At 74.7% G+C, this 57,671-nt stretch carries 48 protein-coding genes (1 of these 48 running past the window's edge); 25 read left to right on the forward strand and 23 right to left on the reverse strand.

Translation table 11 applies throughout. The features are described from left to right. Positions 1–108: 108 nt before the first annotated feature. Entirely contained in the window at positions 109–1,941 is a 1,833-nt protein-coding gene (locus tag ACIQWA_RS31950; protein WP_402488278.1) for a DUF2398 family protein, read from the forward strand. A gap of 223 nt (positions 1,942–2,164) precedes the next feature. On the opposite strand, the gene ACIQWA_RS31955 is transcribed toward ACIQWA_RS31950, so the two are convergent. The 4 genes from ACIQWA_RS31955 to ACIQWA_RS31970 all read right to left on the reverse strand — a co-directional run bounded on the left by ACIQWA_RS31955 (position 2,165) and on the right by ACIQWA_RS31970 (position 6,273). After that, a complete protein-coding gene (locus ACIQWA_RS31955) occupies positions 2,165–3,538 on the reverse strand; it encodes an NAD(P)/FAD-dependent oxidoreductase (RefSeq protein ID WP_402488281.1) in 1,374 nt (457 codons plus the stop codon). Positions 3,539–3,731: 193 nt separating this feature from the next. Further along, positions 3,732–3,911 carry a hypothetical protein gene (locus tag ACIQWA_RS31960; protein ID WP_402488284.1) on the reverse strand — a complete coding sequence of 60 codons (180 nt, stop codon included), beginning with the start codon at positions 3,909–3,911 and terminating at the stop codon, positions 3,732–3,734. Between the two features lie 203 nt (positions 3,912–4,114). After that, positions 4,115–5,767, reverse strand: a complete 1,653-nt coding sequence (locus ACIQWA_RS31965) for a BCCT family transporter (protein WP_402488287.1) — start codon at positions 5,765–5,767, stop codon at positions 4,115–4,117. 134 nt (positions 5,768–5,901) lie between these two features. Further along, on the reverse strand, positions 5,902–6,273 hold the full coding sequence (locus ACIQWA_RS31970; RefSeq protein WP_402488290.1) for a MerR family transcriptional regulator: 372 nt from the start codon (positions 6,271–6,273) through the stop codon (positions 5,902–5,904). Between the two features lie 332 nt (positions 6,274–6,605). Here ACIQWA_RS31970 and ACIQWA_RS31975 point away from each other — a divergent pair, with 332 nt between their 5' ends. Then, positions 6,606–7,811 (forward strand): sulfite oxidase, encoded by a 1,206-nt coding sequence (locus ACIQWA_RS31975; RefSeq protein ID WP_402488293.1) that lies wholly within the window; start codon positions 6,606–6,608, stop codon positions 7,809–7,811. Positions 7,812–7,905: 94 nt separating this feature from the next. Here ACIQWA_RS31975 and ACIQWA_RS31980 read toward each other — a convergent pair whose 3' ends face one another. Both ACIQWA_RS31980 and ACIQWA_RS31985 read right to left on the reverse strand, forming a co-directional pair. After that, positions 7,906–8,556 (reverse strand): TetR/AcrR family transcriptional regulator, encoded by a 651-nt coding sequence (locus ACIQWA_RS31980; protein ID WP_402488296.1) that lies wholly within the window; start codon positions 8,554–8,556, stop codon positions 7,906–7,908. Positions 8,557–8,764: 208 nt separating this feature from the next. Next, positions 8,765–9,676, reverse strand: coding sequence for an acyl-CoA thioesterase (locus ACIQWA_RS31985; protein ID WP_402488299.1), 912 nt, complete (start codon positions 9,674–9,676; stop codon positions 8,765–8,767). A gap of 197 nt (positions 9,677–9,873) precedes the next feature. On the opposite strand from ACIQWA_RS31985, the gene ACIQWA_RS31990 reads away from it, so the two are divergent. Further along, entirely contained in the window at positions 9,874–10,836 is a 963-nt protein-coding gene (locus ACIQWA_RS31990; protein ID WP_402488301.1) for a DUF389 domain-containing protein, read from the forward strand. 48 nt (positions 10,837–10,884) lie between these two features. On the opposite strand, the gene ACIQWA_RS31995 is transcribed toward ACIQWA_RS31990, so the two are convergent. The 3 genes from ACIQWA_RS31995 to ACIQWA_RS32005 form a co-directional block, all read right to left on the reverse strand. Continuing rightward, complete coding sequence (locus ACIQWA_RS31995) at positions 10,885–12,063, reverse strand: MBL fold metallo-hydrolase (protein WP_402488575.1); 1,179 nt, start codon at positions 12,061–12,063, stop codon at positions 10,885–10,887. Between the two features lie 372 nt (positions 12,064–12,435). Beyond that, positions 12,436–12,888 carry a MaoC family dehydratase gene (locus ACIQWA_RS32000; protein WP_360229594.1) on the reverse strand — a complete coding sequence of 151 codons (453 nt, stop codon included), beginning with the start codon at positions 12,886–12,888 and terminating at the stop codon, positions 12,436–12,438. Positions 12,889–12,996: 108 nt separating this feature from the next. After that, positions 12,997–13,440: a pyridoxamine 5'-phosphate oxidase family protein gene (locus tag ACIQWA_RS32005; protein WP_402488304.1), complete on the reverse strand. Its 444-nt coding sequence runs from the start codon at positions 13,438–13,440 to the stop codon at positions 12,997–12,999. Between the two features lie 149 nt (positions 13,441–13,589). Here ACIQWA_RS32005 and ACIQWA_RS32010 point away from each other — a divergent pair, with 149 nt between their 5' ends. From ACIQWA_RS32010 to ACIQWA_RS32075, 14 genes are all read left to right on the forward strand, one after another. Further along, on the forward strand, positions 13,590–14,453 hold the full coding sequence (locus tag ACIQWA_RS32010) for a hypothetical protein (RefSeq protein WP_402488307.1): 864 nt from the start codon (positions 13,590–13,592) through the stop codon (positions 14,451–14,453). A gap of 197 nt (positions 14,454–14,650) precedes the next feature. Then, the gene (locus ACIQWA_RS32015; protein WP_402488310.1) at positions 14,651–15,214 is read left to right on the forward strand and encodes a hypothetical protein; all 564 of its coding nucleotides are present in this window, start codon (positions 14,651–14,653) and stop codon (positions 15,212–15,214) included. After that, a complete protein-coding gene (locus tag ACIQWA_RS32020; RefSeq protein WP_402488312.1) occupies positions 15,208–16,146 on the forward strand; it encodes a hypothetical protein in 939 nt (312 codons plus the stop codon). Before ACIQWA_RS32015 ends, ACIQWA_RS32020 begins: the two co-directional genes overlap by 7 nt. Positions 16,147–16,211: 65 nt before the next feature. Further along, on the forward strand, positions 16,212–17,066 hold the full coding sequence (locus ACIQWA_RS32025; protein WP_402488315.1) for an SAF domain-containing protein: 855 nt from the start codon (positions 16,212–16,214) through the stop codon (positions 17,064–17,066). Beyond that, complete coding sequence (locus ACIQWA_RS32030; RefSeq protein WP_402488318.1) at positions 17,066–18,430, forward strand: hypothetical protein; 1,365 nt, start codon at positions 17,066–17,068, stop codon at positions 18,428–18,430. The genes ACIQWA_RS32025 and ACIQWA_RS32030 overlap by 1 nt, the downstream gene beginning before the upstream one ends. Next, positions 18,420–20,042: a CpaF family protein gene (locus tag ACIQWA_RS32035; protein ID WP_402488320.1), complete on the forward strand. Its 1,623-nt coding sequence runs from the start codon at positions 18,420–18,422 to the stop codon at positions 20,040–20,042. Before ACIQWA_RS32030 ends, ACIQWA_RS32035 begins: the two co-directional genes overlap by 11 nt. Further along, positions 20,042–21,001: a type II secretion system F family protein gene (locus tag ACIQWA_RS32040; protein WP_360229580.1), complete on the forward strand. Its 960-nt coding sequence runs from the start codon at positions 20,042–20,044 to the stop codon at positions 20,999–21,001. Before ACIQWA_RS32035 ends, ACIQWA_RS32040 begins: the two co-directional genes overlap by 1 nt. Further along, positions 20,998–21,876, forward strand: a complete 879-nt coding sequence (locus ACIQWA_RS32045) for a hypothetical protein (protein WP_360229578.1) — start codon at positions 20,998–21,000, stop codon at positions 21,874–21,876. Before ACIQWA_RS32040 ends, ACIQWA_RS32045 begins: the two co-directional genes overlap by 4 nt. A 58-nt stretch (positions 21,877–21,934) precedes the next feature. Next, positions 21,935–22,222: a hypothetical protein gene (locus tag ACIQWA_RS32050; protein ID WP_402488323.1), complete on the forward strand. Its 288-nt coding sequence runs from the start codon at positions 21,935–21,937 to the stop codon at positions 22,220–22,222. A gap of 47 nt (positions 22,223–22,269) precedes the next feature. Further along, positions 22,270–22,644, forward strand: coding sequence for a TadE/TadG family type IV pilus assembly protein (locus ACIQWA_RS32055; protein WP_360229574.1), 375 nt, complete (start codon positions 22,270–22,272; stop codon positions 22,642–22,644). A gap of 146 nt (positions 22,645–22,790) precedes the next feature. Beyond that, positions 22,791–23,168, forward strand: coding sequence for a pilus assembly protein (locus ACIQWA_RS32060; RefSeq protein ID WP_402488327.1), 378 nt, complete (start codon positions 22,791–22,793; stop codon positions 23,166–23,168). A 149-nt stretch (positions 23,169–23,317) separates the two neighbouring features. Then, positions 23,318–23,800 (forward strand): hypothetical protein, encoded by a 483-nt coding sequence (locus ACIQWA_RS32065; protein ID WP_402488330.1) that lies wholly within the window; start codon positions 23,318–23,320, stop codon positions 23,798–23,800. Between the two features lie 206 nt (positions 23,801–24,006). Next, on the forward strand, positions 24,007–28,005 hold the full coding sequence (locus ACIQWA_RS32070) for a LysM peptidoglycan-binding domain-containing protein (protein WP_402488333.1): 3,999 nt from the start codon (positions 24,007–24,009) through the stop codon (positions 28,003–28,005). A 240-nt stretch (positions 28,006–28,245) separates the two neighbouring features. Next, positions 28,246–29,427, forward strand: a complete 1,182-nt coding sequence (locus ACIQWA_RS32075; RefSeq protein WP_402488336.1) for a hypothetical protein — start codon at positions 28,246–28,248, stop codon at positions 29,425–29,427. A gap of 48 nt (positions 29,428–29,475) precedes the next feature. Here ACIQWA_RS32075 and ACIQWA_RS32080 read toward each other — a convergent pair whose 3' ends face one another. Then, complete coding sequence (locus ACIQWA_RS32080) at positions 29,476–29,991, reverse strand: HAD domain-containing protein (RefSeq protein WP_402488339.1); 516 nt, start codon at positions 29,989–29,991, stop codon at positions 29,476–29,478. A 172-nt stretch (positions 29,992–30,163) separates the two neighbouring features. Here ACIQWA_RS32080 and ACIQWA_RS32085 point away from each other — a divergent pair, with 172 nt between their 5' ends. Continuing rightward, positions 30,164–32,332, forward strand: coding sequence for a hypothetical protein (locus tag ACIQWA_RS32085; protein WP_402488342.1), 2,169 nt, complete (start codon positions 30,164–30,166; stop codon positions 32,330–32,332). Positions 32,333–32,517: 185 nt separating this feature from the next. Here ACIQWA_RS32085 and ACIQWA_RS32090 read toward each other — a convergent pair whose 3' ends face one another. From ACIQWA_RS32090 to ACIQWA_RS32105, 4 genes are all read right to left on the reverse strand, one after another. Beyond that, positions 32,518–33,924 (reverse strand): S8 family serine peptidase, encoded by a 1,407-nt coding sequence (locus ACIQWA_RS32090; RefSeq protein ID WP_402488344.1) that lies wholly within the window; start codon positions 33,922–33,924, stop codon positions 32,518–32,520. A 285-nt stretch (positions 33,925–34,209) separates the two neighbouring features. Next, positions 34,210–34,968: a 3-oxoacyl-ACP reductase FabG gene (gene fabG / locus ACIQWA_RS32095; protein ID WP_360229559.1), complete on the reverse strand. Its 759-nt coding sequence runs from the start codon at positions 34,966–34,968 to the stop codon at positions 34,210–34,212. Positions 34,969–35,087: 119 nt separating this feature from the next. Beyond that, the gene (locus tag ACIQWA_RS32100; protein WP_402488347.1) at positions 35,088–36,287 is read right to left on the reverse strand and encodes a thiolase family protein; all 1,200 of its coding nucleotides are present in this window, start codon (positions 36,285–36,287) and stop codon (positions 35,088–35,090) included. Positions 36,288–36,321: 34 nt separating this feature from the next. Further along, entirely contained in the window at positions 36,322–37,485 is a 1,164-nt protein-coding gene (locus ACIQWA_RS32105; RefSeq protein WP_402488578.1) for an acyl-CoA dehydrogenase family protein, read from the reverse strand. A gap of 129 nt (positions 37,486–37,614) precedes the next feature. Between ACIQWA_RS32105 and ACIQWA_RS32110 the strand changes: the two genes are divergently transcribed. Continuing rightward, the gene (locus ACIQWA_RS32110; protein ID WP_402488349.1) at positions 37,615–38,265 is read left to right on the forward strand and encodes a TetR/AcrR family transcriptional regulator; all 651 of its coding nucleotides are present in this window, start codon (positions 37,615–37,617) and stop codon (positions 38,263–38,265) included. Positions 38,266–38,410: 145 nt separating this feature from the next. Here the strand turns inward: ACIQWA_RS32110 and ACIQWA_RS32115 are convergent, their stop codons facing one another. From ACIQWA_RS32115 to ACIQWA_RS32150, 8 genes are all read right to left on the reverse strand, one after another. Continuing rightward, positions 38,411–39,541: a nitric oxide synthase oxygenase gene (locus tag ACIQWA_RS32115; RefSeq protein WP_402488581.1), complete on the reverse strand. Its 1,131-nt coding sequence runs from the start codon at positions 39,539–39,541 to the stop codon at positions 38,411–38,413. A 371-nt stretch (positions 39,542–39,912) separates the two neighbouring features. Further along, positions 39,913–41,337, reverse strand: a complete 1,425-nt coding sequence (locus ACIQWA_RS32120) for a sugar porter family MFS transporter (protein ID WP_402488351.1) — start codon at positions 41,335–41,337, stop codon at positions 39,913–39,915. Between the two features lie 146 nt (positions 41,338–41,483). Further along, positions 41,484–42,455 (reverse strand): L-histidine N(alpha)-methyltransferase, encoded by a 972-nt coding sequence (egtD, locus tag ACIQWA_RS32125; protein ID WP_402488353.1) that lies wholly within the window; start codon positions 42,453–42,455, stop codon positions 41,484–41,486. A 46-nt stretch (positions 42,456–42,501) separates the two neighbouring features. Next, positions 42,502–43,251 carry an ergothioneine biosynthesis protein EgtC gene (gene egtC, locus ACIQWA_RS32130; protein WP_402488356.1) on the reverse strand — a complete coding sequence of 250 codons (750 nt, stop codon included), beginning with the start codon at positions 43,249–43,251 and terminating at the stop codon, positions 42,502–42,504. Then, positions 43,251–44,738, reverse strand: coding sequence for an ergothioneine biosynthesis protein EgtB (egtB, locus tag ACIQWA_RS32135; protein WP_402488358.1), 1,488 nt, complete (start codon positions 44,736–44,738; stop codon positions 43,251–43,253). The genes egtC and egtB overlap by 1 nt, the downstream gene beginning before the upstream one ends. Then, positions 44,735–46,039: an ergothioneine biosynthesis glutamate--cysteine ligase EgtA gene (egtA, locus tag ACIQWA_RS32140; protein WP_402488360.1), complete on the reverse strand. Its 1,305-nt coding sequence runs from the start codon at positions 46,037–46,039 to the stop codon at positions 44,735–44,737. The genes egtB and egtA overlap by 4 nt, the downstream gene beginning before the upstream one ends. Positions 46,040–46,292: 253 nt before the next feature. Continuing rightward, complete coding sequence (locus ACIQWA_RS32145) at positions 46,293–47,543, reverse strand: aminotransferase class I/II-fold pyridoxal phosphate-dependent enzyme (RefSeq protein ID WP_402488363.1); 1,251 nt, start codon at positions 47,541–47,543, stop codon at positions 46,293–46,295. After that, positions 47,540–48,040, reverse strand: a complete 501-nt coding sequence (locus ACIQWA_RS32150) for an SRPBCC family protein (protein ID WP_402488366.1) — start codon at positions 48,038–48,040, stop codon at positions 47,540–47,542. Before ACIQWA_RS32150 ends, ACIQWA_RS32145 begins: the two co-directional genes overlap by 4 nt. Before the next feature lie 158 nt (positions 48,041–48,198). On the opposite strand from ACIQWA_RS32150, the gene ACIQWA_RS32155 reads away from it, so the two are divergent. The 4 genes from ACIQWA_RS32155 (at position 48,199) to ACIQWA_RS32170 (ending at position 54,923) form a co-directional block, all read left to right on the forward strand. After that, positions 48,199–49,005 carry an SAM-dependent methyltransferase gene (locus ACIQWA_RS32155; protein WP_360229539.1) on the forward strand — a complete coding sequence of 269 codons (807 nt, stop codon included), beginning with the start codon at positions 48,199–48,201 and terminating at the stop codon, positions 49,003–49,005. Further along, entirely contained in the window at positions 49,002–49,202 is a 201-nt protein-coding gene (locus ACIQWA_RS32160; protein ID WP_402488369.1) for a hypothetical protein, read from the forward strand. The genes ACIQWA_RS32155 and ACIQWA_RS32160 overlap by 4 nt, the downstream gene beginning before the upstream one ends. Continuing rightward, a complete protein-coding gene (locus ACIQWA_RS32165; RefSeq protein ID WP_402488371.1) occupies positions 49,199–51,319 on the forward strand; it encodes a putative bifunctional diguanylate cyclase/phosphodiesterase in 2,121 nt (706 codons plus the stop codon). The genes ACIQWA_RS32160 and ACIQWA_RS32165 overlap by 4 nt, the downstream gene beginning before the upstream one ends. Before the next feature lie 415 nt (positions 51,320–51,734). Continuing rightward, positions 51,735–54,923, forward strand: coding sequence for a hypothetical protein (locus ACIQWA_RS32170; RefSeq protein ID WP_402488373.1), 3,189 nt, complete (start codon positions 51,735–51,737; stop codon positions 54,921–54,923). A 111-nt stretch (positions 54,924–55,034) separates the two neighbouring features. Here the strand turns inward: ACIQWA_RS32170 and ribA are convergent, their stop codons facing one another. Beyond that, a complete protein-coding gene (gene ribA / locus ACIQWA_RS32175) occupies positions 55,035–55,664 on the reverse strand; it encodes a GTP cyclohydrolase II (protein ID WP_402488375.1) in 630 nt (209 codons plus the stop codon). 300 nt (positions 55,665–55,964) lie between these two features. Between ribA and gdhA the strand changes: the two genes are divergently transcribed. Then, positions 55,965–57,377 (forward strand): NADP-specific glutamate dehydrogenase, encoded by a 1,413-nt coding sequence (gene gdhA / locus ACIQWA_RS32180; RefSeq protein WP_402488378.1) that lies wholly within the window; start codon positions 55,965–55,967, stop codon positions 57,375–57,377. Between the two features lie 178 nt (positions 57,378–57,555). Beyond that, positions 57,556–57,671: the beginning of a GyrI-like domain-containing protein gene (locus ACIQWA_RS32185; RefSeq protein WP_402488381.1), read on the forward strand. The gene runs 766 nt beyond the window's last position; the window shows 116 of its 882 coding nt (coding positions 1–116); its start codon is at positions 57,556–57,558; the stop codon falls past the right edge of the window.

Here is a 57,671-nt window from a genome sequence, read left to right on the forward strand (position 1 = left end):
TCGCGAGGGAGTCCAGATCAGGCGTCACAACCGATCTTTGGACTCCCTCGCTTCATGTCATGCGTGCCAGCGAGCCCTTGGCATCAATCATCTAGTCTGGACCCCGACATGGAGCAGCAGGAGTACGCGGTCGGCGCCACCCGGGTGGCCGCCGGCAGGCCGGACGGACGCAGGGGCGGGGCAGGGCGGGGAACCGCCGCCGCCGTCCTCGCCGTACGCGGACCCGAAGCCGCCGGTGCCGGGATCGCCGCCGGTACCGGGAGCGTTGTCGCCGGTACCGGAATCGCCGCCGACACCACCGACACCACCGACACCGCCGACAGCGGCGACAGCGGCGCCACCGGGCCCGCCGGAGCTCACGCCACCGGGGCCGCCGAAGCGGCCGATGCCGTGGGTGAGCACGGTGCTGACGGCCCGCAGGAGCCCGGCGGGGCGCTCTCGCCCGACCCGGGACTGCTCCGGCTCGCCCACTGGTTCGCCGCCGCCACCCCCAGCACCGCCGACGACCTGTGCACCGCCTCCTTCGGCCTCTACCCCGCCCGACACCTCGGCAGCGCCGCCGAGCCCGGCGACCCCGCCGTCAGCTGGTGGCACGGCCCGACCGCCCACACGGCCGCCGTCCCGCGCGCCCGCGAGGCCCGTGCGGGCCGCACCGACGGCGGCCTGCGCCGAGCCCGGCGCGACGCCGCCGCCCTGCCCGTCGTCCGGTCGGGTGCCAAGCTCGGCCGGCCCGGCCGGCACCGCAGGCCGGAGCGCACCCGGGCCCTGCCGGAGCTGCCCGGCGACGTCCCGGAGCCGGCGGGCGAGGAACTCCCGGACGCCGAACGCCGCATCGCCGCCCGGCTGTTGCTCGCCCACCCGCTGGTCACCGCCTCCGGCCCGCACGCCGACGGATTCCCGCTGATCCGCCGTCACCGGGACTGGCTCGTCGAACGCTTCGACACCCTGCTCGGCTACCGCCTGGTCGTCGGCCCCTGGCACGCCCGGCTCTGCAAGGCCGGTCTCGGCCCCGGCGCGGCCCGCCGCCTCGAACACCCCGTCACCGGTGCCCCGTTCACCCCGGCCGGCTACGCCCGGCTCGCTCTCGCGCTGGCCCTGCTCGTCGACGCCCCCGAACAACTCCCGTACGGGCGGCTGCTCGACGCGATGCGGGCCGCGGCCCCCGAACTCGCGGCCCAGGCGGCCGACCCGGACGCCCTCGGGATGGCGCTCGCCGCGCTGGCCGACTGGCAGGTGCTCGGCGACCTGCCGGCCGACCAGGCCGACACCGCCTTCGTGCTGACCGTCGACCGCGAACTCGCCCGCGCCGTCCCGGCCGGACCGCCCGCCCTCGCCGCCGACGCCGCCGACCTGATCCGCCGCGCCGCCGAGGCCGAACCCGCCACCGCCGTGCGGCGCCTGCTCGCGGAGACGCCCGCCGTCCTCGCCGCCGACCTCCCCGAGGACCGGCGCGCCTGGCTGCACGAGCACCGGCTGAGCGGCCCGGCCGCCCTCGCGGACTTCCTCGGGCTGGAGGTCGAACTGCGGGCCGAGGGCGTCGCCCTGCTCGACCCGGCCGCCGAACTCACCGACCTCGCCCTCCCCGGCACCGGCACCCTCGCCCAGGCCGCCCTGCTGCTGGTCGAAGGCCTGGTGGAGGAGGTCCGGCCGCTGCCCGGCGAGGCCACCGAGGGCGACGTCCCGATCGCCGACGCGCTGATAGACGGCCTCCTCGGCGACATCGCCGACGACCACGACCTCCCGGCCCGGTACCTCGCCGACCGTACCGCCCTGCGCCGCGACGCCCTCGACCTCCTCCACCGGCTCGGCCTGATCACCCCCACCCCCCGCACCACCTGGCTCCTCCGCCCCCCGGCCGCCCGCTACGCCCCGGCCCCGGACCTCCACCCCGCCCCCGGCACCGGCCGCCACTCCCGCCCCGCCACCTCGCTGGGGAGTTGAGCCCCGAGTCCCGGGCCCCGAGCCCCGAGTCCCGAAGTCCCGAGCCCGAGTCCCGACGCCGGGGCAGCGGGCGGCCGTGAGTCGAGCCTTGCCCCCGGCTGGCACGCCCGCTGCGTCGGCCCGCCCACCGGCCCACGAGGCCTGCCGGCCCACGAGGCGTGCCGGCCCATGAGGCCTGCCGGGCCGACGAACCGGCGGGGCTGCCGTCCGTTGGGCGGGGTGGTCAGGCCGGGATGAGGGCTTCCCATTCGGTACGGGTGGGGCCGTCGTGGTGGGGGGTGAAGTCGGGGTGGGCGGCCAGCCAGGCGGTGAGGTGGCGGTCGACCTCCTCGCTCCCGTAGGCCTCGTCGGGCGTGCTGACCAGGTGGCGGACGTGGGCGCGGGCGCGCATGACGACCGGGTCGTCGAAGGCGCAGGCGGCGAGGGCGGCGGCGCGGCGCTCGGGCAGGGCCGAACCGTCCAGGAGGCGCTGCTCGTTGGCGCGGTCGGCGGCCACCTGGGCGTCGAACCAGGGCCGGAGGGTCCGGGCGGCCCAGTCGTGGTAGCCGGTGGGGTCGGCGGCGACCTGGTCGGCGTGGCCGGCGAGGTACTGGCCGGCGAGCAGGCCGAGTGCGACGCCGTGGCCGAGGGTGGGGTTGGTGTGGACGAGGCTGTCCCCGGCGTTGACCAGGCCGGTGACGACGGGGCCGGCGTCGTCGGTGAGGGAGGTCCAGCGGTTGTCCAGCCCGGCCATCGCCAGGACGCCCGAGCGGGGTTCGGGGTCGAGGTCGAGCCAGGCGGCGCAGGCCGGGAAGCGGCGGAGGACGGCCTCGAACACGGCGGGGTCGAGGAGCGCGCTACGGGTCGGGTCGCCGGTGGAGAGCACCATGCTCAGCGCGAAGGTGTCGTTGTCGGAGGGGAAGACCCCGGCGGCGGCGAACCCCGCGACCGAGCCGGTCCGCACCCGCCCGGGGTCGCGCGGGCCGTCGGCCCGCAGGCGGTACCAGCGGCACAGGTAGGTGATGCCGGTGCGGTGGCTCTCGACGACGGGCGGACGGCAGCCGGCGGCCGTCAGCCAGCCGGGGACGGCGGAGCGGCGGCCGGCGGCGTCGACGACGAGGTCGGCCGGGTGGGTCTCGGCGTCGACCCGCAGGCCGGTGACCTTGGGAGGGTTGCCGTCCTGGACGGTGAGGGCGCTCACCCGGCGGCCGCGCCGAACGTCGACGGAGGGCTCCCGCCGTACGGCCGCGGTGAGGGCGGCTTCCAGCACGATGCGGCGGGTGCGCAGGGTCACCAGGTCCTCGTCGCCGTCCCGGTGCGGCGGGTGCCGGTCGAACCAGTCGAAGTCGTGGTACTCCCGGGCGCCGCGGGCCAGCAGGTCGGCGTGGACGTCGGGGGCCTCGGCGCGCAGCACCGTGCGGACCGGGGCGAGGAAGGAGTGGGGCTGGTCGGCCTGGGGGACGCGGGGCCGCTTCCACCGGTAGAAGTCCTGCTCCAGGTCGGTGTCGGCCGGTCGGGCCTCCTGCTCGAACAGGGTGACCGCATGGCCCCGTCGTCCGAGCATGAGGGCCGTTCCCAGCCCGCTGATCCCGCCACCGATGATTGCAACCCGCGCCACTGCATCCCCTTCGCGTCGTGTTGCAGAGCGATCATAGGGCTTGCCGATCTTCGGATTGACCTGGCCCCCCAGGAGCCCGTGACCACGGTCCCGGCCCCGGAAAGGCGACAGCACCGCGTCCGGAGTCGGACGGCGGCGCTGGACGGCGGTGCTGCTGGGGTGCGGTCGGGCGGGAGGTACCGGGCGCGGCCGGCTACTTGCTCGCGGTGGCGGCGGCGATCGGGCCGTGCTGGACGGTCTCCACGGTGGCACCGACCCCGAGGGTGCCGAGGGCGATGGAGGCGAGGACGGCGGTGCAGGCGAGGAGACGGCGGTGGCGCTGGGGGAGCGGGAAGCGCGGTTCCTGGTAGGGCGCCTGAGGGCTGGCGTTCATGACAGGGAGGCTCCCAGGGCGGTGTGAACGGTCGGTACGCGCGGGTGAAGTCCGGACGGGGAACGGGCGTCGCTTGGCCGCATACGCCCCACCCGGCCGTCAGGTGGGGCGTATGCGCTGGTCAGCCCTGGTGCGGCGGGAGGCGCTGAGGAGTTCCGGAGCGAGGTTCGGCAGGCGGTTCGGCAGGCGGTTCGGGGCCGGCCTCAGGGCCGTCGGCCGCGCTCGGCGAGGGCCTCGCCCACCGCGACCCGGACGGCGTCCCGCAGGCCGTGGGCGGGGTGGAAGCGGGAGGGGCCGGCCGCCGGGTCCTCGCGGAGCTCCTTCACCAGGGAGAGGCAGAGCAGCAGCATCACCACCACGAAGGGCAGCGCGACCAGGATGGTGGCGTTCTGCAGCGCGGTGAGCCCGCCGGCCAGCAGCAGGGCGGCGGCGACCCCGCCCATCAGCACGCCCCAGACCACCACCAGCGGGGTGCGCGGGTGCAGCGAGCCGCGGCTGGAGAGCGAGCCGAGCACCAGGGAGGCGGAGTCGGCGCTGGTGATGAAGAAGGTCATCACCAGCAGGACCGCGACCACGCTGGTGACCGAGCCGAGCGGCAGCGAGCGCAGCATCTCGAACAGCGAGGCCTCCGCGCCGCGAGGGATGGTCGCGACGAGGTCGGCGGTGCCGGTGCCGACCAGCCGGATCGCGGTGCCGCCCATGACGCAGAACCAGATCACCGTGGCTCCGCTGGGCACCAGCAACACGCCGAGCAGGAACTGCCGGATGGTGCGGCCGCGCGAGATCCGGGCGATGAAGGTGCCGACGAAGGGCGCCCAGGAGAGCCACCAGGCCCAGTAGAAGATCGTCCAGGAGCCGAGCCAGCTCTCGTCGGTGAAGGCGCCGGTCTGGGTGGACATCCCGAGCAGGTCGGAGAGGTACCCGCCGACGGTGGACGGGATCGAGTCGAGGACGAACACCGAGGGCCCGAACACGAAGACGAAGAGCATGATCAGCGAGGCCAGTACGACGTTCGCGGTGGAGAGCCACTTGACGCCCTTGTGGACGCCGGAGAACGCGGAGAGCACGAAGGCGGCGGTCAGCGAGCCGATGATGACGAGCTGGGCGTTCTGGGTGTTGCGGACGGAGGTGATGTAGCCGAGGCCGTCGGCGACCTGGAGCGCGCCGAGGCCGAGGCTGGTCGCGGAGCCGAAGACGGTGGCGAAGACGGCGAGCAGGTCGATCGCCCTGCCCTGCCAGCCGTCCGCGCCGCGCTGCCCGATCAGCGGGACGAAGGCGGCGGAGATCCGGTTGCCCCGGCCCTTGCGGAAGGTGGTGTAGGCGAGCGCGAGGCCGCCGACCGCGTAGATCGCCCAGGGGTGGAGGGTCCAGTGGAAGAGCGAGAACTCCAGCGCCTGCTGGGCGGCGGCCGCGCTCTGCGGTTCGAGGCCGGAGCCGGGCTGCGGGGCCGCGAACAGTTGCAGGGGCTCGCCGACGCCGTAGAACATCAGGCCGATGCCCATGCCGGCGCTGAACATCATGGCGACCCAGGCGAGGGTGGAGAACTCGGGTTCGTCGTCGTCGCGGCCGAGCCGGATCCGGCCGAAGCGGCTGAAGGCGAGCAGCACGGTGAGGACCAGGAAGACGTCGGCGGCCACCACGAACAGCCAGCCGAAGTTGTGCAGCACCCAGCGGAGCGCGGTGCTGGAGGTGCGGCCGAGCGAGTCCTCGGCGAACACTCCCCAGGCGACCACCGCGAGCACCAGGACGGCGCTGATGCCGAAGACCGCCCGGTCGGTGGGGAGGGTGGCGGCGGGTTCGCCGGGGCCGTCGGGCTCCTGCACGCGCGGGGAGGGCTGCGGCGGCTGGCTGCTCATGCGGGCGGACCTCTCGACATACTCGGAATACTCGGAACACGGGGATTCACGATGTATGTCGCACTATGTCCAGTTGGCGGCGCGAGTGGCGGGAGGGCGCGCCGGGCAGGCGGCGGGCGGGGACCTTCGTCCCGTCAGGCCGCCTGCTCCTCGCTCGGCGCGTGCGCCGTCGCGAGGTAGTGGGAGAGCACCCGGCGACTGCGGGTGAGGTCGTCGATCCGGGCGTCCAGGTCGGCGAGTTCGCCGCGCAGGGTGGCGAGCAGGTTCGGACAGGCCGTCAGCGCGGGGGCCGGGCCGGTGGCGCAGGGGAGGATCTCGGCGATGATCCGGGTGGGCAGGCCGGCCGCGAGCAGGCTGCGGATCTGCCAGACCCGGACGGTGTCCTCCTGCGCGTACTCGCGGTACCCGGCCGCGGTACGGGCGGGCCGGAGCAGCCCCTGCTCCTCGTAGTAGCGGAGCAGGCGGGCGGACACCCCGGTGAGGCGGGCGAGTTCTCCGATGCGCATGACCGTCCGAACGTGGACCGGTACCGGGGTGTTCCCGGCCCGGCCCACCTCGGCGGGCGCGGTTTCAGCCCTTGACGAACTCCAGGACGGCCTCCCGCAGTTGGGGCAGCGCCTCGACCATCGGCAGGTGCCCGGAAGGGAGTTCGAGGTAGCGGGCACCGGGGATGCCCTCGGCCGGCGGGCCGCCCTGGGGTGGCTCCGGGGGGGGGAGTCCAGCCCACCGCCCTGGTCACGGAAAGCGCCAGAGCGCCTACGCTGGGAGAGATGGAGCGCCATCCGGACAGTGCCGTCCGGATGCCGTCGTGCTCCGCCGCCGAGGAGGTGCCAGGCCCGTGCCCGGAAGCGTCGACCCGCCGGGGAGCACCGAGGGGAGCACCGAGGGGAGCACCGAGGGGAGCACCGAGGGGAGCACCGAGGGGAGCATCGAGCTGCCCGGAATCGTCAAGCCGCTGCCCGCCCGGTGGTTCGTCCGGCGCGACACCAACGCCGAGATGCGGTGGGACGCGCTGCGCGACGCCGACGGCGGGGCCGTCGTCGGCCGTCACGTCCCGGTGGAGCGGTTCTTCGTCCGCAACCACACCAGCACCCCGCTGATCGATCCGGCCGCCTGGCGGCTGCGGCTGTTCGGCAGCGGCCTGCACGGCGCGCCGGGGCCGGAGCGGGCGGTCGAGTTCGCCCTGGCCGACCTGCGGGCGATGCCCGCCACCCGGACCGACGCGCTGATCGAGTGCGCCGGCAACGGCCGTAGCTACTTCCACCGCCAGCAGGGCCAGCGCGTCCCCGGCACCCCGTGGACGCTGGGCAGCATCGGCTCGGCGGCCTGGCGGGGCGTCCGGCTCGCCGAGGTGCTGAGGGCCGCCGGGCTGACCGACTGCGCGGTGGACGTGCTGCCCGTCGGCCTGGACCCGGACTACGTCGTCGACGGCACCAACCACGGCCCGGTGCGCCGGCCGCTGCCGATCGCCAAGGCGCTGGACGACGCGCTGCTCGCCTACGAGATGAACGGGGCGCCGCTGACCCCCGACCACGGCGCGCCGGTGCGACTGGTGGTGCCCGGCTGGGTCGGCATCGCCTCGATCAAGTGGGTCGGCAGCATCGAGGTGGCCGACCACCCGCTCCGGTCGCCCTGGAACACCGTCTTCTACCGGATGTTCGGCCCGGGCCACCCGCCCGGCGGCGTCGCGCTCACCACCCAGGTGGTCAAGTCCGCCTTCGAACTGGCCGAGGGCGCGCGGTTGGCGGCCGGGCGCGAGCACCGCCTGTACGGGCGGTCCTGGTCCGGTACGGCCCCGGTGCTGCTGGTCGAGGTGAGCACCGACGACGGCCGCAGCTGGCGGCCCGCCGAGCTGGACGGCGAGCCGCCCGCCGGGGACTGGGCGCGCTGGAGCATCGGCTGGCGCCCTGAGCGGCCCGGCCGGTACGAGCTGCGCGCCCGCGCGACGGACCGCGGCGGCGCCACCCAGCCCGAGCGGGCGGCCCTCAACCGCGAGGGCTACCTGTTCGGGGCGGTGGTGGCGCACCCGGTGACGGTGGTCTGAGCGGCCGCCGGGGCGCGGCCGTCGGGGCGAGCGGCCCGAGGTGCCTCGACTCGGGGTGCCCCGACGTGGGCGCCCGGACACGGGGCGTCCCGGATCAGCCGGTGGACTGGACCTCGTACGGGGCCGGGTAGTGGGTCTCGTACGGGGTCAGCACCAGCCGCACCACGTCCTCCAGCCGCCGTCTGGCGTCCCCGAGGGTGGTACGGCCGGTCACCCAGGCCGTCAGTTCCCCCTGCCAGGCGTGCGCCACGATGTGGCGCACCAGTTCACTGGCCGCCGCCGGCACCTCAGACGTCACCGCCTGGAGCGCGGTGCTGTCGGCCCGGGCCATCCCTTGCAGGGTCTCGCTGGCGAAGGGGTCGGTGGAGGCGGCGACGGCGACCCGCAGCCGGGCCAGCTCGGGCTGGCGCTGGTAGGCCCGCATCCCGCCCCGGACGAACCGGACCGCCCGGTCGGTGGCCCCCAGCCCGGCGCGCGGTCCGCGCAGCTCGGCCACCAGGTCCGCCAGCAGCAGCCGGTGCCACTCGGCGATCGCCGCTGCCAGCAGGTGGTCCTTGGAGGAGAAGTAGCGGTACGCCGTCCCCAGGGCGACTCCGGACCGCTCGCAGACCTGCTTCATCTGCAGCCGCTCGACGCCGATCTCGTTCACCAGGGCGAGCGCGGCCGCGATCAGGCTTTGGCGGCGTTCGAGCTGACGCGGAGACATCGCCTCCACCGGCCGTGGTGACAGGTCAACCTTGGTCACCCGCACCATGATACGGGGCGGGGCCGCTCAGGAGTATGACGCCGACCGGCCCCCTTCCGTTCGCCCGCCGTCCACCGCGCTCCGCCCGCCGTCCACGACGGTCCGCCCGGGCGGTGCGTGGGGGCGCCCGGCGGTCTCCGGGTGGCCTACGGGGCGGCTCCCGTGCGGCTCCCGCGCGGGTCCCGGCGGCCTCCGGTGCCCGCCCGCTTCACGGCATCCGGCGGATCAGCGCCTCCTGGGTGGCGGAGGCCACCAGTCGGCCGTCCCGGTCGTAGAACTCGCCGAGCGACAGGCCGCGGCCGTCCGAGGCGGAGGGGCTGCGCTGGGCGAAGAGCAGCCACTCGTCGGCCCGGAAGGGGCGGTGGAACCACATCGCGTGGTCCAGCGAGGTCATCAGCAGCCGGGGCGGCTCGGTGCGCTGGAAGTAGTTCGCCTGCTCGTGCAGCCCGGCGGTGGAGGCCAGGGTGAGGTCGGACAGGTAGGTGAGCGCGCAGGTGTGCAGCAGCGGGGCGGTGTCCGGCAGCCGGGTGGCGATCCGCAGCCAGACGAACTGCTGAGGCATGCCGGGGACGGCCGGCGGCAGGCCCGGGGCGTCCGGCGGCACGAAGCGCAGCTCGAGGTCACGGAAGCCGTCGGAGGCCTTGATCGCGGTGCGCAGCTCCTCGTCCCAGTGCGAGAAGGCGTCCGGCAGGGTCTCCGGGGCGGGCAGTGGGGGCACCTCGCGCTGGCGGTCGCCGGCCGCCGCCTCGGGGAGCTTGAAGGAGGCGGTGAGGTTGAAGATCTCCTTGCGGTCCTGCACCGCCCGGACCCGGCGGGTGGTGTAGGTGAAGCCTTCGCGCAGCCGGTCGACCTGGTACTCGATCGGCCGGGTCGGGTCGCCCGGCAGCAGGAAGTAGCCGTGCAGGGAGTGGACCGCGCGCTCCGGGGCGCAGGTGCGTCCGGCGGCGGCGAGGGCCTGCGCGGCGACGTGGCCGCCGAAGGCGCGCATCGGGGCGCCGGCGTGGCAGTGGCCCCGGAACGTGTTCTCGTTCAGCTGCTCGATTTCCAGCAGGGCGGCGAACGGGGTGGCCGGGGCGGGCGCCCACTCGGTCGGTCTCTGCTGTTCTGTCAGGTCGGTCACCGGCCCATAGTGGCAGAAGCCAACCGTGCGGTGGTGTGACCTGGGTAACGCGGACCTCGGGTAGAACGTGTTTCATTGTGATGCCGGTCGGGTGGTGCGGTGGTGGGGAGGGGCGGGTCGGGCCGGGGGCGGGCGGGGCGACGGGCCCTATGGTGGGCGGGATTTTTCCGTTTCGTCCGCTACGTACCGGAGAGCCCGTGCTGCACCTTCGCCTGATCGTCCCGCCCGACCTGCGCGACCCGGTGCTCGGCTGCCTGGACGACTCGGTCGGGGTCACCCACGTGGTGGTCCTGCCGGGCGCGGCCGTCCGGCCCGCCGGGGACGTGGTGCTCTGTGACGTGGCCCGGGAGGCACTGGACGAGGTGCTGGGCGCACTGCGCGGGACGGGCCTGGTCGAGCGCGGGGCGATCGACGTCTCGGCGCTCGACCTGGCCCTCTCGGCGGCGGCCGACGAGGCCGAGCGGCAGGCCCCGGGGGAGGGGGCCGACGCGCTGGTGTGGGAGTCGGTCTCCGAGATCACCCACGAGGAGTCCGCCCTCACCTGGGTGTTCCTGGCCTTCCTCACCGTGGCCACCATGCTGGCGGCCTGCGGCTCGGTGCTGGACAGCGCCATCCTGGTCGTCGGCGCGATGGCGGTCGGACCGGAGTTCGGGCCGCTGGCCGGGCTCTGCGTAGCGATCGTCCAGCGCCGGACGCGCCCGGCACTGCGCTCGCTGAACGCCCTGGTCACGGGCTTCCTGGTGGCGATGGCGCTGACCGTCTGCTTCGGGCTGCTGATGGACGCTCTGGGGCTCTTCTCGGAGGAGAAGTTCGATGCCGTGCGTCCGAACACCTCGTTCATCTGGCAGCCCGACGCGACCTCCTTCGTGGTCGCCTTCCTGGCAGGCGTCGCCGGGCTGCTCTCGCTGACCTCGGCGAAGGCCGGCACCCTGGTGGGCGTCGCGATCTCGGTCACCACCGTGCCCGCGGCGGCCAACGCGGCGGTCGCGCTCGGCTACGGCAAGGTCGATCAATTCCGGGGTTCCAGTGTGCAGTTGCTGCTGAACCTGCTGGGGATCGTGCTGGCCGGGGTGCTCACCCTGGTGGTGCAGGAGGCGGGCTGGGCGGTGATCCGACGCCGCCGGAGGGCCGTCGGCGAACGGGCTTCGGCGAACGGCTGACGGCGAACAGGTGACAGATTTCAGCTTTCAGATTTCAGCGAACAGATTTCAGATAACAGAGTTTGAAATCTGTTCGCTGAAACCCGTCACCTGTTCCCGTGCCTCCGTCCGCTCCGCGACCAGCGGCTCGATGCCGCGCGGGGTGGCCGCGACGGCGCGCCACCACAGCCGCAGCGCCGGGGGGTCGGCGGGCTCGAAGGGCTTGCCGGGGCGGGGGACCGCCAGGTGGGCGCCGAGTGCCTGGGCGGCGGTGACCACGCGCTCGGCGGGCTCCTCCCAGGGGTGGATCGCCAGGTTGAAGGTGCACCAGTGGATCGGCAGCATCAGCTCGCCGCCGAGGTCCAGGTGCGCCCGGACGCCCTCCTCCGGGGTCATGTGCACCTCGGGCCAGAACTCGCTGTACGCCCCGACCTGCATCATCGTCGCGTCGAAGGGGCCGAGCCGGCGGCCGATCTCCGCGAAGCCGGGGAAGTAGCCGGTGTCCCCGCTGTGGAAGATCCGGTGCCCGCCGCCCGCGACCACCCAGGACGCCCAGAGGAACAGCGAGCTGGTGCGCGGACCCCGGCTGCAGTAGTGCCGGGCGGGCGTGGCGGTCAGGGTCAGCCCGGCGACCTCGGCCGACTCCCACCAGTCCAGCTCGACGATCCGTCCGGCCGGCACGCCCCAGTGCTCCAGGTGCGCCCCGACCCCGAGCGGCACGGCGAACACCGCGCCGCTGCCGATCAGGGCCTTCACGGTGCGCATGTCGAGGTGGTCGTAGTGGTCGTGCGAGATCACCACCACGTCCACCGGGCCGAGTTCGGACAGCGGCAGCGGCACCGGGTGCAGCCGCTTGGGGCCGGTCCAGCCGAACGGGGAGCAGCGCTCGCCCCAGACCGGGTCGATCAGGACGCGGCGCCCGCCGATCTCGGCGAGCACGGTGGCGTGCCCCAGCCAGGTGAGCCGCAGCCCGGAGGCGGGCGGGTCGGCGAGGTCGACCGGGAGCAGCCGGTGCACCGGTACGGCGGCGGACGGTGCCCGGCGGGTCTTGTCCCCGCTCAGCTGGGCGAGGGTGATCTCCAGCGGGCTGCGTTCGTAGACCAGGCGGCGGGTGGGCACCGGGTTGCGGAAGGCGCCGTCGGAGAACTGCGGCGAGCGGCGGATCCGGGCCAGCCGTTCGCCCCGGGGGTCGGCCCCGAAGGTGTCGGTGCGGACCCGGTGCCAGGCGGCGCGGGGTAGTCCGGCCAGGCCGGGGAGTGCGCGGTCCGGGGCGCCGCGGCCGAGCGCGGCGCGGTCGGCGTCCGGTGCGCTGGGCGGCGGCGCGAACTGTGACGTCAGACCGGCGAGACGGGAGAACCACGGGGCGGGGCGGGGCACGGCTCCTCCTGGGACGGTCACGGCTACCGGGCAGGCCGGGCGCGTACCCCGGGGGCAGTGGGGCCACTGGGGTACGACAACCATCTCGTCGGACGTTACTCGCCGTGGGCCGTTCGGACCCGGTGAGGAGCCCGGCACGGTCCAATCGGCGTACCCGGCGCCCGCCGTCGGCCCGCGCCCCGAGCCCGCGCCCCGGCGCTCGCCGCCGGGCCCGCGCCCTGAGCCCGCGCCCCGGCCCCGCCGCTACGCGTAGAAGCGGGTGATCGCCTCCGCGACGCAGTGCGGCTTGCTGCTCTGCTCGCTGGTGATGGTGAAGCGCACCACCGCCTGGACCCCGCCCGGCACCTCGGTGGCCGAGAGCAGCTCGGCGGTGGCCCGGATCGCGGTGCCGACCGGCACCGGGGCCGGGAAGCGCACCTTGTCCGAGCCGTAGTTCAGCGCCATCCGCACGCCCTCGACGCTGTAGCACTCCTTGGCCAGCACCGGGATCATCGACTGGGTCAGGTAGCCGTGCGCGATGGTCGAGCCGAACTGGCTCTCCTTCGCCCGCTCCGGGTCGACGTGGATCCACTGGTGGTCGCCGGTCGCCTCGGCGAACAGGTCGATCCTCCGCTGGTCGATGGTGTGCCACTCGCTGGTGCCCAGCTCGGTGCCGACGGCGGCGGTCAGCTCGGCGAGGGAGGCGAAGGTCGTCACGGTGCGCTCCTGGAGGGGACGGTCCCGGGGAGGGGTCACGGGGGCAGGACGCCGGAAGCGTATGCCTACCGGCCGGTACCTGTCAGGAGCGGGGCGCGAAAGCCGAGCTCAGGGCCGCGGCAGCGGTCGGCCGAGGGAGCCCTGCCCGGTCGGGAACAGCCGCCGGCCGCTCACCAGTTCCGGCACCAGGGCGATGAACAGCGGCTCAGGGTCCCCCACCCACGGCCGCAGCCCCGAGCGCAGCACCCGGCGCACCTGCTCGGGCTCGCTGACCACGTCGGCCCGGCCGTGCACCAGCACGCTCCACCCGGTGCGGGTCACCGGGTCCAGCAGGTCCGCCTGGAAGGCCACCACCGTGCCGTCGAGCCCGCGCGCGGTGGCACTTCCCCGGCGCACGGCGAGCACCAGCCGCCCGTCCAGGACCTCGAAGGAGACCGGCAGGACGGCCGGCAGTGCGTGCTCGGTGTACACCACGCGCCCGACGGGCACGGTGCTGAGCAGCCGCAGGCACTCGGCCTCGCTCAGGGTCTCCACTCGGTCCTCGCGCTCCATGCGTCCGATCGTCCTCGGTCGGTGCGGGCGTCGATAGGGCCCATGGTCCCTGAGCGGACGGGCCGGGAGCCCCGTCGGCGCCCGCCCGGAGCGGTAGCCTGCCCGGCGTCGGGATCGGTGGAGGGGCGGGCGCAGGAGGGGGCGGACGGATGGCCGGCGGGGTCGATCTGGTGGTGATCGGGGCGGACGGCGGGCCCGAGCGGGCCTACGGCGGGTCGGCGCACGCCCCGGCGGGCGCCCGGCTGTTGGCCGAGGTGCTGCCCGGGATGTGCTTCGACACCGGCGCCGCGGGCTGCCGGGTCACGGCCGTGGCGCCGGACGCGGACGCCAACGCGATGCTCACGGCCGTCCGGGACGCGGCCCGGCGCCCCGGCCGCTGGCTGGTGGTCTGCCTGGTCGGCCAGTTGGTGGCCGACCCGCGCGGGCGCCGGCTCGCCCTGGTCACCGGCGGCAGCACCCCCGGCAACGCCTACCGGCGCGGCCTGGCCTGGGACTGGGTGGTCAGCGCGATGGTGCACGGGGACCAGGAGGAGGCGCTGCTGCTGGTCGACGCGGTGGCCGACCGGGACACCTGGACGGCGCTGGAACGGGCCGGCGAGGACGGCGCGGGCGAACTGCTCAGCTACTCCCGGGTCCCGCTCTGGGGCCGGATCGGCCGCTACGCCCCGGGCAGACGCGGCCGGGACGCCGTGCTGCCGGGTGGGGAGGGCTCGTTCAGCCGGGCGCTCACCACCGTGCTGCGGCAGGGCGTCCCGGGTGCCCCGGCGGCGGTCGCCCCGCTGGACCTCCAGCCCGCCGTGGCCGGGCTGCTGGACGGGGGCGGTCCGTCCGGCGGTTCGTCCGGCACTTCGGGTGCGCCGGGCGCGCGCCTGCTCGTTCCGCCGCACGGCGGGCGCCTGTTGATGCGCAATCGGGCCGCCGTTCGGGGCGCATTGGCCGGATTGTCGCTTTCCGAAGAACTGTTGGCTGTTCTGTGGCGGGAAAGTGCCCCGACGGAACCGCCTTCCGCGTAAGGTCAGGGGGCCTGAGGTGTTGCCGTGATGGGGTGGGTTGGCGAAGAATCGATCCCCAGCGGAAACATCGGCGGGTCTTCGGAATTCTCCTGGCGACCGTTGATCACGGATCGGCTCGGTCGCGACGAGGTGGGGCGATGCGGCAGCGCGGAAATGTGTTGCGCCCTGGGGCGATTGGGACTGGCGGGGCGGTTCTGGTGTTGCTGCTCGGCGCTTGTGCGAGTGGTGGTGGCGGTGGTTCCGTCGATCGTCTCGGGTCGCCCGTGCCCACGGTTGCCGGAGTGAACCCGTTAACTCCTTCGGGTGGTACGGCAAACGGCTCGATCGCGCCGACCGACGGCCCGGAGGGGGCCCGGGGGCGGCTGGCCCTGAGGACGTATCAGGACTGGTGGCAGGCGCAGGCCACGGCCTTCGGGCGTACGGATTCGGACGGTTCCGCGCTGGAGGCGTACTCGTCCGGGCGGGCGCTGTCCGACGCCCTGGTCGGACTCCGTCAACTCCACGACGCCAAACTGGTGATGACCGGAATGCCGCGGAATTCGGCGGTGGTGAAGGCCGTCGACCTGAATGCCGATCCGCAGACCGCCGTGATCGAGGACTGCCTCGACCTCTCGGAGTGGCACCGCGTCGATGCCGTCACCCGAACCGCGAAGGATCCGGCCGACCGGCTCAACCGCTATGTCGCGACCGCTTCCCTGCGATGGTTCCAAGCGCACTGGCTGATCTACGACTTCAAGCGAGAGGTGGACCGGACATGCTGAACTCGCGGAAACCGGGCCGACGGTTCGCGGTCGTCGCATCGTTGTCCGCCGGGCTGTTGTTGTCCTCGGCGGTAAGGGCGACTGCGGACGAACCACCGGGCGCCGGGGCGGAGACCTGTTCCCCGAGCGTGATCTGCTCGCACGCCGGGACCGGCGGGAGCACCGGCTCGACGACGGGCCCCGCGCCGGGCGGGGGCGACACCGGGAGCGGCGGGCCGCAACTGTGCAGCTACCACGGCACCCAGTGGGCCTGCTACGACCCGGAGCGCGGCTACTTCAACAGCGACGTCGGGTGCTACTTCCGGCCGCTGGACCAGCAGCCGCCGGAGGGCGACAAGGCGTGGGAGGGGCACAAGCCGTCCGAGGGCGCCGTCTACTCCAAGGTGTGCCCGCAGACGGACGGCGGGCAGGACGGCCTGCAGACCCAGTTCGTGAGCAACGCGGCGGGCGCGACCCCGGTGATCGACCTGACCGTCCAGGCGAAGCTGCTCGCCGACCGGATGGTCTTCCCGACCCCGAAGGCGAGCTTGGCGCCCAAGGACACCGCGGTGGTCAAGCTGCCGGTCTGGCTCTGGGCCGAGGGCATGGTGGCGCCCAGGCCGAGTTCGCTCACCGTGCCCGGTGCCTCGGTCACCGTCACCGCGCAACTGGACGGCATGACCTGGGACTTCGGCCAGGGGATGACGGTGGACTGTGCCACGGCCGGGACGCCGTACGACCCGAAGTACGGGGACGCGAAGTCCCCCGACTGCGGCTACGAGTTCGCGGTCGGCTCGGGCACCCGCAAGGGCGGGGTGTTCACCGGCACGGTCACCGCGCACTGGCGGGCCCATGTGGTGATCACCGGGCCGAACGCGAAGACCTTCGACATCGACATGCCGCGCGGAGCGGACCTCGCGCTCAAGGTCGCCGAGGTGCAGGTCCTCAACTGACCGTGCCGCAAGGGCCGTTCGGCCACTGACGATCCGGAAAGCGAACGAGGGAAGGGCGGAACCCGGTGGAGAACCGTACATTCGCGACGCCGGGGTCCGGCACGCCGGCGGGCGCCGCGGTGTCCGTGGCGGTACCGGAGCAGCAGGACCAGGGCCGGGGCCGGGCCACGCCGCACACGCCCGGGCGCACCCTGCGGGCCCGGCGCCGGCGCCCCGCGGTGCTCGCCATGGCGGTCGCGCTGATCGCGGCCGGCGGGCTCGGCGGGGCCGTCCTCTACAACAGCACCGGCCAGCGGGTCGCGGTGCTGGCGCTCGCCCGGGACGTGCCCTGGGGGCAGGTCATCACCGACGACGACCTGGTGGTGGCCCGGATCGCGGGCGACCCGGCGCTGCGGCCGGTGTCCGCCCAGGACCGGGCCAGGGCGGTCGGCCTGCGGGCCGCCACCGACCTCAAGCGCGGTGCCATGCTGACCGGTTCGGACCTCGCGCAGGGCCTGACCGTGCAGCCGGGGCAGATCGTGGTCGGGGTGTCGGCCAAGCGCACCCAGCTGCCCGCCAGCCGGCTCCAGCCCGGGGTGCAGATCGTCGTGGTCAACACCCCCGACAACGGCCGGCCCGACTCGCTGGCCGCGACGGTCATCACGGTCGGCCGGGTGGACACCGACGGCAGCCAGGTGATCGACGTGGCGGTCGGCACGGCGGACGGGCCGCGGCTGGCGCAGTGGGTGGCCGGCGGGCGGATCCAGGTGCTGCTGGCCCCGCGCGCCGCGGCGGGCGGCAGCACCCCGGCCTCGCCCTCGGCCGCCCCTTCGGGCGCTGCCCCCACGGGCGCTGCCCCCTCGGGCGCGGCGCCCTCCGGCGGGGCCGCCCCCGCGGGCACCGGCGGGCCCTCGACCCCGGCCGGGGCGGGTGGCGCCTGATGGCGGTGATCGCGGTGGTCGGCGGCCCGGGCGCGCCCGGGGCGACCACCACCGCCCTGGCCCTGCTGCTCGCCTGGCCGCTCCAGCCCGGCCGCCGGATCCTGCTGGTCGAGGCCGACCCGGACGGCGGCGCGGTGCTGGCCGGCGCCCTGGAGGGCCGGGTCGAGGCGGTGTACGGGCTGCGCAACCTGGCCGTCGCCGACCGGCGCGGACTGCTCGCCCAGACCATCTGGGAACAGCTCATCGACCTCTCGCCCGAGGGCGACGCCGAGCGGCTGCTGCTGCCCGGCCTCACCGACCCGGCCCAGGCCTCCGGCCTCGCCTACACCTGGGAGCCGCTCGCCGAACTGCTGCACGGCATCGAGCACCAGGGCTACGACGTCATCGTCGACCTCGGCCGCTCCGGCGCCACCGGGGCCGGAGCGGTGCTGGCCCGCCGCGCCGACGTGGTGGCGGTGACGGTCCGCAGCACGCTGCGCGGGCTGAGCGCGGCCCGGCCGCGGCTCGCCGCGCTCGGCGAGGACCTCGCCACCGCCGGGACCGGGGCGGACGCCCTCGGGCTGCTGCTGGTCTCCGAGGGGCCGTACTCGGGCTCCGAGGTCTCCCGCGAGTTCGGCCTGCCGGTGCTCGGCGAACTGCCGCACGCCCCCCGCACCGCCCGGGTGCTCTCGGACGGCGGGGACACCACCGACCGGCGGTTCATCCGCTCGGAGCTGATGCGGACGGCGCGGTCGGCGGCGGACGAGGTGCAGCTGCTGGTCCGCCGACGGCGGCAGCGGCTCGCGCCCACCGCGGGCCCGGCGGCCGCGCCGCTGCCGCAGGGCCCGCTGCCGCCCACGCCGGTGCCGCCCACGCCAGTGCCGCCCGCCTCGGTGCCGCCCACGCCCGTGCCGCCCGCGCCCGCGGGGCCCGCGTCGAGTCCGTACGGGCCGGCCGGGTACGGGCAGCAGGCGTACCCGGACCGGACGTACCAGGGTCAGGCCCGGCCCGTCCACCCGCCGTTTCCGCAGCCCGCCCACCCCCAGCCCGTCCGTCCGGAGCCCGTCCACCCGGAGCCCGCCCACCCGCTACCCGGGTACGGTCGGCCCGGTTACGGCCAGACGGCCCCCGGGACCGCCCCCGGCGAGGCGGAACCGCCCTCCTACGCCCCGCCGGTGATCACCACCGGCCCGGTCGCGCCGCTCGCCGGTCTGGCGCCGCAGCCGGCCGCCCCGGCGCCGTTCCCGGCGCACGTCCAGGGGGCCGCCGCCGGGCCGGCCGACGAGGACGACGACCCCTACCAGCTCCAGCAACCGACGGTGACCGACCGTCGGACCGGCGACCGCCACCCCTACGACCCCGGGGAGGTGCTCCGTGCGCGGTAGCCCCCTGCACCAGCACCCGACGGCCGACCCGGCCGCCCTGCCCTGGGCCGCGCCCGTCCCGGCCGCCGCACCGCCGCAGCAACAGCCGTACCAGCCAGGCCCGGTCGCGCCGCATCCGCAGTCGCAGTCGCAGTCGCAGCCGCCGGCGCCCCAGCCGGTGGCCGCCGGGCCGACCGCCGTGCCCGCCCAGCTGCCCTCGCTGGACGTGCGCGGCAGCGCCACCCGGCCGGCCGTCGACCCGCAGGTCGCGCGCGAGCTCAAGCGCCAGGTCGCGGCCGAACTGCACCAGCAGATCGCCCGGTTGACCGCCACCTCCGGTGCCGAGCCGGACCGGGCCACCCGCCGTCAGCGCGGCCGTGCGCTGATCGAGGAGGCGGTCGCCCGCTGGTCCGACGCGTACGCCCAGACCCACGGCATCCCGCCCACCCGGGAGCAGGACCGCGCCCTCGCCGAGGCCGTCTTCGACCTGCTGTTCCGGGCCGGTCGGCTGCAGCCCTACCTGGACGACCCGGAGATCGAGAACATCCTGGTCAACGGGTGCGACGACGTCTGGGTCTCCAAGGTGCACCAACCCCTGCGCCAGGTACCGCCGGTGGCCGACAGCGACGCCGAACTCGTCGAACTGCTCCAGGACCTGGCCCGGCAGCACGGCGGCGGCGAGCGCAGCCTGTCCACCGCCAGCCCCACCCTCGCCCTGCGGCTGGAGGGCGGCATGCGCCTCCAGGCGCTGACCGAGGTGACGCCCCGCCCGTACGTGGCGATCCGCCGCCACCGGGTGGCCTCCGCGACGCTCCCCGAGATGGTCGAACTCGGCACCCTGGACGGGACCTTGGCCGCCTTCCTGGCCGCCGCGATCCGGGCCAGGAAGAACGTGATGATCACCGGCACCCAGGGCGTCGGCAAGACCAGCCTGCTGCGCGCGATGGCCGCCGAGATCCCGCCGGACGAGCGGATCGGCACCCTGGAGTCGGAGTTCGAGCTCTGGCTGCACACCCTCGGCCACCTGCGCCAGGTCGTCCCGATGGAGGCCCGGGAGGGCAACGGGGAGCGCGTCGAGGGCCGCCTGGCCGGGGAGTTGTCGATCGGCGACCTCATCCCGGCCGCGCTGCGGATGACCCTCTCCCGGATCATCGTCGGTGAGGTCCGCTCCGGCGAGGTCGTCCCGATGCTGCGGGTGATGACCAACGGCGAGGGCGGCTCGATGTGCACCCTGCACGCCCGCGGCCCGCACATGGTGGTCGACCGGATCGCCGAACTCTGCCTCGAGTACGGCTCGCACATGACCGACGCGCTCGCCTACCGGCTCACCGCCAACGCCCTGGACCTCATCGTGCACGTCTCCATGGTCGACGAGACCGCCGTCGGCGGCCGTCGGCACCGCTTCGTCTCCCACGTCCTGGAGGTCACCGGCCTCGGCGAGAGCGGTCGGCCCGCGCTGAACACCGTCTTCGGCCCCCGGCCGGACCTCGGCGAGCCGCGCGCCGTCCCGCACACCCCGCCGCAGTGCCTGGACGACCTGCGCCGGGCCGGCTTCGACGCCTCGCTGCTCGGCTCCCGGTACGGGAGTTGGGCCGCCCCGCTGCAGCTGCGGATCGGCGGTGGCCCGCGGTGATGCTGCTCTTCGCCCTGTGCGGGCTGGCGCTCGCGGGCGGTCTGGTCGCCCTGGTGGTCTGGGTACGCGGCAGCGAGCCCGTCGACGAGGACGAGCCGGCCGGCCGGGACAACCCGCTGGCCGGCCGCGCCCACGTGTTCTGGTACGGCGCCCCCGGCAGCGCCTCGCTGCGGATGGTGCGGCTGCGCCGGATCCAGCTGCCGCTGGCACTCGTCGGCGCCCCGCTGGCCTGGCTGTTCACCCGCATCCCGCTGACCGCGCTGCTGGTGCCGCTGGCGGTCTTCGGCCTGCCCTGGCTGTTCGACACCACCCGCCCGGACACCCGCCGGATCGAGCGGCTGGAGGCGCTCTCCGAGTGGACCCAGCGGATCGCCGACGTGCTGCTGCTCGGGGTCGGCCTCAACCAGGCCATCGTCACCAGCCGCCGCACCGCCCCCGCCGCCCTGGAGGAGGAGATCGGCGAGCTGGCCGCCCGGCTGCAGGCCCGCTGGCGGCCCGAGGAGGCGTTGCACGCCTTCGCCGACAGCCTGGCCGACGCCACCGCCGACAAGGTGCTCGCCGCGCTGGTGCTGCGGGCCGGGGACAGCGGCCCGGGCCTGGCCCGGACGCTCTCCGACATGGCCGAGTCGGTGCGCGAGGAGGTCCGCCAGCGCCGCGCCATCGAGGCGGACCGGGCCAAGCACCGCACCACCATCCGCTGGCTGGTCGGCATCATCGTGCTGGTCGTCACGGTCGGCTCCTTCAACAGCGAGTACACCCGCCCGTACGGGACCTTCCTCGGCCAGATCGTGCTGGCCGTGGTGGCCGCCCTGTTCGTCGCGATCATCGCCTGGATGCGGGCCCTGGCCGCGCACCCGCCGGTGCCCCGGCTGCTCGCCCCGGACCGGCGGGGCAAGAGCGGGCGCCGGCTGCGCGGTTCCGGGCCGGAGCCGGTCGAGCGGCTCGGGGAGGTCCGGTGATCTCCCCCTGGTCCGTGCTGGCCGGCGCCGTCGCGGCCGGCGGCCTCGCCCTGCTGGTGGCCGAACTGCGGCCCGCGCCACCGGACCTGCGCCAGGCGCTGGACCGGCTGCACCGCACCCCGGCCGACCGCGAACCGGACCCGGACGAGCGGCCGCGCTGGTACGACCGGATCGGCGAGCGCTCGGTCACCCTGCGCGGGGTGACGATCCCGCGCCGCGAACTCGCCCTGATCGGCCGCACCCCGGCCCGGTTCATGGTGCACAAGCTGCTGTTCGCCGCGCTCGGCCTGCTGCTGCCCGCCTACCTGGGCGCGATGGCCGTGCTGATGGACGTCGGCCTGCCGTTCGCGCTGCCGCTGGTCGCCGGGCCGCTGCTGGCCGGGCTGCTGTGGTTCGTCCCGGACGCCGTGGTGCGCGGCGAGGCCAAGGAGGCCCGTACCGAGTACCTGCACGGCATCGCCGCCTACCTGGAGCTCGTCGCGATGGAGCGGGCCGCCGACTGCGGCCCCGCCGAGGCGCTGCGCCGGGCGGCCGCGGTCGGGCAGGGCGTGGTGTTCCGGCGGATCCGCGACGCGCTGGAGCGCGCGGCCACCGACCGGCTCCCGCCCTGGGCCGGACTGGACGCGCTGGCCGAGGAATTGGGCCTCAGCCCGCTCCAGGACGTGGCCGACATCATGCGGCTGTCCGGCACCGACGGCGCCGCCGTCTACGACACCCTGCGGGCCCGGGCCAAGGGCCTGCGCGGCGAACTGCTCGCCGAGGACCTGGCCCGGGCCAACGCCGACAGCGAGCGGATGGTCGCGCCGGGCGCCGCCCTGACCCTGCTGATGACCGTCCTGATCGTCTTCCCCGCACTCCACCAGATGCTCAACTGACCTTCCCGGCCGAGCAGCTGACACCACACACCACACTCAAGATCCCCGGGAGACCCCGATGACCGTACGACTCGTCCAGCTGGCAGGTCGGGTGCTGCGGCCCGTCCTGCTGCCCGTGCAGTTCGCCCTGCTGCTGTTCACGCTGCGGCTGGGCCGGCTGCGGGCCGCCCGGGCACGCGGCGACCGCGGCGCCATCAGCATCGAACTCGCGCTCGCCATCATCGCGTTGGTGTTCGTCGCCGGGGCCGTCGCGACCGCGCTGTACCTGTTGAAGGACAAGGTGGTCACCAAGGTCGAGCAGGACCCGAACCTGCCCGGCGGCGCCGCGGGGGGCGCCACCAAGTGATCCGGGCCCGTCGTCGTCCGCTCCGCCGCCGGGGCGACCGGGGATCGATGAGCATCAGTCTGGCCATCGTCTTCCCGGTCGTCCTGCTGCTCCTGCTGCTGGTCGTCCAGGCCGCGTTGATCTGGTACGACCGGCAGGTCGCGCTCACCGCCGCCCGGGAGGGCGTGGACGCCGGCCGGGTGCAGGGCAACGCGACGGAGCAGGCGGCGAACGAGGCCGCCGCGCGCCAGGCCCGGGACTTCCTGGACCGGCAGGGCGTGCACACGTACCAGGTGGGGACGGGCGACAGCACGGCCGACACGATCAAGGTCACCGTGGAGCTGACGCCGCCGCTGCTGATCCCCGGGCTCACCGGGCCCAGCGTCCGGCAGTTCGCCGAGGCGCCGCGCGAGCGCTTCGTCCCCCCGGTGGTGAAGCCGTGAGGCGGGCACCGGCCGGTGCCGACCGGTCGGGGCGAACGGGGCGGCTGGGGCGTTCGGGGCGGCTGGGACGGCTGGGGCGGCCGGGGTGGCGCGGGCGGTTCCGGCGGCCGGACCGGGGCGGGGTCGCGATCGAGGCGGCGATCGTCGTGCCCGGAGTGGTCGGACTGGTGCTGCTCGCGATCGCCGCCGGGCGGGTGCAGACCGCCGCCGGCACGGTCGAGGCCGCGGCCCGGGCCGGAGCCCGGACCGGCTCGCTCCAGCGCAGTGCCGTCGCCGTGGACGGGCCGGCCAAGGAATCCGCGCTCGCGACGCTGCGCCAGCAGGGCGTGTCCTGCCGCAACTCGGACGTCCAGGTCTCCGAGGCGCCGATGGACCTGCCGGGCGGCCGGGTGGTGGCCGTGACGGTCACCGTGTCCTGCGACGTCGAACTCGCGGACCTGCTCGGCGGACCGTCCGGGCTGCCCGTGACGAAGCACCTCGTCGGGGAGTTCACCTCGGTGATGGACCGCTACCGCGGCACATGACGACGGCAGGGGGCGGCGCACCGGCCGCAAGGGGCGCGGCCGGGGGATTGGGGACGGCCCGCGCGGGGGAGACGCAAGCGGAGAGCGCTCGGGGGATGACGCAACGGCACCGAGGGGCGCCCGGTGGGGAGCCGGTGGGGAGACATCGTGTGGATCGGGGGGAGGGGGTGCGGGTGCTGAGCGGGCTGCGGGGCCGCCGCCGGCGCACGGCCGGGCGACGGTCCGACCGGGGCGCGGTCGCCCTCTTCGTGGCGATCTGCGCGGCGTACCTGGTGCTCGTCATCGCGCTGGTGATCGACGCGGGCGGCCGCCTGCGGGTCGCCGAACGCACCGACGCCTACGCCCAGGAGGCCGCGCGGGTCGGCGGCCAGCAGCTCGACCAGGCGGACGTGCTGCAGGGGAAGGGCTTCAAGGTCCGCCAGGACTACGTCCGGCAGGCGGCCGGGATCTACCTCGACCGGTACGGCCTGAAGGTGGACGAGGTCGTCTTCTCCGACGACGGCAAGGTCGTCACCGTCACCGTGCGGGCCGACTACCGGCCGGTCCTGCTGGGCGCCCTCGGGGAACGGAAGGTAACGGGCAAGGGCAGTGCGACCCTCGTCCACGGAGTCGAGAAAGCGGAGACCGACTGATGGCCGCGCCACGTGCCAAGGACCAGGCCCGTACCGCCCAGGCCCGTACGGTTGGGGCCGGCGCCGGCCCGGGCGGAACCGGGAAGAGCGGAACCGGGAAGAGCGGAACCGGGAAGTACGACGCCGGGAGGAACGGCGCTCGGAAGAACGGCGCCGGGAACGGCGGAACCGGGCCGGACGGAACAGGGAAGGGCGGCAGGCCGACGGTGAGGGGGCACGCCCGCCCCGGGCGCCGCCGACCCGGCCGTGGCGGCGCGGTGCTCGCCGCGCTCGCCGCCCTGGTGACCCTGCTCGCCCTGCTGTTCGGCGTGCCCGCCCTGCTGCTGTACGGCACCCAGGCCGTCGCCTCGATGGGCGAGGTCGCCTCCGGCGGGGTGGGCGAGGCGCTCACCAGTCCGGACGACGGGCGGCTGTTCCTCTGGCTGCTGGTGGTGGTCGGCTGGCTGGCCTGGGCGTGCTTCGCGCTCTCCGTCCTGCTGGAGGTCCCCGCCCAGCTGCGCGGCCGGATCGCCCGCCGGATCCCGGCCTTCGGCTGGAGCCAGCGGATGGCGGCCGGGCTGGTCGGCTCGGTGCTGGCGCTGCTGCCGGTGGCCGGTTCGGCCTTCGCCGCGGTGCCCGAACTCACCCAGGGCCCGTCCGCCCAGGCGCAGTTGACCCCGGGCGTGCAGCGGGCCGCGCTGCCCGCCGCCCAACCCGCGCCGGCCCCCGTCCAGGCGGCGGACCAGCAGCCCACCTACACCGTGCGGGACAGCCGTCCGGCCGACAGCCTGTGGTCCATCGCGGAGCGCCAACTGGGCTCCGGGGAACGCTGGGTGGAGATCGCCAAGCTGAACGACGGCCGGGTGATGGGGGATTCGGGCATCCGCTTCGACGCGGAGCGCCCGATCCAGCCCGGCTGGGAGCTGCTGATGCCGACGGACGCCAAGCCGGACGAGGCGAAGGCCCCGGCGTCCGGGGCGGCGTCCGGGCAGGCCGCCGGGCAGGCATCGGGGCAGGCCCAGGCGCCTTCGTCCGGCGACACCTCGGCCTCGGCGACGCCCGCCACGACGCAGGTGCCGCAGGCCGGGACCGAGCCGGGGGCGGGCGGGCCGAGGACGGTGACCGTCCGCTCCGGGGACAGCCTGTCGGCCATCGCCCAGCGGGAACTGGGGGATGCCGAGGCCTGGCCGAAGCTGTTCGAGGCCAACAAGGGCGTCCAGGCGCCGGACGGGGAGCGGCTGACCGACCCGGACGTGCTGGAGCCGGGGATGGTGCTCACCGTGCCCGGAGCGGCCGCGCCGGCGGCCGGGCAGACGCCCGCGCCCGAGGGTTCCGGGGCCGGAGCCGGAGCCGGGGCTGGAACCGAGGCCGGGGCCGGGCAGACGCCCGCCCCCGCCGCCACGCCCCAGCCCGCCCCGGCCACCCAGGCCCCGGTTCCCGCCCAGGGCGCGCCCGCCACCCAGGCCCCGGCGCCGACCCACGCCCCCGACCGCACGCCCGCACCCGCCCCCGCCCCCGCCGCGCACGCCTCCCCGGCGCCCAGCGACGACTACGGCGTCGCCCTCGCCGCCTCCACCGTGGGCGTGCTGCTCGCCGCCGTCATGGTCGGCACCGTCGCCTACAAGCGGGGCACCCAGCAGCGCGGCCGCCGCCCCGGCCACCGCATCGCGATGCCCGAGGCCGAAGCCGCCGCCTTCGAGAACGAACTGATGGTCCGTCAGGACCAGGCCGGCCTGGAGCTGCTCGACCGCGCCCTGCGGACCCTGGCCCGCAACACCACCCGTGGCGGCAAGCGGCTGCCCGCGATCGTGGCGGCCCGGATCACCCCCGACCACACCATCGAACTGCACCTGTCCGGCCCGGCCACCCCGATCGCGCCGTTCCGCGCCGCGCACGCCGCCAACGTCTGGTGGTGCAGCGAGGAGTCCTCCGACCTGCTGAGCCCCGCCCAGGCCCGTAAGACCCACGCGCCCTACCCCGCGCTGGTCACCCTCGGCACCTCGCCCGACGGCTCGGTGGTCCTCGCCGACCTGGAGGCCGTCCGGCTGCTCCACCTGTCCGGACACCCCGACGACGCCCGCGCCGTGCTGCGCACCCTCGCCATCGAGCTCGCCCACAGCCCGCTGGCCGACCGGCTCCACCTGCACCTGGTGGACCTCGCCGAGGAGGTGCCGATCACCGGACCGGCCGCCGAGCGGGTCCACCGCCACCCCACCCTGGAGGCGGCGCTCGCCGCGCTCGGCCCGCGCACCGCCAAGGCCCGCGCCACCCTGGTCGCGGCCGAGGCCGCCAGCCCGCGCGAGGCCCGCAGCCGGGGCCAGGCGGACGAGTCCTGGGTGCCCGAGATCGTGCTCTGCGCCCAGCAGCCCGGCGGGGACACCCCGGCCGAGCTCGGCCGCCTGCTGGACGCCCGCCCGCGCACCTGCGTCGCCGTCATCACCCGCGCCCCCGAGCGCGGCACCGGACCGGTCGCCCGCTGGACCCTGCCGACCACCGGCCAGGCCGCCATTCCCGGCCTGCACCTGACCGTCGAACTCCAGCGGTTGGACGACCACCAGTACGACCAGGTAGCCGAGTTGCTCCGGGTTGCCGACGACAGCACCCAGTACCCGGCGCCCGCCTGGACCCTGGACGGTCCTGGCCTCGACCCGGACGAGGACACCGACACCACCGAACTCCCGCTCGCCGTACCGGTGCTGGCCGCCGTCGGCGCTGCGGGGGCGGCGGCCGAGGGGGACACGGGGGCGGCGGCCGGGCCCCGGCTGCTGGCCCGGGGCATCGGGACCGGGGCCAGCCCGTTCGCCGGGACGGACCCGGTCGCGCCCGCTCCTGCACCCGCTCAGCTGCCGGCTCCGGTGCCCGGGCCCGCCGCCGTTCCCGCTCCCACGCCGCCCGGCCCGGCGCGCTTCGCCGTCAACGGGCAGGGGCGGCAGGCGGCCACCGGGACGGAGCAGCCCGCCGACGAGGCCACCCGCGACCTGCGGCTGCCGGGCGCGCCGGGAGAGTCCGTGGAGCCGGTCGAGGCGGTTGAGGTGGGCGAGCCGGTTGAGGCGGGCGGCCCCGCCGGGGCTGAGGAGTCGACCGGTGCGGACGGTCCGGCCGAGGCCTCGGTGACGGTGCTCCCCGTCCAGCCGGTCCGGCCCGTGGCCCCGCAGGCGCCCGCCGTGCCCGCGCCGCCTGCCGAGCCGGCGCCGACGCACCAGAGCGCGCCCGCGCCCACCGGCGTCGACCCGCGCGTCCCCGCCCGGCCGGACCCCGGCGTCGGCCCCGTCCCCGTCTCCGTCCCCGTTCCTGGGCCTGTCCCCGGTTCCGAGGGCGGCCCCGAGGGCGGCTCAGCCGTTACGGCGCCGACGACGGTCGAGCCCGGCCCGGCCGCCGTCGCGCCCGTCGCCCGGACCACGTCCGGCCGCAGCGACAGCGACGACCTGCTCGCCATCCTGCGCTCCCCGGAGGCGCACACCCCGCGCAACGCCCCCCGGATCCGGCTGCTCGGACCGGTCGACGTGGCGGGTACCCCCGGCACCGTCGAACCCGGGGCGCTGCCCCGGCTCACCGAACTCGCCGTCTACCTCGCGCTGCGGCCGGGCGCCGACCACCACGCGCTCGACCACGACCTGCACCCGGGCGCCGCCCACCTCGACCCGCACCCCACCGCGGCCGACGCCAGGAGCCCGCTGCCGGCCAAACTCGCCGACCTGGCGGCCTGGTTCGGCAGCACGCCGGACGGCCGTGCCTACCTGCCCACCGACACCACCGAGGGCTACGCCTTCGCCCCCGCCGTCACCTGCGACTGGGACGAGTTCCGCAGCCTCTACCGGCGCGGCATGCGCAGCACCAGTGCCACCGCCGACGCCGCCCTCGCCCACGCCCTGGCGCTGGTCCGCGGCGCCCCGTTCGCCGAGGCGCCGCCGGCTTCCTACGGCTGGGCCGAGGCCGAGCGCCAGGACATGATCGCCGCGATCGTGGACACCGCCCACGAACTCGCCGCCCGCCGCCTCCAGTACGGCGACCACCGCAGCGCCGAGGCCGCCGTCTTCCGCGGCCTCGCCGTCGCCCCGGACGTCGAACTCCTACACCGTGACCTCTTCTACGCCTACGCGTCGGCCGGTGCGCGGGACCAGCTCCTGCGCGCCGTCAACCGCCTCGACGCGCTCAGCCGCCGCACCGGCCGGGACCTGGACGCCGACACGGTCGCCCTGCTGCGGGACCTGCTCGCCGGGTCCTGAACCACCGGGGACGTCGTAGGGTTCACGATGCGTGACGTTCGGTGGTTGTCAGTCGTCGGGCTCCGAGTCGAGGGCGGCGGCCCGCTCGCCGGGCCTGTCGCTCATGGGGCGAGCGTAGCCACGGGCCCGCCGTAGGGCCCGCAGTTCTCGGGTGGTGCGAATGGCTGCCCTCGACGCGCACGCCCCGTTGCTCAGTGTGATGATCCGCTTACGAATTGTCGATTCTCCTGGGAGATGGACGTGAAGAGGCGTTTCACCGCTACGGCCTTCCTGCTCGCCCTGCTGGCGAGCATCTCGGCGACGGGCACGGCCCGGGCAGTCCCCGTCACGCCGCCCGTGGCCTCGGACTGCTCGCAGGACGTCACCGACGCGTTCAACTCCTGGCTGGCCACGGTGCCCGACGGGGCGACCATCCGCCTGGCGCGCAACGGCTGTTACCTGTCCAACGGCTCGATCACCTTCACCCAACGGAGGAACATCACCATCGAGGGCAACGGCGCGACCGTCAAGGCCACTGTCGACGCGCCCGTGAGCACCAACCGCGCGCGGCTCTGGTTCGACCGCGGGGGCGGCTTCGTCGTCCGTGATCTGACCCTTCAGGGCACGAACTTCTCCGAGCACTGCGCGGTGGTCGCCCAACCCTCCTGTTACGACTCGGCCCGGGAGCACGACGCCGGGGTCAAGATCGGGGGCGCCGACGGCGTTCTGCTCGAACGGCTGCACATCGAGAACACCTGGGGCGACGCCGTGGAGCTCTTCTCCGGCGGAACGTGGGACGGGCAGGGCAACGGAGCCGTGGCGCCGCGCGATGTCACCGTGCGCGACTCCACCGTGCACACGACCGGTCGGCACGCGTTCTCGTGCGACAACTGCCACAACTACGTGATCGAGCACAACGACGTGAGCAACGTCGGCTACTGGATGACCGACGTGGAGATCGAGGGTGCGGTGTGGACCGGGGACGTGACGCTCGTCCGGAACACCTACCGCGATGTCTACCTCGGGCTGCTGGCTGCGGCGAGCGACTACGGCGTGAAGCCCGGTCCGTTCATCCTCCGGGACAACGTCCAGACCAGTGACCCCGTCACCTGTTACCCCCCGGTCTACATCGCTCCGCCGACCAATGAATACGGTCCGGCGCGGGTCACCGGGAACTCCCTGAGGTCGTTCGGCACCACGATCGCGCTCGGCAACGTCTCCCGGGCCGACGTCTCCGGCAACACCACCACCATCCAAGCCGGCGGGTGCGGTTTCGCCGCCGGGGTCGAACTGGTCGACGTGCCGAGCGGCGAGGTCGTCCACAACACGTTCATCGGCGCGGATGCCGTCGTGCAGAACTACTCGTCAACGGTCACCGTGTGCGGCAACCGTACGACGGCGACGGGCCCGTACGACAAGCCGGTGCCCTGCGGCAAGGTGTAGACGGGTCCGCTACGGCCGGTCGGCGCCGGCCGTGGCGGTGGAGTGCGGTCAGATGGCGCGCAGCCAGGCGTCGACGGTGGCGAAGTCGGCCTCGGTGAGCCCGACTTGGGGGTTCACGCGGTGCAGCAGGGCGGCGGCGGGGGAGTTGGCCTCGACCCAGCGCCGATCGGCCGGGGCGATCTCGTCGTCGACCCAGACGAACCGGCGTCCGGCCGCCCAGGCGACCAAGGTGTGTGTCTTCCAGTGCAGTTGGGAGTCCGGGTCGCTCTCGTCGCCCGGTCGGTCGGTGTCCGGCCAGTCCACGTACGGCAGCCGGGGCAGGCCCAGTCGGGGTGCGAGGCAGGCGTCGGCGTCCGCCAACCAGGTGGTGGCCCAGACCAGTTGGCAGGGCAGGGCGAGCAGTCGGGGCCCGAGCCCCGGGTCGACCCTGGCCACCAGCGGGTTGCCGGACGGGCCCGCGCCCGGGCCCGGGTAGCTGGGGTAGCCACCGGGCGGCGGGGCGCCGAAGGGGATCAGGGGCCCGTCGACGTCGAGGAACAGCAGGGGGAGCCCCGGATCGGTCATGACGGCACGATAGCGGCCGGTCCCGGCGGTGTGGCGCGCCGATCGGCCACCCGGCCTGGCTCGGGCGTGCCGGGATCTCGTAGGGTGGCGCGCACGGGACGTGGTGGCAGGCACCACGAAGGCAAGGGCATCAGACGCCGCGGACGCGGCGGGGCGGGGCGGTGACCAGAAGATGGCGGAGACGACTGCTGTTTCCGGAGGTCCCGAGCCGACCGCGGACTCGGGCCCCTGGGACGCCGTACCGCCGCAGCCCGCAGGGCGGCCCGAGGAGCACCCGCCCGGGCCCGCCGCACTGTACGAGCCACCGCCCGCGCCTGCGGCCCCGCCCGCGGCCTTCGCCGCCACGGTGCCGCCCGCTCCGCCGACGGTCGGCCCGCCGGTGCCGCCGGTGGCGCCCACCGGATGGACCCTCACCGGCCTGCCCGCCGCGGGCGCCCAGGCCCACGCCCAGGCCCACGCCCACGCCCAGGCGGCGACGCCGTCCGCCGCCGGTGTTCCGGCGGTCTCCACGGCTCCGGCGGGCCCCGGCGGGCTCGGTGCGGCCCCGCGCGGCCGGATCCTGGTGATCGAGGGCGGTTACGGCAACTCCGGCCGCCGCACCTGGGGCCGGGGCGGTCCCGCCCAGGCGCCGGTGCTGTCCGCGATGCTCGCGGCCGTGTCGCCGCAGGTGCTGCTCGCCGCGGACGCGGTGGACGCCGTCCACCTCCCCGGCGCCAGCGACCCGCACACCGTGCTCGCGCACCTGCGCGCCGCCTCCCGTCACCCGGGCCCGCTGCTGGTCCACCTGGGCGGGCACGTGGTGGCCGACAAGCGCGGCGGGCAGCTCCAGCTCACCCTGCGCGACGCCAGGCAGGACGGCCTGCCCTGGCAGGCGATCGCCGCCGAACTGAGCCACCGTCCGGCCGAATGGCAGACCCTGGTGATCGCCGACCTGAGCGCCGACCAGAACGCCTGGCCCTACCTCCAGGGCACCGTCTCGCCGCTCAGCGAGGGCATCCCGCTGTGGGCGGTCGTCAGCCCGGACCCGGAGCAGATCGGCACCTTCACGCGCGCCCTGATAGAGGCGCTGCACGGCGGCCGCCCGGGCGCGGGCGAGGTGCTCGCCCCCGAGCAGCTGCGCCAGCAGGTGTACTCGGTGCTGCGGCCGGACGTCGTCATCCTCGCCACCCACACCCCGGACCGCCCGGTCTTCCGCAACACCGCCCGCCGGGGCGAGGCCCCGGTGGCGGACGTCGTGCTGCCGGTGCCGGAGGTGCTGCCCGTCGCGGACGCGGTGCCGACCGAGCTGCCGTTGCCCGCCGCGGTGCCGCCGCCTCGGCAGGCGGAGCCGCAGGACGCCGTGGCCGAGCGGGCACTGGTGGCGCCCGCTCCGCTGCCGGTCACGCCCGTCGGCGGGCCGGTGAGCCTGGTCAAGCCCGGAGTGCCGCCGACCCCGCCCCGCCCGGTCCGCCCGGTCAGCCTGCGCAAGGAGGGCGAGCAGTCGGCCGAGACGGCTCCGGGGGTGAGCCTGCACAAGCCCGCCGCTCCGGCGGAGGAGGCCCCTGCGGTGGGCGTCACGCTGCGCAAGGCTCTGCCGGAGGCCGTGGAGGTCGTGGAGGCCGTGGAGGCGGTGGAGGCCGTCGAGGCAGCCGGAACCGCCGCTGGTGGCACGGGGGTTGCCGAGCCGGCTGAGCCGGTCGAGCCGGTTGAGCCGGTCGAGGAGCCCCGGGACGCCGTCCCGGACGAGACCGGTCCGACGGACGAGGTCCCGCAGGACGCGGTGCCGGCCGACGCTGTCCCGGCCGAAGCCGTCCTGACCGACGTCGTCCCGACGGACGTTGAACCGGCTGCCGAGGGACCGACCGACCAGCCGCCCGCCCCGGCCGAGGAACCGGCCACCAACGTGCCGCGCGAGGACTACCGCGAGGTGATCGGACGGATCGTCCGCAGCGCCGACGCGGGGGACCACGCCGCCGCCACCGATCTCGCCTTCGCCCTCGAACTGGAGGCGATCGCCGAGCACGGGGCCGTCTCCGAGCCGGTCCTCCAGGTGCGCCAGGTGCGCGCCCACGTGTGCCGGCTCGCGGGCCGGACCGCGGAGGCGGCCGCCATCTACCGTGAGGTCGCCCTGACGCTGCTCCGCTCGCAGGGCGCCGACCACCAGGAGACCCAGCGGGCGGCCACCAACGCCGAGGCCTGCTGGCGCTCGATCACCGACCGGGCGGAGGCGATCCGGATCGCCCCGGAGATCATCGAGCTGCGCGCCTTCCTCCCGGGCCCGGACAACCGCAAGCTCCGCGCCGCCGAGCGCTATCTGGCCCAACTCGCCGCCGCCGCACCGGCAGTGGCCGACCAGGCCTGACGGCTACGAACAGCGGCCAGAGGACAGCGAACAGATGACAGGTAACAGATAACAGAAAACAGCGAACGGATAACAGCGAACGGATAACAGATGTTGAAATCTGTTATCCGTTCGCTGTTACTTGTCAGCCGTCAGGAACCGCGTCCCGACCGACTGCTCGCTGTTTACCGCTTACCGCGTACCGCTTACTGCTCGTTGCCCTGGCTGTTGTCGTCGAACCGCACGTCGCCCGCGATCGCGTGGACGAACTTGGTGCCGTCGATGGTGCCGAGGCCGGACGCGAGGTCGTAGCCCTCGGCGGCGTTGTAGCCGGTGACGCCGCCCCAGCCGTTGTCGCCGTCCTTGACGTCGACGATGCCGCTCCACTTGCTCGGCAGCAGGCTCAGGCCGTACAGGCTCGGGTTGAGCTGGCCGAGGCGGTGGCCGGCGAGCTGGTCGGCGAGCGCGACGATGCCCGAGAACAGCGGGGTGGCCTCGCTGGTGCCGCCGGTGAGGTGCCAGCCGACCGCGGTCGGGTCGTAGGACTCGTAGGTCCAGGCGGCGCCGTCGACGGCGGCGCTCATGCTGATGTCCGGGGTGCCGCGGTGGTTGCCGGTGACGTCGGAGACGCCGGCCTGGTACCACGGGCGCGAGAAGATGCCAGACACGCCACCGCCGCCGGCGCCGGACTTGTCGTGCCACACCTTGTCGGCCGCGGTGCGCTTGCCGCTGTCGTCCAGGGTCAGCTGGGTGCCGCCGATGGAGGTGACCAGCGGGTCCGAGGACGGCCAGGAGTTGACCTTGAACGGGTACAGGTCCGTGCCGTTGGTCTGCGAGTCGGTGGCGCCGTTGTCGCCGGAGGCGGCGAGCACGGTGACGTTGCGGTCGGCGGCGGCCTTGAAGGCGTAGCGCAGGTCGGTCAGCGACTTGAAGTCGCCCTTGTCGTAACCCGGGAAGGTGTTCTCGGTGGCGCCGAAGCTCTGCGAGATGACGTCGCCGACGCCCTTCTTGATCAGGTCCTTCTCGGCGTCCATCATCTCGGGCAGGCCGGTGGTGCCCTCGGTCTCGGCGACGCCGGTCTCGACCAGGACGATGTGGGCGTCGGGGGCCATCGCGTGGGCGTACTCGACGTCCAGGGTGGTCTCGCCGGCCCAGCCGGTGTGGTCGGGGTTCTTCGGGTCGAAGACGGGGACGTTGCCCCACTTCCGCACCTCGACCTGGGTGTCCTTGATGCCCCACTGCTTGTCGAAGACCTCCAGGTCGTGCTGGATGGTCGGCGAGCCGAAGGAGTCGACGATGACGATGGTCCGGCCCTTGCCGGTGATGCCCTCCTTGTACAGCGGGGCCAGGTTGTAGGCGGCCTGGTACTGGACCGGCGAGTAGCAGTGGATGCCGATCTGGCTGACGCACTGGGTGGTGCTCAGCGGCGCCGGGCGGGTCGTGGCGAGGTGGTGGCCGAAGGAGGCCGGGCGGACGTGGACGCCCGAGAGGTCGTGCGCGGGGGCGGCGGTCGCGGCGCCGACGGCCGGAACGGCGACGGTGCCCGCGGTGAGGGCGGTGGCCCCCACGGCGAGCAGAGCCAGGGCACGGCGGAGGGAGGCGGGGCTGCCCATGGAACTCCTTGGGACGCAGAGGGCCCGACCAGGTCCGGTCGGGTCGGTTCGGCCATCCCATCGAGTGCCGCATGATCATGCCATAGTCATTTGGTGGGGTCGCTCGACCAGGCCCATGGTCATGATCGGCCACGCGAAAGGGTAAAGGCCGTCCCAGGGAAAAGTAACCACGCACCTGGGACGGCCATGTGATGACGCGTCAGTAATATTCAATGAATATTAACCGTATCTTCCCAGCACCCACCCAATTCGCGTACGGGTGCCGGATGTCCGCGCCGGCCGGAGCTACCGGGCCCCACCGTTGACGTACAGTGTCTGCCCGCTCACGTACGAGGCGTCCTCGCTCGCCAGGAAGGCCACCACCGAGGCGACCTCCTCCGGCTGCCCGACCCGGCGCAGCGGCGTCCGGGAGGCCACCTCGGTCTGGTGGTCCTCGGCGGTGGCGCCGACCCGCTCGGCGGTGGCGGCCGTCATCGCGGTGGCGATGTAGCCCGGGGCGACGGCGTTGACGTTGATGTTGAACGGCCCCAGCTCGATCGCCAGGGTCGCGGTGAGCCCCTGGATGCCGGCCTTGGCGGCCGCGTAGTTGGCCTGGCCCCGGTTGCCGAGCGCGGAGCGCGAGCTGAGCGAGACGATCTTCCCGTACTTCTGCGCCACCATGTACTTCTGCGCCACGTGGCTGCAGTTGTACGCGCTGGTCAGGTTGACCGTCAGGACGGTGTCCCAGTCGGCCTTGGGCATCTTGAAGAACAGGTTGTCCCGGGTGATCCCGGCGTTGTTGACCAGGATGTGCAGTCCGCCGAGTTCCTCCGCGACCCGGGCGAAGACCTCGTCGACGGCGTCGTAGTCGGCCACGTCGCAGCCGTAGGCCCGGGCGGTGCCGCCCTTGGCGGTGATCTCGGCGACCGTCCCGGCCGCCCGCTCGGCGGTCAGGTCGACCACCGCGACGCTCGCGCCCTCCTCCGCCAGCCGACGGGCGGTGGCCGCGCCGATGCCCTGTGCCGCGCCGGTCACCACGGCGACCTTCCCTGCGAACCGTGCCATGTCCGTTCCTCCGCTCACTGGATGCTCCCGCTCACTCGAAACCTGTCCCGAAACCCTGTCCCGGAACCTGCCCCGGAACCTGTGCCGAAACCTGTGCCGAAACCTGTCCCGACCCCGTCTCAGACGTTCTCGACCAGCACGGCCGTACCCTGCCCCACGCCCACGCACATCGTGGCCAGGCCGCGCCGGGCGCCGGTGCGGCGCATGCGGTGCAGCAGCGTGGTGAGGATGCGGGCGCCCGAGCCGCCCAGCGGGTGGCCGAGGGCGATCGCCCCGCCGCTGGGGTTGACCACCTCGTCGGCCCGTTCCGGGCTGAACCCGATGCCGTCGGCGGAGGCCAGCGCCTGGGCGGCGAAGGCCTCGTTCAGCTCGGCGGTGTCCAGGTCGGCGAGGTCCCACCCGGCCCGGCCGAGCACCTTGGCGGTGGCGGGCACCGGCCCGATGCCCATCACGTCCGGGTGCACCCCGGCCGAGGCCCCGGCCACGTACCGGCCGAGCGGCTGCAGTCCGAGGTCGTGCAGCGCCTCCTCGCCGACCAGGACGAGCCCGGCCGCGCCGTCGTTCATCGGTGAGGCGTTCCCGGCCGTGACGGTGCCGCCCGGGCGGAAGGCCGGCTTGAGGCGGGCGAGCTTGTCGAGGCTGGTGTCCTCGCGGATGCCCTCGTCCTGGCTCACCGTCACCCCGTCCGGCCGCTCGACCGGGACCAGTTCGGCGTCGAAGTGCCCGTCCTTGCGGGCGGCGGAGGCCCGCTGGTGGCTGCGCAGCGCGAAGGCGTCCTGGCGCTCGCGCCCGATGCCGTACCGGCCGGCCACCTCCTCCGCGGTCTCGCCCATGCTCAGCACGCCGTGCAGTTCGGCCATCCGCGGGTTGGTGAGCCGCCAGCCGAGCCGGGTGTCGTAGGTCTCGATCCGGTGCGGCAGCGCCTCGTCGGGTCGGGGCAGGACGAACGGCGCGCGGGTCATCGACTCGCAGCCGCCCGCCAGCACCACGTCGGCCTCGCCGGAGCCGATCGCCCGGGCGGCGAGGGTGACGGCCTCCAGGCCGGAGGCGCAGAGCCGGTTGACGGTGGCGCCGGGGACGGTCTCCGGCAGGCCGGCCAGCAGGACGGCCATCCGGGCGGCGTTGCGGTTGTCCTCGCCGGCCTGGTTGGCGGCGCCCCAGTAGACGTCGTCGATCCGGGCCGGGTCGAGGGCGGGTACGTCGGCGAGCAGGGCGCGCAGCACGGTGGCCGAGAGGTCGTCCGGCCGGACCGTGGCGAGCGCTCCGCGCAGCCGGCCGATGGGTGTGCGGCGGGCTGCGGCGAAGTAGACAGGGCGCACGTCGTGCTCCTTATCGGATGATCGGGGTGGTGGGTCAGAAGGCGTTGACGCCGGTCAGGGCGCGCCCGATGAGCAGTTGGTGGATCTGGCTGGTGCCCTCGTAGAGGGTCATCACCCGCGCGTCGCGCAGGTACTTGCCGACCGGGTACTCGTCGATGAAGCCGTAGCCGCCGAACACCTGGAGCGCGTTGTTGGCGGCCCGGACGGCGGCCTCGCTCGCGTAGAGCTTGGCGACGGAGGACTCGGTGGCGAACGGGAGGCCGCGTTCGATGTGGTCGGCGACCTTCCAGGTGAGCAGCCGGGCCGCCTCGACGTCGACCGCGATGCCGGCCAGCAGTTCCTGGACGAGCTGGTGCGAGGCGATCGGCTTGCCGAACTGCTCGCGCTCGCCGGCGTAGCGCACGGCGGCCTCCAGGCAGGCCCGGGCGATGCCGACGCAGCCGGCCGCGACCGACATCCGGCCCTTGGCCAGGGCCGCCATCGCCACCGTGAAGCCCTTGCCGACCTCGCCGAGCCGGGCGCTGTCGGGCACCCGGACGCCGTCCAGGTCGAGTCCGGCGGTGGCCTGGCCGCGCAGGCCGAGCTTGCCGTGGATCTCGGTGCGGCCGAAGCCGGGCAGGCCGGTGGGGACGAGGAAGGCGGTGATGCCCCGGTGGCCCTGCTGCTCGGGGTGGTCGCCGCCGGTGCGGGCGAAGACCAGGGCGACGTCGGCCCAGGTGCCGTTGGTGATGAAGGTCTTGGCGCCGCTGATCAGCCAGTCGTCGCCGTCGCGCACGGCCCGGGTGGTGAGGTGGGCGGCGTCCGAGCCGGTGCCGGGTTCGGTGAGGGCGAAGCAGGCCAGGGCCTCGCCCGAGGTGAGCCGGGGCAGCCAGTGCCGCTTCTGCTCCTCGGTGCCGAAGGCGTTGATCGACTTGCCGACCAGGCCGAGCGAGACCGAGACGATCCCGCGCACGGCCGAGTCGCCGCGCCCGAGTTCCTCCAGGACCAGGCAGTAGGCGAGGTGGTCGCCGCCGCTGCCGCCGTACTCCTCGGGGATGGTCAGGCCGAGGAAGCCGACCTTCCCGAGCTTGCCGATGATCGCGCGGTCCACCTGTTCGGCGCGGTCCCACTCGGCGGCGTACGGCACGATCTCGCGGTCGGTGAACGAGGCGGCCAGCTCGCGGACGGCGGCCTGCTCCTCGGACAACTCCAGGTTCACGACGGTGCCCACCTCGTTAAACTAGCGCTGCAAGTTTTACGTGTGGACTGTAGACCCGACCCGCCCGTGCTGGGAAGGGGGACCTGCCAGAATCGGTCCCCACCCCACCCGACCGGAGGTAGCGACCCGATGGCTCGCCCGCGCACCCCGCTGCTCAGCCGTGAGCTCATCGTCACGGCCGCCCTGCGGCTGATCGACGACGAGGGGCTGGAGGCGCTCTCCACCCGCCGCCTCGCGGCCGGGCTCTCGGTCAGCGGGCCCTCGCTCTACAACCACTTCGCCACCAAGGACGACCTGCTGGACGCGGTGGTGGACAGCGTGATCGGCGAGGTCGACCTGGCGATGTTCGACGACCGGGCCACCCCCTGGCCGGAGGCGCTGCGCGACTGGGCGCGCTCCTACCGCGCCGCGCTGGCCGCCCACCCCAACATCGTCCCGGTGCTCGCCCAGGGGCCGGGGCGGCGGCCCAACGCGCTGCGGCTGGCCGACGCCGTGTTCGGGCACCTGGTCGGCTCCGGGTGGCCGCGCGGCCAGGCCACCCGGATCGGCGCGCTGATGCGCTACTTCGTCACCGGCTCCGCGCTGGCCTCCTTCGCGGCCGGCTTCCCGGCGGACGCCGAGGTGTACGACGCGGCCGACTACCCGCACCTCGGCGAGGCCCACCGGCTCGCGGGGCACCGGGGCTCGGTCGACGAGGGCGCCTTCGAGACCGGTCTGGAGGCACTGCTGGACGGGCTCGCGCTGCGTTTCGAGCGCCTGGCCGTGCGGTCGCCCTCGTAGTCGCGGGCGACCGGCGGTCCCACCGGTCCCACCGGTCCCACCGGTCCCACCGGGGGCGCCGGGGACGGCAGGGCTGCCGGGGTTGCCGGGGCTGCCGGGGTTGCCGGGGTCACGGGAGCCGCCGGAGCCGCGGCGCCCGCCCCGGTCACCAGGCCTCGCGGGCCAGGAAGGCCGGCCGCTGCTCCGGGTCCACCGGGTCGTAGTACCGGTGGTAGACCGGGGTCAGCCCGCCGGAGACCGGGGGCACGATCCAGCTCCAGTCCGCCGGGGTCGGGCGGCCGAGGCGCTGCTCCTGGGCGACGTGCTTGAGGAAGCGCGCCGACTCGGTGTGGTGGTCGGCGATCGTCACCCCGGCCTCCTGGAAGGAGTGCAGCACCGCGAGGTTGAGCTCGACCAGCGCGCGGTCGCGCCAGAGCGTGCGCTCGCTGGAGGTGTCCAGGCCCAGCCCTTCGGCGACCGTGCCGAGCATGTCGTAGCGGTCGGCGTCGGCCAGGTTGCGGGCGCCGATCTCGGTGCCCATGTACCAGCCGTTGAACGGCGCGGTGGGGTAGCGGACGCCGCCGATCTCCAGCGTCATGTCGCTGATCGCGGGCACCGCGTACCAGCGCAGCCCGAGTTCGGCGAACCAGGCGTGCTCGGGGTGGCTCAGCGGCACCTCCAGGGTGGTGTCGTCCGGCAGGCCGTACCAGCGCGGGCGCTCCTGCGGGCCTTCCTGGAGCAGCAGCGGCAGCACCTCGAAGCGGTCCTCGGCGCACTTCCAGCCGAGCCCGCGGGCCAGCTCGGCGAGTTCGGCGCCCGCCGGGTCGCCGACCACGGCGCCGTCGACCCGGTGCCCGGCGTAGCGGACCAGCTGCTGGTTGAGGATCCGCGGGGCCGGGCGGCCCGGGCGGTCGGGGGCGAACACCGAGACCACCGGGCGGATCCGGCCGCCGTTGCCCGCCAGCCGGAGGTGCTCGAAGCACTCGGCGGCGATGTCGTCGGGGTCGGACAGGTGGCGCAGGTCGCGGACCACCAGGCTGCGCCAGTACAGCCGGCCGATGCAGCGGGCGGCGTTGCGCCAGGCGAGCTTGGCACCGTAGGCGAGTTCGGCGGGGGTGTGGTGGTAGCTGCCGGTGCGGTCGATCTCCTCCCGGACGGCGAGCAGCCTCGGCCCCGGGTCCCCGGCGGCGGGCTGCTCGCGGTGGAACTGCCGGACGAACTCGGCGGCCTGCCCGGGGTCGGTGAACGGCGGTGGCGCGGGCGGCAGTTGCGGCTCCGGGGCCGGCTGTGCGGCCAGCTCCGGGGTCGGGTGCCGGGCCGGCTGTGCGGTCGGGTGGGGGCTCGGGTGCGGGGTCGGCTGCGGGGCCGGGTGGGGGTCCGACTGCGGGTCCGGCCGCAGCCTCGGCCCGGGGGTCGGCGGTACGGGTGGCGCGAAGCCCGTCGCGGGGTGCGCGTGGGCGTACGGGCAGCCGCCGCTCGGGGCGGTGGCGGTTCTGCGGGTGCGGAGCCGGTTGAAGATCAAGGACACATCCCTCCTGGCGAACAGGAGTACCGGAGGTGCCCGGCCCACCGCAGGGAGTGAACGATTCGGCCCCCGCACCCGCGCTCTGCGCGCTAGGGTGCGGGGGCCGAAGGTCGGGTCGTACGACCGGAAGGCGGGGGCTTCGGTCAGCCCATGTCCTCCAGGCGGATGCCCTTGGTCTCCTTCATGTACTTCGCCACGAAGACGATCGACAGGGCCGCGAAGGCCGCGTACACCAGGTAGGTCGCCGAGAGGTTCCAGCGCGAGAGCGACGGGAACGACACGGTGATGGCCCAGTTGGCGATCCACTGCGCGGAGGCGGCGACGGAGAGCGCGGCGGCGCGGATCCGGTTCGGGAACATCTCGCCGAGCATCACCCAGACGACCACGCCCCAGGACATCGCGAAGAACAGCACGAAGGCGTTGGCGGAGATCAGCGCGACGGTGCCCTGGAGGTCGGGCAGCGTGACGTTGTCGCCGGAGCCGGTCGCGGAGGAGAACGCCCAGCCCGCGGCGGCGAGGGTGACGGCCATGCCGGCCGAGCCGATCAGGGCGAGCGGCTTGCGGCCGATCCGGTCGACCAGCAGGATCGCGATCACGGTGCCGAGGATGTTGATGACCGAGCCGATGAAGCTGATCAGCAGCGAGTTGCTCTGGTCGATGCCGACCGACTGCCACAGGATCGACGAGTAGTAGAAGATCACGTTGATGCCGACCAGCTGCTGGAAGACCGACAGGCCGATGCCGACCCAGACGATCGGGAGCAGGCCGAAGCGGCCGCCGAGCAGGTCGCGGAAGCGCGGGCGGTGGTCGGAGGCGATCAGCGACTGGATCTCGGCGATCCGGGCGTCGGTGTCGATGCCCTTGCCCTCGACCTCGGCCAGCACCTTGCGGGCGTCGTCCAGGCGCTCGGCCTGGATCAGGTAGCGGGGGGACTCCGGGATCACCGAGGAGAGCACGAAGTAGACCGCGGCCGGCACCACGCAGACGCCGAGCATCCACTGCCAGGCCTCCAGGCCGAGCAGCCGGCCGCGGGTGTCACCGCCGGCGGCGTCCGCCAGCACCCAGTTGACCAGCTGGGATATCGCGATGCCGAGCACGATGGCGGCCTGCTGGAAGGAGGCCAGCCGGCCGCGGTACTTGGTCGGGGCGACCTCGGCGATGTAGGTCGGGGCGATCACCGAGGCGATGCCGATGGCCGCGCCGCCGAGGACGCGCCACAGGGCGAGGTCCCAGGGGGAGAACGGCAGCATCGAGCCGACGGCGCTGACCGCGAACAGCAGCGCTCCCGCCTTCATGACCTTGATCCGGCCGTAGCGGTCGGCGAACCGGCCGGCCAGCGCGGCACCGACCGCGGAGCCCAGCAGTGCCGAGGAGACGATCAGGCCGGTCTCGCCGCTGCCGACTCCGAACTTCCCCTGGATGCCGGAGACGGCGCCGTTGATCACGGAGCTGTCGTAGCCGAACAGGAAGCCGCCCAGGGCAGCGGCGGCGGTGATGAAGACGACGAAGCCGAGGCGGCCGGGCGCAGTGGCCTCGGCCGCCCCGGAGGGCTTCTGGGTGACGCTCACGATCTTGACTCCTGGTACTCAACGCTGAGCTCGGTAGCCGAGATCGTAACCCCTATTCGTTCAAGCCTTGTAGACGGGGAGGCTCAAGTTTTGCTCTGAGAATTCGTAAGGTGAACAAGCAAATTGGGCCTCCGGGGGTGCTTCGCTCAGGCCGGGGCGGAGAGCGAGAGTCCGAACCGGCCCTCGGGGTCCGTCCACCAGTGGGTCAGCCGCAGCCCGGCCGCGGCCAGCTCCCCGGCCACCCGCTCCCGGCGGAACTTGGCCGACACCTCGGTGCGCAGCTCCTCGCCCCGGTCGAAGTGCACCGGCAGGTTCAGGGCCGGGATCTTCACGGTCTGCGAGCGCAGCGAGCGCAGTCGCATCTCGATCCACTCCTGCTCCGGGTCCCAGAGCGCGACGTGCTCGAAGGCCTCCGGGTCGAAGTCGGCGCCCAGCTCGCGGTTGAGCACGTTGAGCACGTTGCGGTTGAACTCGGCGGTCACCCCGGCGGAGTCGTCGTAGGCGGCGACCAGCACCGCCGGGTCCTTGACCAGGTCGGTGCCGAGCAGCAGGAAGTCGCCCGGGTCGAGGGCGGCGCGCAGGCCGCGCAGGAAGCCGGCCCGCTCCTGGGGCAGCAGGTTGCCGAGGGTGCCGCCGAGGAAGGCGACCAGGCGCGGGCCGCCCTCCGGGGGCAGGCCGAGGCGGGCGGTGAAGTCGGCCAGCACGCCGTGCACGGCCAGTCCGGGGTACTCGGCGGCGAGTGCGGTGCCGGCCGCCACCAGCGCGCTCTCACTGACGTCCACCGGGACGTAGGTCTCCAGGTCGCCGGTCGAGCGCAGCGCGTCCAGCAGCAGCCGGGTCTTCTCGGAGGAGCCGGAGCCCAGTTCGACCAGGGTGTGGGCGCGGGTGGCGGCGGCGATCTCGCCGGCCCGGGCGGTGAGGATGGCCCGCTCGGCGCGGGTCGGGTAGTACTCGGGCAGCCGGGTGATCTCCTCGAACAGCTCGCTGCCCCGGGCGTCGTAGAACCACTTCGGCGGCAGCCACTTGGGGTCGGCGGTCAGTCCGTGCCGCACGTCGTGGTGCAGCGCGGTGCTGAAGTGGTCGGCGGGCAGCAGTCGGGTGAGATCGAAGGTGTCCATGACAGGGTGGTTCCTCTGTTCAGAAGATGAAGGGGGGAGTGGAGGGTCAGTAGTGACTGGGGAGCTGCCGAACGGTGACGCCCGTGGCGTCGGCCAGCAGCAGGGAGCCCTCCGGGACGGGTGTCCAGTCCGGGGCGTCGTCGTACGGCTCGGAGGCCACCACCGTGCCGAGGCCGGGCAGGCGCCGGTGGTGCAGGGTGTCGCCCCAGGCGGTCGCGGCGAGCGCGGTGCCGTCGGTGAGCAACAGGTTGAGCCGTCCGGTGGTGTGCGCGGTGACGTCGGCCACTGTGCCCGCGAGCGCCGCGCCGAGGCTCTCGCCCCGGCGGAGCCGGTGCAGGGTGAGGGCCCACAGCAGGGCCGAGTCGGTCCGGGCCTCCAGCTCCAGCAGTTCGGCGGGCGGCAGCAGGGCGGCGAGCCCGTCCAGCTTGCCGGGCCAGCCGGCCACCGCCCCGTTGTGGCTGAACAGCCAGCGCCCGGCGGCGAACGGCGCGGCCGCGGCCTCGCCCGCCGCGCAGCCGTCGGTGGCGGAGCGGACGGCCGCCACCAGCGCCCGGGTGCGGATCACCCGGGCGAGGTCGGCGAAGCCGGCGTCCGCCCAGATCGGCCCGGCCCGGCGGTAGCGGGCGGGCACCTCGTCGCCGTCCGCGTACCAGCCGAGGCCGAAGCCGTCCACGTTGACCGTCCCGTACTGCTGGGTGCGCGGCGCCCAGGACTGCCGGTGCAGCGCGTACGGCGGCTGCACCAGCAGCTCCTGCGGCGCCACCGGCTCACCCAGGTAGGCGAGGTGTCGACACATCAGGAACCCTCCCGGTGGTGCTCCGGGCCGCGGGCGTCGCGCTCCGCGCTGCGGGCGTGGTGCTGCGGGCCGCGGGCGTCGTGCTCCGCGCTGCGGGCGGTGCGGAAGCCGGAGAAGATCTGCCGCCGGACGGGGTAGTCCCAGTTGCGGAAGGCGCCCCGGCAGGCGACCGGCGCCACCGCGAAGCAACCGCCGCGCAGCACCTTGTACTCGGGCCCGAAGAAGACCTCCGAGTACTCCTGGTACGGCCAGGCCCGGAACCCCGGGTAGGGGTGGAAGTCGCTGGCCGTCCACTCCCACACATCGCCCATCAACTGCCTTACCCCGTACGGGGATTCGCCCGCCGGATAGCTGCCGGCGGCGGCCGGGCGCAGGTGCCGCTGGCCGAGGTTGGCGTGCTCGGGGCCGGGCGGGCCGTCACCCCAGGGGTAGCGCCGCGAGCGGTCGGTGGCCGGGTCGTGCCGGGCCGCCTTCTCCCACTCGGCCTCGGTCGGCAGCCGCCGCCCGGCCCAGCGGGCGTACGCGTCCGCCTCGTACCAACTGACGTGCAGCACCGGCTCGTTCGGTGGCACCGGTTCGACGGCGCCGAACCGGCGGCGCAGCCACTGGCCGTCCTGCTGCTGCCAGAACAGCGGGGCGGTCAGGTCGGCCCGGAGCCGGTGCTGCCAGCCCTCTGCGGTCCACCAGCGCGGGTCGTGGTAGCCGCCGTCGGCGATGAAGCGCTGGTAGGCGGCGTTGGTGACCGGGGTGGTGTCCAGGAAGTAGGCCGGCAGGTCGACCCGGTGGGCCGGACGCTCGTTGTCCAGGGCCCACGGCTCGATGTCCGTGCCCATGGTGAACGGGCCTGCGGGGATCAGGACCTCGGCGGGCAGGGTGGCCGCGTCGGCGGGCGCGGGCGGCGGCGGGGGAGCGGCCAGGGCGGGTTCGCCCCGGCGGAGCTGGTGGGTGATCAGCATCGTCTCGTCGTGCTGCTGCTCGTGCTGGGCGATCATCCCGAAGGCGAACCCGGCGTCCAGCAGCGGTGCGCCCTCCAGGGGGCTGGCGGCCAGCAGGTCCAGCACCCGGCCGCGCACCTCGTGGGCGTACGCGCGGGCCTCGGCCGGCGGCAGCAGGGGCAGGCTGGGGCGCTCGGCCCGGGGGTGCTGGAACGCGTCGTACAGCGGGTCGATCTCGGGGTGCATCGGGTCCCGGCCGCCGACGTTGCGCAGCAGCCACAGCTCCTCCTGGTTGCCGATGTGCGCGAGGTCCCAGACCAGCGGCGACATCAGCGGCGAGTGCTGGGCGGTGAGGTCGGCGTCCTCGACGCAGTCGGTCAGCGCGGCGGTCCGGGCGCGGGCGGCCAGCAGTTCGGCGGCGATGCTCTCGCGCAGGGCCTCGGTCCCGGCCTCGGTCCCGGCCTGGGTCCCGGCCTGGGTCCCGGCCTGGGGGGTGGCGGTGGGACCGGCGGCGCCTGTTCCGGCGGGTGCGGGCGGTCGGACGTCGGTCATGATGCCTCCTCCGGGGGAGTGCGTCGGGTGCCGGAGCGCAGGGCGTCCAGCTGGTCGTCGGCCGGGCAGCGGCCGCGCGCGGGGTAGCGCTCGGCGAACTCGGCGACGGTGGCGCGCAGCCGCTCGGCGCCGGGCAGGCGGCCCAGCGCGGCGTCGGCGACGGCGAAGCAGGTGAGGGCGGCGCGGCGCAGCTCGGGATCGGCGACGCCCAGGGTGGCGGCGCGGCGCCAGACCCCGCTGCGCGGCGGGCGCGGACCGGTGGCGCCGTCCCGCCGGTCGGCGGCGTCGAGCGGTTCCAGCGCGGCGAGTGCGGTGTCGGCGGCCACCGGGTCGTCCAGCAGCGCGGTGACCAGGGCGGCGGGCACCACCCAGCCGTCACCGGGCTGGGCGTCGATCATCCGTAGCTCCAGGTGGCCGCGGGGGCGCACCGGGGGGAACAGGGTGGTGCAGTGGTACTCCAAGTCGGCCAGTGTGGGCGGGCGTTCGCCCGCGCCACGGGTCCAGTCGCGGAAGGTCAGGCCGGGCGGGGCGGTCCAGGGCAGCCCCTCCGGCCTTCGCACGCACAGGACTTCGGCGTCCAGCACGTACTGCGCCCAGGCCTCGCGCGGGTCACCGTGGTCCGGCTCGGGGGCGAGGGTGCGGGTCGGGTCCATCCGGGACCAGACGGTCTGCCGGGTGGACCGGTGACCGGTCGGCTTCCCGTCCAGGAGCGGGGAGTTGGCGAAGGCGGCGACCAGCACCGGGCCGAGCCGGTGGACCAGCTGCCAGCGCCGCTCGACCGCGTGCGGGCCGGCCGCGTCACCGGCGTCCAGGCACACCTGCACGGATGCGGTGCCGGTCATCATGACCCGGCCCCACGGCCCGGCCGAGTCGAAGAAGCGCTCCATCGCGAGGTAGCGGGGGTGGTCCAGCACCATCCGTCGGGGGCGGGCGAGCGGGTCCGTCCCGGTGCCGGTGAGGCGCAGGCCCTGCGCCGCGAAGGCGGCCCGCAGGGCGGTCAGATCGCGTCGGGTGTCGTCGACGCAGGCCAGCAGGCCGGTGGCGGGCGGGGAGCTGAGCTCGACCTGTCCGCCGGGTTCGAGCGTGAGGCGCGAACCGGAGGGGAGCGAGGTGCCGTCCGGGCCGCCCAGGGGCAGCGATTCCAGCGCGGCGTGGAGCAGTTCGGGAGGAACCGGCCGGCCGGGACATCGGTCGTCATGGACGAACCACTCGACCTCGACCCCCACCAGGCGGGGCGGTCCGATCTTGAAACAGACGCCCGACACGTGGCTGCGCGCCCCCGATTCGGTCAACGGGGTCACCCCTGACGGGGGCGGTGCTGCGCTCTGCCGGTCGGGCGGAGTGGTGCGGGATGTCGGTATCACCGGACTCACCATCCTCGGGATCACGATTGCGGCCCGGTCTACTTTGCCCAGTCTGCTACGGAGCATGCGGGGGCGCCTCGCAAATATCGCGTGAATGTTCGTTTGCGCAGGTCAGAGGCATGGCGATCGGGTGAATACGGGGCTCTCGAGGGCGCCGGGAAGCGCCTCCCCGGCCGGGCACGTGCCCCGGTCACAGGCGGTCCAGGCGCTCCAGGACGGTCTCCAGCACCGGGCCCGGCAGGGCGTAGTTGAGGCGCAGCGAACCCGAGCCGCCCGGGCCGTACTCGGCGCCGTCGGAGGCCTCCAGGCCGCAGCGCTCCAGCAGTGCGGCGCGGGCGTCCGTGGGCGGCAGGCCGAGGGCGGCGGCGTCCAGCCAGAGCAGGTACGAGGCCTGCGGGGCGGAGCGGACGGCGGGGCCGAGCCGCTCGGTGAGCCGGGTACGGGCGGCGGCGAGGTGTGCCAGCAGCGCGTCCAGCCACGGGCCGCCCTCGCCGAGCGCGGCCCGCTGTACGGTCTGCTCCAGCAGGCCGCCCTCCCAGAGGCCGTAGCCGGCCAGGGTGTCGGTCAGCCGGGCGCGCAGTGCCGGGTCCGGGACGAGTGCCCAACTGCTGGGAATGCCTGAGCAGTTGAAGGTCTTGCCGACCGAGTTGAGGGTGACGGTGCGGTGCCGCAGGGCGGGGTCGACGACGGCGACGGCGACGGGGTGGGCCCGGCCGGGGTGGGTGAGGTCGCCGTGCACCTCGTCCGAGACCAGCAGCGCGCCGGCCTCGGCGGCCCGTTCGGCCAGGGCGCGCAGTCGGGCGGTGGGCCAGACCCGGGCCGAGGGGTTGTGCGGGCTGCTCAGCAGGAGGGCGGTGGCGGGGCGGGGGAGTGGGGCGTCGGGGAGCAGGTAGCCGTCCGGACCGGCGGGCAGCGGCAGTTCGCGGTACTCGGCCCGGGCGGCGCGGCAGAGTTGGGCGAAACCGCCCCACTCGGGGGTGGGGAAGAGGACGGGGGACCGCGGGTCTGCGGCCTCCGTCCGTACGGTCTCCAGGAGCAGGCGCAGTGCGGTGCGCGGGCCGCAGGGGAGCAGCAGGACCCAGTCCGGGTCGACCTCGACGCCGTGCCGGGCGCGGTACCAGTCGGCGACCAGGGTCCGCCCGGCCGGGTCGCAGACGGTGTACCCGTACGCGGGGTGGCGGGCGCGCCGGGCCAGGGCCTCGGCGACGGCGGGCGGGCCGGGGAGGTCCATGTCCGCCAGGCCCATCGGGATCACGCCGGGGGCGCCGGCCCGGGCCCACTTGCTGCTGCCGGTACCGGTGCGGTCGAAGGGGGCGTCGAAGCCGAACTCGGGGGCGGGGGTGGGGTCGGGGCCGGGGTCGGGGCCAGGTTTCGGCGAACAACTGACAGCTGACAGATTTCGAAAGTTGAAATCTGTTCGCTGAAATCTGTCATCTGTCATCTGTTCGCCGTCCTTCGTCCGCCGCCGCCGCCACCCGCCAGGCCCGCCAGGTACGCCGCCAGTCCGCGGCCTCCCCGGTGCATCATCACCGCGTGGTTGGCCCGGAACAGCGGGTGCAACGGCAGGGCCAGCCGCCGCAGCAGGGCCTTGGCGGCGCGGGTGTCCTCCTCGAAGAGCACCCGGCACCGCGTACCGCCCGGCCCGTCCGCCGTCACGGTGAACCGTGACCACCCGACCAGGTCACCCCGCATCGCCGCCTCCAGCACCCCGGCCGCCGGGTCATGCCGCCGGGTCTCCAGCCCGATCACCAGCCGGTACGGCAGCAGGCCCCGGACCACCACCTCGCCGGACCCCGACCCCACGCCGGTCTCCCGGGCCTCGCGGACCTCCGGCCACCACAGCGGGTAGCTCCGGACGTCCTCCAGCGCCGCGTACACCGCCGGGGCGGGTGCCGCGAGCCGCCACACGCCCCGGAAGCGGTAGTGGTTGGGATCCACGGGTCCACCCTAGAGAGAGGGGCATCCGCGAGGAAGTGTGCACTCCGCTTGCACCCGTTCGGGGTGCAAGGGAGGATCTTGCGTGCTTGTAGTCTCATCAGTCACGGCAGCACCCCCAGGCGCTGCGCCCTCGGAACCGGAGTGAAGGAGTCACAGGCATGCGGCGACCGAGCTGGGTACCGGAGGGTACGGACCTGGACAAACCGAACGCCGCACGCGTCTACGACTACTACCTCGGGGGCTCCCACAACTTCGAGGTGGACCGGGAGATGGCCCGCAGGGCGCTGGCCATGTGGCCCGAACTGCCCCAGATCATGCGCTCCAACCGGGCCTTCCTGCGCCGTGCCGTGACCTTCCTCGCCGAACAGGGCGTCAGCCGCTTCCTGGACATCGGCTCCGGCATCCCGACCTTCGGCGCCGTGCACGAGATCGCCCGGGCGATCCGCCCCGGGGCCGAGGTGGTCTACGTCGACCGCGACCCGGTCGCCGTCGCCCACAGCCGTCTGCTGCTGGAGGAGGACCCGCACAGCGCCGTCGTCCAGGCCGACCTGCGCGACATCGAGGACCTGCTGGACCGCCCCGAGGTGTCCGCCCTGTTGGCGGGCGACGAGCCGGTTGGCGTCCTGCTGGTGGCCGTCGCCCACTTCGTCAGCGACGACGAGGACCCCTGGAAGCTGATCGCCGCGGTCCGCGACCGCCTTCCCGCCGGCAGCGCCCTGGTCCTCTCGCACGCCTCCCTGGAGGCCCGCCCGGACCAGGCCGAGGACCACCAGAAGCTCTACCGGATGACCCCGACCCCGCTGACCATGCGCACCCGTGACCAGGTCACCGCGATGTTCGACGGCTTCGAGCTGGTCGAACCGGGCGTGGTGCACCTGCCGCAGTGGCGCCCCGACCAGCCGGGCACGGTCGGCGAGCACCCCGAGCGGATCGCCGGGGTGGCGGGCGTGGGGTTCCGCCCTTGAGCGGTCGCGCCGGGAGAGCAGCCGACGCCCGCGCGCCCCGTGCGGCGGCCGCCGGTCGCCCGGCCCTGCCCGGCGCCGCCGTCAGCAGTGCCGCCGGCAACAGCCCCGCCGTGAGCAGCGCCGCCGGCAGCAGTGCCGCCATGAGCAGCAGCATCGTGAGCCGTGCCGCCCTGCCCACCGCCGGGACGCCCCGATGAGCGGCGCGACCCCGCCGGGCGGCGACGCGGAGCGGTTCCACGAGGACTGGTCCCGGCTGCTCTCCGCCGACCATGGCATCGCCGTCCACCCCGGCCAGCTCGGCCGGCTGGTCGCGCGCACCGCCGCGCTGCTGCACCGGGCCCAGCAGAACGACCCCTTCGAGCCCGGGCTGGCCTCCCGGGCCGGCGCCGAACTGGTCGACGGGCACTTCACCGACCCGGTGCTGCTCGCCCGCGCCGTCGAACTGCTCCAGTCCCAGCCGCTCCACGACGACCGTGGCCCCGCCCTCACCGGCGCCTTCGCGGCCGGCTGGGCGAACGCCCTGCGCGAGCGCACGCTGCGCGAGCAGGAGGCCATCCGCACCGCCGCCGACGCCGCCCGCAAGGAGGCCGAACGCGCGCTGCGCGCCTCCGAGGCCCGGTTCCGCGCCCTCTTCGAGAGCGCCGCGATCGGCATCGCGATCGGTGACACCGACGGCACCATCCTGGCGGTCAACAAGGCCGTGCAGGAGCTGTTCGGCGCCGGGCCGGGGGACATGGTCGGGCGCCGGGTCGACGACCTTGTCCACCCCGAGGACACCCCGGGCGTCTGGGAGGCGTACGAGGAGCTGATCAGCGGCAAGCGGGAGTACTTCCAGTTCGACAAGCCGTACTACCGGCAGGACGGCGAGGTGATCTGGACCCACCTGACCGTCTCGCTGATCCGCGACGACGACGGAGCCCCGCAGTACCAGGTCGCGATGCTGGAGGACGTCACCGACCGCTACCGGCTCCATGAACGGCTGCGCCACCAGGCCACCCACGACCCGCTCACCGGCCTGCCCAACCGCGCCGCCTTCTTCGAGCGGCTGGAGAAGGTCTTCGACGAGCCGGAGCCGGGCGCCCGCTTCGGCCTCTGCTACGTCGACCTCGACGGCTTCAAGGTGGTCAACGACAGCCTCGGCCACGACATGGGCGACCAGCTGCTGTCCGCCGTCGCCGCCCGGCTCAAGGCCGCCCTCACCCCGCTCGGCCACCTGGTCGCCCGGCTCGGCGGCGACGAGTTCGTGGTGCTGCTGGAGAACTGCCGTGGCGAGCAGGAGGCGGTGGCCGCTGCCAAGACCGTGCTCAAGGCCCTGGCCGGGCCGGTGCTGATCGGCGACCACAAGCTCGCCGTCGGCGCCAGCGTCGGCGTGCTGGAGCGGCGGGTCTCCACCACCACCCCCGGCGCCGCAGTCCGGGCCGCCGACCTGACGCTGTACCGCGCCAAGGAGGCCGGCCGCGGCCGCTGGACGCTGTTCGACCCCAAGGAGAACGCCCGCGCGGTCAGCCGCTACGCGGTCTCGGTACGGATGCCGGCCGCCCTCGACCGCGGCGAGTTCTTCATCGACTACCAGCCGCTCTACCGCCTCGCCGACGGCCGGATGGCCGCCGTGGAGGCGCTGGTGCGCTGGCGCCACCCGCAGCTCGGGGTGCTCGGCCCGGACGAGTTCGTCACCACCGCCGAGGAGACCGGGCTGATCATGCCGCTCGGCCGCTGGGTGCTGGAGCAGGCCTGCGGCCAGGCCGCGGACTGGATCAAGCGCTACGGCGACGCCGCGCCGCAGTTGAACGTCAACCTGGCGGTGCGGCAGGCGCGCAGCGCCGCGCTGGTCACCGACCTCGGCCGGATCCTGGACAGCACCGGACTCGATCCGGCCCGGCTGCAGCTGGAGATCACCGAGTCGACCGTGGTCGGCCCCGAGGACGAGGCGCTGCGCACCCTGCACGGGCTGGTCGACCTCGGTGTGTCGCTGGCGGTGGACGACTTCGGCACCGGCTGGTCCAACCTCGCCTACCTGCGGGACCTGCCGGTCTCCGGGCTCAAGATCGCCGGTTCCTTCGTCGGTGACCTGCACGACCCGGCGAAGGACGGCGCCACCGGGTGGCGGATCGTCAGCGGCCTGGTGTCGATGGCGCACACGCTGGGCCTGACCGTCACCGCCGAGGGCGTGGAGACCCGCAAGGACGCCGAGCGGCTGCGCGGGATGGGCTGCGACTGGGCACAGGGGTGGCACTTCGGCCGCCCGGTGCGGCCCGAGGAGATCGCCCGCAGGATCGTCGAGGAGCCGGAGGGGCGCCCGGTCGAGGAGGGGTGACCCCGGCCCGGGACACGGGTTCCGGCGCAGTTCCGGAGCCGTTACGGAAAGCGCCCTGCGGCCCTGCCCGGTATGCGGGATGATGGCGCGTCAAAATCACCACCCGGCACCGGTGCGCCCGTGGTCAACGCCTTCGCACCGGCCCCGGGGAGCGGGGGAGGGGGACGCCGCGATGGGCGCAACGGAAGGCTCCGGTCCGGGGGGTTCCGGGGGTCCGGCCGGTCCGGGTGGTCCGGGCGAGGAGGACGGGCGCCGGGGGCGGCCGGGGGAGTCACCGCGGACCAGGGTCGACTGGGGTTCCCGGGAGCGGGGCACCCGGTTCCGGGGGTCGTGGGACCCGCGGCGCGGGCGGGGCGGGGCCCGGGAGCGGCCCGGGGAGGAGGCCCGCCACGACCCCGAGGCCGCCACCCGGCGGATGCCCGGGCCCCGCCACGACCCGGAGGCCGCCACCGAGGTGCGCCGACCGCGCTCCGCGGCCGGCGGCCCGTCCTGGCAGGACAACATCGGCCCGGGGCCCACGCCGGGCGGCGGACATGCGCCCGCGGGCGGACCCGCGCCCGGCGGCGGTTTCGGCACCCACGGCGGCCCCTTCGAGGACGACTTCCCCGCCGCCCTGCTCGACCGCTTCACCCCGCTGGGCAGGGCGGGCGCCGGCGCGGAGGGCACCGTCTGGTACGTCCGGCGCGCCGACGGCGGCGCCGACGCCGCCGTCAAGGTGGCCGTCGGCGGCCAGCGGATGGACCACGACCTGCTCGCCCACCTGCGCAACGACGGCTTCCGCCGGCACGTCCCGCACCTGATCGACTACGGGCGGGTCCGCCACCACGGCGTGCCGGTCGACTGGGTGGCGATGGAGTACCTGCCCGTCACCCTCTCCGCGCACGTCGCCGCGCTGCGCCGCAGCGGCGCGCACGCCGACCCGCGGACCATCGAGCAGATCGTCTACGAGCTGGTCTCGCTGCTGGAGTTCTGGCAGCGGCGGATCCAGCGCAACCCGCTGGACTTCAAGCCGGCCAACATCCTGGTGCGCCCCGGCCGTGGCCCCGGGGAGTTCGTGATCGCCGACTTCGGCGGTGTCGACCGGCTCACCGACAGCCGCCGGTTCACCTCCACGATGATGGTCACCGTCGCCTACATGGCCCCCGAGCAACTGGCCGGCAAGAACCACGAGGCCGGGCCCTGGTGGGGGCTCGGCAACGTGCTGTACGAACTGTTCGTCGGCCGGCCCCGGTTCGTCGCGGCGGACGGCGAGCGGGCGGCCGACCACGACCTGGAGCTGGAACTCGTCATGGGCGAGGAGGTGGACCTCTCCGCCGTCGCCGACCGGCGTCAACTGCTCCTGCTCCAGGGCCTGTTCACCAAGAAGCCGGAGGACCGCTGGACGGCTCCGGAGGTCCGCAGCTGGCTGGCCGGCGGCAGCCCGGCGGTGATCCGGCGCCGCCCGCAGGCCCTGCGGCCGATCACCTTCCTGGGCGACCCGTTCACCGACCCGGTGCGGCTCACCGAGGTGCTGCTGCGCAACTCCGGTGCGGCGGCGCGCTGGCTCGCGGCGGTCGGGGCGGAGCGGCTGCGCGACTGGCTGCGCGACGAGGTCAAGGACTCCGTGTTCGACCTCCACTACCTCACCGACGTGGTCCGCGCCCCCGGCTCCCGGCGCGAGGCGGTGGCGGGCGTCGCGGTGCTCGCCCTCGGCGCGGCCTTCGCGCCTGGAGCCGTCCCGCACTACCGTGACCGGCCGGTCGACCCGGCCGGACTGGAACGCGTCGCCACCGAGCCGGACGGCGCCGCGTTCATCGACGAACTGGTCCGCGGCGGTGCCCCGGCCGTCGCCGCCCGCTACCACTGCTTCCACCCCGAGTGCTCCGGTGAGCACTGCTCCCGGCTGCTCGCCCTCGCCGCGCTCCCGGAGGTGCTGGCCGAGGTGGAGCGTACGGCCCGGACGGTCGGCGGCGGGCGGCGCGGTGACGGCGGCCTCAGCCCGGAGGAGCGGGAGGAGGCGCACCGGCTGGCGGTCTGGCTGAGCATCCGCCCGGAGGAGCGCCACCGGCTGCTCGGCCGACTCTCCCCGCTGCCCGCCGCGCTGCACCGGTTGCCGCTGCCGGTACGGGTGTCGGAGCTGGCCGCGCTGGTCGCGGCGGCGGTGGTGGACGGGGCGCTGACGGTCGGCGCCGGGGCCCGTACGGCGGTGCGCTCGGCGGCCCGGCGGCCGGCCCCCGACCCGGCGGCGGCCACCCCGCGGGACGTGGTGCGGCGGCGCTGGTCGGCGCTGCGGCGGCGGGCGGTGGGCGCCGACCCGGACCAGGTCGCGGGGCGGGCCGCGCTGGTCGCCGCGGAGGCGGTGCGGCGGCGCGGGCGGGGCCGGGCGGAGCGCCCCGAGGCGGCACCGGGGGCGCTGCGGGAGGGCGCTGCGCGGCCCGGGCGGGTGGCCCGGCTGTGGGCGGCGCGGCGCCGCCGGCCGCCGGTGGACCGGGCGGCCCGGCTGCGGCTCTGGTGGCCGTACGCCCGCACCATGCTGCCGCGCCGGGTCGCGGCGGTGGCCCTGCTGGTGGTGGGCCTCGGGCTGCTGCTGTGGGCGGGAGCGGTGCTGCGCTACCCGGTCGAGGCCGGGCACGGGCTCGACCTCTCGCCGGACCTGTTCGGTGGGCCGCTGCACCTCGCCGGGCGGCGGGCGGCCGAGCAGGTGGTCGGGAAGCTGGGGGCGGCCTTCGTGGCGGCCGCCGTGCTCGCCTTCTTCCCGGCCGCGGTCGGCCTCGGTACGGCGCTGCTGGCCGGGGTGGGCGCGCTCACGATCGGCTACCTGCGGCTCGGACCGCCGATGACGGCCGTGGAGGCGCCGCAGCCGGTGGCCGACCGGGTGGTCATGTTCGAGGGTGGGATGGGGAGTTGGGCCGGGATCGCGGCGGTGGTGGCGGTCGTGGTGGCCGTGGTGCTGATCGAGCGGGGGGCCAACCGGCTGCTGAGGCCCGCCCAGCGGGCCCGGCGGCAGGTGCGGGAGGCCTGGCGGGACCTCGACCGGCGGGCCGCCCGGGCCGCCCGGGCCGCCCAGGTCGCGGGCTCGGGTGCGGGGGCGGGTGTGGGCTCGGCCTCGGGTACTGGCGCGGACTCCGGTACTGGTGCGGGGACGGAGGCTGCCGGTGCGTGGCGGGCGGGCCCGGCCGGCACCCGGGACCGGCTGCGGTTCGCGCTCACCGCTACCGGGGTGCTGGTCCTGCTGCTGTGGGCGGCGGTCGAGGTGCGGATCGCGGCGACCGGGCCGCACCGCACGCCGGAGTCCTGGGGGACGGGGCAGACCGGTGCGGCCTACCAGGCGGGGTTCGTCGTCCTGCTGGCCGTGGTGTCGTTGCTGAGCACCCTGGGGACGCTGGTCACCGCCCGGGTGCTGCTGGTCGGTTGGATCCTCGGCACCCTGTTCCTGGGCGCCTGGCCCGGCGCGCTGGGGCCGGTGGAGGCACTGCGGATCCCGGTGTTCGAGGGGCTGTTCGGCGCGGTCGCGGGCTGGTGGGGGCACGGCGCCTTCTGGGCCGCGCTGCTGGTGGCGCTGCCGCTGGCGGCGTACGGGGTGCTGCGGGCGGTCCGTGGGCGGGAGCGGGGCGGCGTCGGCTGACGGCACGCCGTCCGGCCCTGGCCCGCGCCGACTGCGGCCCGCACCGACTGGCCCGCGCCGACTGGCCCGCGCCGTCCGGCTCACGCCGTCCGGCTCACGCCGATCGCGGGGTCAGCCGACCAGTCGGGAGAGCTCGATCGAGTGCCCGGTCCGCTCCACCTTCGCGGTCAGGTAGCGGACGTTGCTCGCGGACAGGTGGACGCCGGTCGGCACCCGACGGTGGACGGTGATCCCGAGCCCGGCCAACTGGGCGGCCTTGTCCGGGTTGTTGCTCAGCAGGTCGACGCCGTCGACGCCGAGCGCGGTGAGCATCTGGGCGGCCGCGGTGTAGTCCCGGCCGTCCTCGGGCAGGCCCAGCGCGGTGTTGGCGTCGTAGGTGTCCAGGCCGGAGTCCTGGAGGGCGTAGGCGTCCAGCTTGTTGTAGAGGCCGATGCCCCGGCCCTCCTGGCGGAGGTAGAGCAGGTAGCCGCCGGCCTCGCTGATCCGCTCCACCGATTCGCGCAGCTGCGGGCCGCAGTCGCAGCGGTCCGAACCGAAGACGTCGCCGGTCAGGCACTCGGAGTGCAGCCGTACCAGCGGGGTTCCGCCGTCCGGGACGGTGCCGAGGGCGAGCGCGAGGTGCTCGGCGCCGTCGACGAGGCCGTGGAAGGTGGAGACCTCCGCGTCGGCGCGGTAGCCGTCCGGGAAGGTCAGCGGGATGCGCACGTGCGAGCGCACCGTGGCGGAGCCGGGCTGAGGCATGGTTGGGCCTCCGACGATCGGGGGTGGACCGGGGTGAACCGCTCCGGATCCGGACGGGTCCGGTCGGGTCGGATGTCGACCGTACTCGGTTGTTCCAATTTGAACAACTGCTTACCGCCGGTGACCACGGTGACTGCGGAGGCGAACAACACCCCGCCCGCCCCCGCTGTTCCCGTACGGCGGTCCAGCATGTGGAAGGGACGGGACCCGAGGCGTGGACACTGCGACACTTCCTCCCGTTTCCTGGGCACGGGAACGCTCCGCGCACGACCACCGACGACCACGGAAGGTCCTGATCAGATGCCCACGAGCCGCGCCACCACTCCCGCCTCCGCCCCCGCCCCCGCTGCCGACCGGCCCCGCCTCGACGCCGAGCAGCGCGCGATCGAGTCGCTCTACGCGGACGTGGTCCGCCGCAACAAGGGCGAGACCGAGTTCCACCAGGCCGTCCACGAGGTGCTGGAGACCCTCGCCCCGGTGCTCGCCCACCGCCCCGAGCTCCGCGAAGCCCGGATCATCGAGCGGATCTGCGAGCCCGAGCGCCAGCTGATGTTCCGGGTGCCGTGGACCGACGACTCCGGCGACATCCACGTCAACCGCGGCTTCCGGGTCGAGTTCAGCAGCGCCCTCGGCCCGTACAAGGGCGGTCTGCGGTTCCACCCCTCGGTGAACCTCGGGATCGTCAAGTTCCTCGGATTCGAGCAGATCTTCAAGAACGCGCTCACCGGGCTGGCGATCGGCGGCGGCAAGGGCGGCTCCGACTTCGACCCCAAGGGCCGGTCGGACGCCGAGATCATGCGGTTCTGCCAGTCCTTCATGACCGAGCTGCACCGCCACCTCGGCGAGCACACCGACGTGCCGGCCGGTGACATCGGCGTCGGTGGCCGGGAGATCGGCTACCTGTTCGGCCAGTACAAGCGGATCACCAACCGCTACGAGGCCGGCGTGCTGACCGGCAAGGGCCTCGGCTGGGGCGGCGCGCAGGTCCGCACCGAGGCCACCGGCTACGGCTGCGTGCTGTTCACCGCCGAGATGCTGGCCAGCCGCGGGGACGGCCTGGACGGGCGCCGGGTGCTCGTCTCCGGCTCCGGCAACGTGGCCGTGTACGCGATCGAGAAGGCCCAGCAGCTCGGCGCGACGGTGCTGACCTGCTCCGACTCCTCCGGCTACGTGGTGGACGAGAAGGGCATCGACCTCGACCTGCTCAAGGAGGTCAAGGAGGTCCGGCGCGGCCGGATCTCCGAGTACGCCGAACTGCGCGGCAGCCACGTGCGGTTCGTCGAGGGCCCGGGCGTGTGGAGCGTGCCCGGCGACGTGGCGCTGCCCTGCGCCACCCAGAACGAGCTGACCGAGGCCGACGCGCTCGCCCTGGTCCGCAACGGGGTGCTGGCCGTCGCCGAGGGCGCCAACATGCCCACCACGCCCGAGGCGGTGCGGGTCCTCCAGGAGGCCGGGGTGGCCTTCGGGCCGGGCAAGGCGGCCAACGCGGGCGGCGTGGCGACCAGCGCACTGGAGATGCAGCAGAACGCCTCCCGCGACTCCTGGACCTTCGAGCGCACCGAGCAGCGGCTCGCCGGGATCATGAAGCACATCCACGACTCCTGCCACACCACCGCCGAGCGCTACGGGCACCCGGGCGACTACGTGGTGGGCGCCAACATCGCGGGCTTCGAACTGGTCGCGGACGCGATGCTGGCCCAGGGCCTGGTCTGAGCCCTGCGCTGAGTCCTGGGCCCAGCCCTGCGCGGAGCCCTGGGCCGAGCCGTGGTCACGGCCGGCCCCGGCCGGTCGTCCGGCGATCGGTACCCGACCGGAGCGGGCACCGATCGTCGGGTGCGGCAAGGTGGGTCCTTCCTACGGTGGTGATCAGCAAGGGAAGGACGGGGTGGCGGTGCTGGAGCATCTGAACCGGGCGATGGAGCACATCGAACGGCGCCTGGACCAGGAGATCGACGTGGCCGAACTGGCGCGGATCGCGATGACGTCGGAGTACCACTTCCGGCGGCT

It is taken from the genome of Kitasatospora sp. NPDC098652, from assembly GCF_044760155.1.
Classification (GTDB): Bacteria; Actinomycetota; Actinomycetes; order Streptomycetales; family Streptomycetaceae; genus Kitasatospora.

Coding starts and splice junctions, on each gene's coding strand:
- ACIQWA_RS31950 (WP_402488278.1), top strand. CDS start 109: ATGGAGCAGCAGGAGTACGCGGTCGGCGCCACCCGGGTGGCCGCCGGC.
- ACIQWA_RS31960 (WP_402488284.1), bottom strand. CDS start 3,911: ATGAACGCCAGCCCTCAGGCGCCCTACCAGGAACCGCGCTTCCCGCTC.
- ACIQWA_RS31965 (WP_402488287.1), bottom strand. CDS start 5,767: ATGAGCAGCCAGCCGCCGCAGCCCTCCCCGCGCGTGCAGGAGCCCGAC.
- ACIQWA_RS31970 (WP_402488290.1), bottom strand. CDS start 6,273: ATGCGCATCGGAGAACTCGCCCGCCTCACCGGGGTGTCCGCCCGCCTG.
- ACIQWA_RS32005 (WP_402488304.1), bottom strand. CDS start 13,440: ATGGAGCGCGAGGACCGAGTGGAGACCCTGAGCGAGGCCGAGTGCCTG.
- ACIQWA_RS32010 (WP_402488307.1), top strand. CDS start 13,590: ATGGCCGGCGGGGTCGATCTGGTGGTGATCGGGGCGGACGGCGGGCCC.
- ACIQWA_RS32020 (WP_402488312.1), top strand. CDS start 15,208: ATGCTGAACTCGCGGAAACCGGGCCGACGGTTCGCGGTCGTCGCATCG.
- ACIQWA_RS32030 (WP_402488318.1), top strand. CDS start 17,066: ATGGCGGTGATCGCGGTGGTCGGCGGCCCGGGCGCGCCCGGGGCGACC.
- ACIQWA_RS32040 (WP_360229580.1), top strand. CDS start 20,042: ATGCTGCTCTTCGCCCTGTGCGGGCTGGCGCTCGCGGGCGGTCTGGTC.
- ACIQWA_RS32050 (WP_402488323.1), top strand. CDS start 21,935: ATGACCGTACGACTCGTCCAGCTGGCAGGTCGGGTGCTGCGGCCCGTC.
- ACIQWA_RS32055 (WP_360229574.1), top strand. CDS start 22,270: ATGAGCATCAGTCTGGCCATCGTCTTCCCGGTCGTCCTGCTGCTCCTG.
- ACIQWA_RS32080 (WP_402488339.1), bottom strand. CDS start 29,991: ATGACCGATCCGGGGCTCCCCCTGCTGTTCCTCGACGTCGACGGGCCC.
- ACIQWA_RS32085 (WP_402488342.1), top strand. CDS start 30,164: ATGGCGGAGACGACTGCTGTTTCCGGAGGTCCCGAGCCGACCGCGGAC.
- ACIQWA_RS32090 (WP_402488344.1), bottom strand. CDS start 33,924: ATGGGCAGCCCCGCCTCCCTCCGCCGTGCCCTGGCTCTGCTCGCCGTG.
- fabG (WP_360229559.1), bottom strand. CDS start 34,968: ATGGCACGGTTCGCAGGGAAGGTCGCCGTGGTGACCGGCGCGGCACAG.
- ACIQWA_RS32110 (WP_402488349.1), top strand. CDS start 37,615: ATGGCTCGCCCGCGCACCCCGCTGCTCAGCCGTGAGCTCATCGTCACG.
- egtD (WP_402488353.1), bottom strand. CDS start 42,455: ATGGACACCTTCGATCTCACCCGACTGCTGCCCGCCGACCACTTCAGC.
- egtC (WP_402488356.1), bottom strand. CDS start 43,251: ATGTGTCGACACCTCGCCTACCTGGGTGAGCCGGTGGCGCCGCAGGAG.
- egtB (WP_402488358.1), bottom strand. CDS start 44,738: ATGACCGACGTCCGACCGCCCGCACCCGCCGGAACAGGCGCCGCCGGT.
- ACIQWA_RS32145 (WP_402488363.1), bottom strand. CDS start 47,543: ATGACAGATGACAGATTTCAGCGAACAGATTTCAACTTTCGAAATCTG.
- ACIQWA_RS32155 (WP_360229539.1), top strand. CDS start 48,199: ATGCGGCGACCGAGCTGGGTACCGGAGGGTACGGACCTGGACAAACCG.
- ACIQWA_RS32165 (WP_402488371.1), top strand. CDS start 49,199: ATGAGCGGCGCGACCCCGCCGGGCGGCGACGCGGAGCGGTTCCACGAG.
- ACIQWA_RS32170 (WP_402488373.1), top strand. CDS start 51,735: ATGCCCGGGCCCCGCCACGACCCGGAGGCCGCCACCGAGGTGCGCCGA.
- ribA (WP_402488375.1), bottom strand. CDS start 55,664: ATGCCTCAGCCCGGCTCCGCCACGGTGCGCTCGCACGTGCGCATCCCG.
- gdhA (WP_402488378.1), top strand. CDS start 55,965: ATGCCCACGAGCCGCGCCACCACTCCCGCCTCCGCCCCCGCCCCCGCT.